The organism is Streptosporangium nanhuense, from assembly GCF_059358815.1.
In genome coordinates, this window is record NZ_JCADBG010000036.1 from 1 (window position 1) to 57,216 (window position 57,216).

The window sequence follows — 57,216 nt, forward strand, 5'->3', positions numbered from 1 at the left end:
GATTGTGCTTCATGCACTGGCTTTTAACACACTGTTGAGTTCTCAAGAAACGGACGCGTACACCATCACCCAAACCCGACCAGATGAGTCAGGCCCGAACTCCGGGGCGTTCCATTTCGTGTCACTATCTTATCAGGAGTGCCGGTTTCGTGTCAAACTGTCGGATTTCCGACTCTCGACGCGATCCCGCCGAACCCGTTAGGATTGCGACCACCCCGTTTCCAGGGCAACCCCTCTAACTTACTCCGACATCCGGTCGTTGTCCAACCGGACTTCGGCGTGACGCATGCGCCCCGACGAAGGGAGGTGATCAGAAGGAGGGTCCCGAGGCTCTGGCGATCTCCGCCGTCCCCCTCGGGCCTGTGAACTCTATGTACGGCGCCGAGCTCCGTCAAATCGAAGAGCCTGCCCCGTCAGGACGTGTTTCTCACCTGCTGGGTAGAGATCCGTTATGACGGACCAAAGAGTGTTGCCCAGGGCGCTCGTCGTGCTCCTCTGCACCGCGGGCGCGGTGGTCACCCTGGCGGGGATCAGGGAGATCGGGTCGATCATCGGACCGGTGTTGCTGGCACTGGTCCTCGTCCTGGCGGTCTCTCCGGTCAGAACCTGGCTTCGCGAGCGTGGCGCTCCCGGATGGACGCTGGTGGCGATCCCCCTGGCGATCGTGCTGCTGGTGCTCCTGGGCATGGTGGCGATCCTGACCGTGGCCGTCGCGCAGATGGCGACCCTCGCGCCCACCTACGACGCGCAGTTCAACCAGCTCGTCGCGGAGGCTCAACAGCAGGCGGCCAGGTTCGGCTTCGGCACCCAGCAGATGAACGAGGCGATCAACTCCTTCGACCCCGGCAAGATCTTCGCGCTCGCGCAGGGGTTCGTCTCGGGGCTGCTGGGAGTGTTCTCCGGCCTCGTCCTCATCATCGTCCTGCTTCTGGCCATGTGCCTGGACGCCCAGGCCTTCTCCAAGATCCTCGCCATGGGCGCGGCGCGCAGGCCCCTGCTCATCGGCGCGCTCGGCAACTTCGCCCACAAGACCCGCCGCTACCTCCTGGTCTCGACGGGGTTCGGGCTTGTCTGCTCCGCGCTGGACGTGGCCGCGCTCTGGATTCTCGGCGTGCCGCTCCCCCTGCTCTGGGGAGTGCTGGCGCTGATCACGAACTACATCCCCAACGTCGGGTTCGTCCTGGGGCTCATCCCGCCCGCCCTGCTCGGCCTCTTGGAGGGCGGGCCCAAAACCATGATCTTCGTGATCGCCGCCTACGTATTGATCAACTTCGTGGTGCAGTCGCTGATCCAGCCGAAGTTCCTCGGTGACGCCGTCGGGCTGTCCACGACCGTGACCTTCCTCTCGCTCATCCTGTGGACGTTCCTGCTCGGCCCGCTGGGCGCGCTGCTGGCCATCCCGCTCAGCCTGCTGACCCGGGCGCTGCTGATCGACAGCGATCCGGACGGCGACTGGGCCGCGGCTCTCGTCTCCGGGAACGTCCCCGACGACGAGCAACCCGGCACGGGGAAGAGTCCGGGAGGGGAACGGGGCAAGAACCCGTCGCCCGTACGCTGAGGTCATGTATCGCGAGTGGGCGCCGGACTCCCGCCTCGCCGGGCGGGTGGCCTGCGTGTGGAGCAACGAGGCGACCTCCGCCATGACGCAGCTGGTCGTGCCCGACGGCTGCGTGGATCTGATCTGGGGGCCGGAGGGAGCGCTTGTCGCGGGGCCCGACACGGGCCCGAAATCCGTCCGGATGGCGTCTGGTGCCCGTTATACGGGGATCCGGTTCGGGCCCGGCTCGGCGGGCGAGCTGTTCGGCGTGCCGCTCGACAGCCTGCGCGACCTGCGGGTGCCCCTGTCCGACCTGGGGCCGTTCGCGGAGCTGTCCGAGCTGGAACCGCTCACCGCGACGGCCGGCCCGGAACCGTCCGGCGGGCCGGCCGGGGTCCGGTCGTCGAAGCCGTTCTCCGACGTCGTACAGCGGGCGCTGGTCGTACGGTTGCGCGCGGCCCCCGGACCCGACCCGGCCGCGCCCGCGATCGCCGAGGCGTTGCGGGCGGGGCGGAGCGTCAGGGAGGTGGCCTGGGACCTGGGAGTCAGCGAGCGGCAGCTCCTGCGCCGGTCCCTGCGGGCTTTCGGGTACGGCCCGAAGGTGCTGCAACGGGTGGTCAGGTTCCAGCGGGCACTGCGGCTGGCCAGGCGTGGCGTCACGGCGGCCGAGGTCGCCGTGGTCAGCGGGTACGCCGACCAGGCTCACATGGCGAACGAGGTACGGCGGCTGGCGGGAGTGCCCCTGAGCAGGCTGCTCGATCAAAGCGGCGCCCCTTGAGCCGGTCGCTCGATCAACGCGACAACCTCCGGGCCGGTCGCTCGATCAACGCGACAACCTCTGAGCCGGTCGCTCGATCAGTCCGGCGACCTCCGGGCCGGTCGCTCGATCGGCTCGGTGACGGGAGCGGCTGGCCGGCCCCGCGTGGGTCGTCGTACCGGGATCAGACGGTTCCCAGCTCGACCGCTCCCCCGCTCACCCGGCTCCGGCCGTCGGGGGAGGAGATCGAGACCTTCAGCGTGCTGGGCCGCCCCATGTCCACGCCCTGGATGACCGTGAACTCCGAGGAGCCGTTCCCGATGACCCGCAGGTAGCCGCCGAAGGCAGCGGCGGCGGCGCCGGTGGCGGGGTCCTCCACGACTCCCCCTACCGGGAACGGGTTGCGGGCGTGGAACCGCTCGTCGCTCTCCTGCCAGAACAGGTTCACCGTGGTCCAGCCCTCGCGGGTCATCAGCGCCTTCAGCAGCTCGTAGTCGTAGTCGAGGCCTGACAGGCGTTCGCGCGAGGAGGCCGCGAGCACGAGGTGCTCGACGCCGCCGAACGCGACGTGCGGGGGGAAGGCGGGGTCGAGCTCGTCGCGGGACCAGCCGAGGGCTGCGAGGGCCTCCGCGAGCGCGTCCTCCGCGACGGGCCGGGAGCGTGTGGGGACGCTGGTGAGCGTGGCGCGGAGCGTGTCGTCGACGATCTCGGTGTCGATGACGATCTCGCCCGCGTTGGTGTCGAACGTCAGGCGCCCGGTCCCGAGGCGTTCGGCCAGCACCACCGAGGTGGCGATCGTGGCGTGCCCGCAGAACGCCACCTCCGCCGAGGGGGCGAAGTACCGAACCCGGAAGGCGCGTCGCTCGTCGTCGCGTTCGGTCACGAACGCCGTCTCGGAGTATCCGACCTCGGCGGCGACGGCCAGCATCTCCGCGTCGGAGAGCCCTGCCGCGTCGAGGACGATCCCGGCGGGGTTTCCCCCCTCGGGGTCATGGGTGAAGGCGGTGTAACGCAGGATTTCCACGGTGCTCGTCACAGGACCGGAATGTACCAGCCCCTCCCGGGCCCCGCCGGTGCTCCGTCACGCGAGGGTGACGGAGCACCGGCGGGCGGCGGCGGGCATCGGGTTTCAGGCCCCGCGTGACGTCAGGCGCCGCACGACTTCAAGCACCGCGCCGCTTCAGGTGCCGCGCCGCTTCAGGTGCCGCGCCGCTTCAGGTGCCGCGCCGCTTCAGGTGCCGCGCCGCTTCAGGTGCCGCGCCGCTTCAGGTGCCGCGCCGCTTCAGGTGCCGCGCCGCTTCAGGTGCCGCGCCGCTTCAGGCGGACGCGGGAACGGGCGCCGAGGGGGGTGATCCCTCGGGGGTGGAGACGGGTGCGCGGGGCACGCGGCGTCCCCACGGCATGGCGAGCGCCAGGATCGGCAGCAGCACGATGGAGGCCTGCGACCAGACGACGTGCAGACTTCGCCAGGTGGCGGAGTCGAACTGGGTCATGTAGAGGTAGCCGTACCCCGCCCAGAGGGAGACGCCGATGATCGCGGGCCACGCGAAGCGGGTGGGGCGGGCGATCAGGAACGGCATGAACCACAGGAGATACTGCGCGCCGAGCCTGGGGGTGGTGACCATGAAGGCGAGCAGCAGCGCCGTGGTGAGGTCGATCGGGTCGGCGCGCCGCCACAGGAAGGCCACCACCAGCATGGTGACGTAGATCAGGCGGGTGCCGAACGTCGCGATCCCCTGGTTCAGGTCGTTGACGCCGTCCATCAGGATGGCGCTGTAGCCCCACTGGCCGACGATCGGGCGGACGTCCTGGATCACCCGGATGACCTCGGGGATCTGGCTCAGCGAGGTGCCGGCGAAGATCGGCAGGGTGACCAGGAAGAAGACCGGCGCGATGCCCGTGGCCACGAACGCCACGACGCGGGCGCGGAAGGTGGGCAGCAGCAGGAGCAGGCCGGGGATGAGCCAGATCGGCCAGCTCTTGGCGCACAGCGCCAGTCCCATCAGCAGTCCCGCGAACAGGGCGCGGCGCAGGGACTGCCGGTCGCCCTGGCGCGGGGTGAGCGCCCCGCGGACCACTCCCTCGGGGCCGAAGGCGTGTCGTACGGCACCGGCGAGGCCGTGCAGCGCGATGCTCTGCCGTGCCAGCGCGAGCGGGTTGGTGGTCATGCCCGGCCGGTCGGGGTCGCCGGGGCCCCGGGCCACGACGAAGGCGGCGACGCCGAAGACCAGGGCGACCGGCTCGACCTGGCCGTGGACGGAGGCGACGAGGATGGCGAGCGGGTTGCAGGCGTACTGGAAGGCGCGCAGTGACGCGTTGGGCCCTCCGGCGAGCTTGCCGACCAGCGGGATCAGCACGATGTCCGCGACCACGGTGACCAGGCGCCCGCCGATCTCCCACGGGATGCCCAGCCAGAGCAGGAGGCCGTAGACGTAGGGGATGGTCGGCAGGAAGTGCCAGCCTCCCGAGCTGCCCAGTACGGGGTCCTCGCGGTTCAGGACCGCCTCGCCGGCGGGCTTGAAGCTGTTGATGAAGTCGACCGGTTGCCAGGTGTCCACCGCCGAGGTGGCCATGATGAGCACCCGGAAGGCGATTCCGACCCCCAGGATGACCAGCAGAGAGGGTCTCCAGCCCTTCCACTGCGCGACCAGGGCGAGCACGACACCGAGAACGAGGACGAACCCCGTGAGAATTGCGTAGTCCATGACGGCCCCTAGCCTGCCGGACCTGGCGACCAACCAGCCACCCGGATCTCCAAACCGAGACCACTCTGCCAGTTTTCCCGGCCTCGGGAATCCGGGCCGTCACGACGGGCGACCGCCTCCGGGTAACGGAAGGGGGAACCTCGCCGCCGGAAGTCCGTCTCCCCCGGCGGCGAGGGGCTTTCAGCCCAGGCCGTCGAGATAGGCCCGGTGGCTGCGGGAGAACTCGAAGGCGTTGTACCTGTCCCAGTTGATCGACCAGGTCATCAGGCCGCGAAGGTTCGGGTAGACCCCTCTCGGCCGGTACGACCCGCAGTTGGTCCCCTTGGCCAGGCAGTCGAAGGCCTTCTGGACCTCCGGGACCGTGGTGAAACCGTTACCCGCGAACGGGGCGGCGGGCAGGCCGATGGCGACCTGGTCCTGGCGCAGGGCGGGGAAGACGTTGTTCGGGTTGCCCGCGACGGGGAAGCCCGCGAGCAGCATGTCGGTCATGGCGACGTGGAAGTCGTGGCCGCCCATGGTGTGGTACTGGTTGTCCAGCCCCATGATCGGCCCGGAGTTGTAGTCCTGGACGTGCAGCAGGGTCAGGTCGTTGCGCATCGCGTGGATGACGGGGAGGTAGGAGGCGGCCCGCCGGTCGGCGGAGCCGTTGGGGCCCGGGCCGTAGAACTGGTAGCCCAGCTGGACGAAGAACGTCTCGGGGGCCATGGTCAGCACGAAGCGGGTGCCATACCTCGCCTTTAGGGTCTTGAGCGCGGAGATCAGGTTGACGATGACCGGGGTGGTGGGGGCGGACAGGTTGGTGTCGCCGTTGTCGAGATAGAGGGAGTGGCCCTCGAAGTCGATGTCCAGCCCGTCGAGGCCGTACTTGTCGATGATGGCGCCCACCGACTGGACGAACTTGTCGCGCGCGGCCGTGGTGCTCAGCTGGACCTGGCCGTTCTGGCCGCCGATCGAGATCAGCACCTTCTTGCCGAGTGCCTGCTTGGCCCGGATCCCGGCGATGAACTCGGCCTCGGACTCGACGTTGGGGCACTCGGCGACCGGGCACTGGGTGAAGCGGATGTCCCCCGAGGTCACCGAGGTGGGCTCGCCGAAGGCGAGGTTGATGACGTTCCACTCGTTGGGCACGTCCGCCATCCGGATGTAGCCGGAGCCGTTGGCGAAGGAGGCGTGCAGGTAGCCGACCAGCACCCGCTTGGGCAGGTTGCCGGGGGGCGTGCCGGTGACGGTCGCGGAGACCGCGCCGGACCGGGCCGACTCACCGGCGGAGTTGGAGGCGCTCACCTGGTAGCTGTGCGTGCCCGCGCCCGGGGTGTCGGTGTAGGTGGTCCCGGTGGGCGTGCCGACCCTGGTGCCGTTGCGGTAGATGTTGTAGGTGGTCGCGCCCGAGGAGGCGTTCCACCTCAGCGCGACGCTCGTGCCGCTCACGGTGGCCGCCAGTCCCGACGGTACGGCCGGGATCTGCGGCTGGCCGGTGCCGACCGTCACCGAGACCGCGCCCGACCGCGCCGACTCGCCCGAGGCGTTGGTCGCGCTCACCTGGTACGAGTGCGTGCCCGTGCCGGGGATCTCGGAGAAGGTGGTCCCGGTGGCGGTGCCGACCCTGGTGCCGTTGCGGTAGACGTTGTAGCCGGTCGCGCCCGAGGAGGCGCTCCAGCTCAGCGAGGCGGTGGTGGCGTTGCCGGTGCCGGTGAGCCCGGCGGGCGTCGCGGGCGGCTGCCCCTGCCCAGGCGCTCCGTCGAGGACGACGTCGTCGGCCTGGTAGGTGCCCTGGCCGTACCAGCCGTTGACGTGGATCGTCACGGAGGTGGTCGAGGCGCCGGTGGTGAACGAGGTCGACAGCTGGGTGTAGGACGAGGGCGAGGACGCCCACGTGCTGGGGTCGGTCCCGCCGGTGCCGGTCGCGCCGAGGAAGACGTAGCCGCCCCTGACCCAGGCCGACAGGGTGTAGGCCGAGGAGGGCCTGACGCCGACCGTCTGCTGGCAGCGGGCGGTGTCGTTCCCGGCCGGGGTGGCCTGCAGGGCACCGGTCCCGCCGTGTACGGGCGAGGAGACGGTCGTGGCGCCCGAGGAGGTGGAGCAGGTCCACCCGCTCAGCCCGTTCTCGAAGCCCGGGTTCGTCGCGATGTTGGCCGCGTGGGCCGGTGTCGCGGCCAGCATCGTCCCGCCGAGCGCCAGGACGACGGCCACGGCGAGTTTCCTGAGGTGCATCCGATTTACCCCGCAAGGATCTTTAGGAGGGTGTCGTGGGGGCACGGCCCGCACCTTGGCGGGGTGCGGACCGTGCGGGTCGTACGAGCTCACCCGGTGCGTTTTCGCGCTGGGCGGGCTCGCTTCGGGTGGGTCAGAAGCCGGCGGTGACGCGGGTGAAGTCCCAGTCGCTCTGGGCGATCCCGCTGCAGTGGGCGGCCACGCCGCCGCCCTGGCAGGGACGGTCGCGGTTGACCGCCCAGTAGGCCAGGCGGGTCAGCCCCTTGGACTTGGCCCAGTCACGGATCTGCGTCCAGGCCGCCACCGTGGTCAGTTCCTGCTGGTCGGACAGGCCGTTCATGCCGGAGATGCCCATCCGGGCGTACGCCTGCGCGTCGGTCCAGCCGTTGGCGGCCTTGAGGGCGTTCTTCAGGCCCTCGGAGGAGCTCACGGTGGCGTTGTAGATGTTCGAGGCGCCGAAGTTGAACGGCATGATCGTGTAGTTGTCGATCGGCACGGCCAGTGCCTTGGCCTGGTTGATCAGGCGGACGCCGGCCGGGGTCGGGCCGGTGGTGTCGGTGCCGAAGGTGACGGCGATCTTGACGTTCGGGTTGTTCTGCTTGACGATCTTCAGGCCGTTGAGGATGCGGTCCTGGACGGTGTAGTTCTCGAACTCGTCGGTGTTCTCGATGTCGAAGTCGACGACCGCCGGGCCGACGGCGTTGATGACCTGCTGCACGGCTCCGGCGAAGGCGGCCGGGGTCGAGCAGTTCGGGCCGAGCTTGTTGCCCGACCAGCCGCCGAAGGAGACCTGCACGCTGCCGCCCGCGGCCTTGATCTGGTTGATCGCGGCCTGGTCGGTGCCGCCGGTCAGCGGCCGGTTGCCGTCCCAGGCGGGGTTGCAGCCGCCGCCGGACAGGATGAACGCCATGGTGAAGGACTTCACGCCGGTGGCGTTCATGACGGTCACGGGGTTGGGCGGGTTGCCCCAGCCCATGTAGAGGTACGGGGCTCCGGCCATCTTGCCGGGCTGCGGGTTGGTGCAGCCGGTGGTGGTGGCGCTCGCCGCGCCGCTGGCGAGCGACTCGCCCTGGGCGTTGTAGGCCTTGACGGTGTACGTGTGCGAGGTGCACGTGCCCAGCGAGCCGATCGTCGCGCTGGTGCCGGTGACCTGGGCCCGCTGCGTGCTGCCCTCGTAGACGCGGTATCCGGTGACGGTGCCGCTGGAGGCACCCCACGACAGGGAGATCGAGGAGTTGGTGGTGCCGGTCACCGACGGGGTGCCGGGTGTGCCCGGCGTCCCGGGGGTGCTGCCGCCGCCGCAGGCGACGCCGTTGAGGGTGCAGTTGGACGGGGTCGCGCTGCCCGGCGTGCCGTTGAAGCCGAAGCTCGCGGTCGCCCCCGGGGCCAGGGTGCCGTTCCAGCCGACGTTGCTGAAGGTGAAACGCTGCCCGCTACGGCTCAGCGACGCGTCCCAGAACGACCCGATGTTCGCCCCCGAAGGCAGATCGAAGGCCACCGACCAGCCGTTGATCGTCGTCGTACCACCATTGGTGATCGTGTACTTGCCCTCGAAACCGGTACCCCAGTCGGAGACCTTGGTGAAGACGGCGGTGTTGGGGGCCGCGAACGCGGGGGTCGCGACCAGTGACAGGCCGATTGACATGCCGAGCGCGGCGAGGACCGCGGTCAGCGTTCGTCGTAATCTCATGGCTCTTCCTCGGGTGGGGGGTACGAGGTGTGGGGGTGAGAGGGCGCCGGGTCGGGGACGCGGGGTGTTCTCGGTGCGGGGTCCGGGCCTGCCCGGCCGGGTCGTGGGTGCCGGGCAGGTCCGGAGCGGGGATTCAGGGGTTTCGGGAGTTAGGGCAGGGTCGCGAGGTGCGGCTTGACGGTCCTGGAGAAGTTCCAGTTGTTGCTGGCGTCCCAGTTGATGGACCAGGTCATCGCGCCGCGGATGCCGGGGTAGGCGCGCGGCGGCACGAAGCTGCCGCAGTTGGTCCTGGTGGCCAGGCAGGTCAGGGCCTGGTTCACCAGGGCGGGGGCGACGATGCCGCCGCCCGCCGCGCCGGGCCCGGCGGGCAGGCCGAGCGCCACCTGGTCGGGGCGGAGGCCGTTCTCCAGCTGGATGCAGGCCAGCGCGGTCATGAAGTTGACCGAGCCCTGCGAGTAGGCGGCCATCTGGTCGCAGCCGAGCATGGAGCCGGAGTTGTAGAACTGGGTGTGGACGACGGTGAGGATGTCCTTGATGGCCAGCGCCAGCTTGAAGTACTCGCCGCCGGTGGACTGCATGTCGATGGTCTGCGGCGCCATCGTGATGATCAGGTTCGACCCCGCCTTGGCCCGCAGCGACCGGAGCGCCTGGCCCATGTAGGTGGAGTTGAGCCCGTTCTCCAGGTCGATGTCGACGCCGTCGAATCCGTAGCTCTGCATCAGGGCGTAGACGGTGTCGGCGAACTTGGTCGCGGCGGCGGCGCTGGCCACCTGCACGCGGCCCGCCTCGCCGCCGACCGAGAGGATGACCTTCTTGCCGCGGGAGTGGAGGGTCTGCACGTCGGCCCTGAACTGGGCGTCGGTGTAGCCGCCGAGGGAGGCGGACAGGCCCGGGTCGACGCCGAAGACGACCTCACCGGGGGTGGCGGTGGCCTCGCCGAAGGAGATCGCGACCAGGTCGTACTCGTTGGGCACCGCCGACAGCCGCAGCTCGACGGCCGGGTTGTCGAAGTTGTGCCAGTAGCCGGTGAGGAAGTGCTTGGGCAGCGGGCCGCCGCCGGTGCAGCCGTTCGTGGTGGCAGCGGCCGGGTCGCTCTTCGGGCCCTCGCCCGAGGAGTTGTACGCCGCGACCGTGTAGGTGTGCGACTCGCACACGCCCAGCCCCGACACCGTCGTGCTCGTCCCGCTCACGGTCGCCCTGACCGTCGAGCCCTCGTACACCCGGTAGCCGGTCACCGTTCCCGATGACGCGCCCCACGACAACGCCACGCTGTTCGTGCCGCCCGTCGCCGACAGGGTGCCCGGCTTGCCGGGGGCGCCGCTGTTGCAGCCGGTGGTGGTGGCGCTCACCGTGCCGCTGGCGGCCGACTCACCCTGGGCGTTGTAGGCCTTGACGGTGTACGTGTGCGAGGTGCACGTGCCCAGCGAGCCGATCGTCGCGCTGGTGCCGGTGACCTGGGCCCGCTGCGTGGAGCCCTCGTAGACGCGGTATCCGGTGACGGTGCCGCTGGAGGCGCCCCACGACAGGGAGATCGAGGAATTGGTCGTACCGGTGACGGTCGGATTGCCCGGGGTTCCCGGGGTGACGGGGGTGGTGCCGCCGCCGCAGGCCGCGCCGTTGAGCGTGCAGTTGGACGGCGTCGCGCTGCCCGGACTGCCGTTGAAGCCGAAGCTCGCGGTCGCCCCCGGGGCCAGGGTGCCGTTCCAGCCGACGTTGCTGAAGGTGAAACGCTGCCCGCTACGGCTCAGCGACGCGTCCCAGAACGACCCGATGTTCGCCCCCGAAGGCAGATCGAAGGCCACCGACCAGCCGTTGATCGTCGTCGTACCACCATTGGTGATCGTGTACTTGCCCTCGAAACCGGTACCCCAGTCCGAGGTCTTGGTGAAGACGGCGGTGGCCGAGGCGGCCTGGGCGGGGAGCGCGACCATCATCGTCAGGACGAGGGCCGCCAGGGCGACGAGAGAGCGGGCGATGGCGCGTAATTTCACGTTGACCTCATGCATTCCGTGGGGGTGACCGTACGACCCGCGCCACGCGGGGGGTGCGCGGGCGCGAACGTGGGCGCGGGCCGTACGGCGGGGTGGGCACGGCTCCGACCGGGGGACCGTTCCGTTGATCGGCGCGGGGCGCCGGGGACCGCCGGGTTCAGCGAGTCGTCACCGAGGCGTCACCGGGTCGCCGGCGCCTGGAGCGCCGTCACGCTCTCCGGAAGCCCCGGGTGCTCCGGGTGCTCCGGGTGCTCCGGACGCGCTGAACGCTCTGGACGCGCTGAACGCTCTGATTGCCCGAAGCGCTCTGGGCGCGCTGAGTGCTCCGGGCGCCTTTGATGCCGCCGGACGGCGTGTGGTGCCGGTGGGTGCGGCGTCGACGGGGTACGGCGCCGGCGCTTCGGGGAGGGGCCGCGCCCGCTCGTCGGGAGGACCGGGGGGTCGGCGGCGGCGTCCGAGGTCGCGTCCGAGGTGGCGTGCTCACCCGCGGTTCCCGGGCCCCGGCGTCCACCCACGGCTCGCGAACCCCGGCCTGAGGCCTCGGGTCGGGTGGGGACGGCGACGGCGGCGCCGATGGTGGCCGCGGCGGCCATGACGACGGCGGGCGCGGCGGGGGTCGCGACGGAGCTCTCAGCGACGGAAGTCTCGGTGACGGGGGCGGTCGTGACGCCGGAACCGGGGGTGGCGGGGGTGGGCAGGCCGCGGCCGGAGCTTGCAACCGCAGTCAGGACGAGTAAGGGAAAGGTGCGCCGCATGATCGCTCCCATGGACGTGGAACCTGGGGGGTGAGGCGTCCGGACGGTCGGACCTTCAGCAGCGACGGCTACCGCCGTCGAGTTTTCGCAGCTGGACATGGGTCGGCGGGGAGGCACGGGCCATGGGCACCCCTAGTCGGCACTTCTTTTAGGAAAGTTTCCTAAGAGTTGTCGCGATCGTAGCCTTGACAGACTCCTGCCACAAGGCCCAAAAACGTCAGTCGCCTGTGTCGCGGCCGGGAGCGTTCCGGTGAGCGTGTCCGGGCGCGGGGGCGCGGGGAGGGGCGGCGGGGGGCACGGCGTCCGGCGCGATCCGGCGCATGGCATCCGAGCGAACCGTTGCATGGCGTCCGGAAGACCCGGAAAGGAAGATAAGCACCTTTAGGCGGTACGGTAATGACGCATCCGTAACGCCTTCTGGAGTATCGCCGTGTTCTTTGGCATCACCGACATCTGGACCTACACGGTCGGCGCCTTCCTCATCATCCTTCTTCCCGGCCCGAACTCGCTGTACGTGCTCAGCACCGCCGCCCAGCGCGGGGTGCGGCAGGGGTACCAGGGGGCGATGGGGGTCTTCGTCGGTGACGCCGTCCTGATGGTCCTGGCGGCAGCGGGGGTCGCCTCCCTGCTGAAGTCGGAGCCGCTCCTGTTCAACGTCGTCAAGTACATCGGCGCGGCCTACCTCGCGTGGATCGGGTTCCAGATGCTCCGGTCGGCCTGGCGCTCGTGGCGCGCTCCCGACACCGGGGGCGAGACCCTGGAGGCACCCATGGTCCAGGAGCGGACCGCGCGGAGCCCCTTCCGCCGGGCCCTGATCGTCAGCCTGATGAACCCGAAGGCGATCCTGTTCTTCATCTCGTTCTTCATCCAGTTCGTGGATCCCGCCTACGGCACCCCAGCCCTGTCGTTCCTGATCCTGGGCGCGATCTGCCAGCTGTTCAGCGCGCTCTACCTGTCGGCCCTGATCTTCGGGGGAACGTTCCTGGCCCGGCAGTTCCGGGCCCGCCGCGGACTGTCGGCCGGGCTGCGTACGGGTGTGGGCGCGCTGTTCATCGGCTTCGGGGCGAGACTGGCCACCGCGACCCTCACCTGACGCCGGTCACCGTCGACGCCGATCACCGTCGACGCCGATCACCGTCAGCGCCGATCACCGTCAGCGCCGATGACCACCGGCGCCGGTCACCTCGGGCGCTGGTTGACCTTGATCGCGACGCTGACGAGCGAGAGGAACAGCTCGGCGTCGGCCCGGCCCTCGATGGACATGGACACCCACCCGGCGTCGGCGCCGGGGGTGATCCGATGGCAGTCGGTGAGCACCCGCGCCCACCTGTCGATCACGGGCTTGGTGAGGAGCAGTTGCGCGGTGTGGTCGCCGGACATCCTGACGATCTCCCGGCCGCCGGCCCGGAAACCGAGCCCCTTCCTGGTGCGCTTCAGCGCCAGATCCGGCCAGCGGACGAGCTGGGCCGCGACATTTTCGACACCCTCGGTGGAACGGCGGGACGCGTGCGTGCGCAGCACTGCCATGTCTCTCATGGTCGCGGACCGGACCCGATCGGGAAAGCTCCTGTTTCTCAACCGTTACCGGCATAGCGATCCTTTTTGTGAACCGTAATGATCTGTACCGGTCTCATCCGTTATTGCAGTGTTATTGAGTTGTTTTCACGAGAGCACGCCACGGGGTCAGGTACCGTGAGTGGCCGGTGAACATCCGGAGGTAACCTTCCCCGCAACCCCCTGCGACGGCCTGGCATACCCGTGCCATGCCGGGGTAGGCGTGAACGCCCAGCGCCTGCCACCGCACCAGCCCGTGGAGCGTCATGAGCCACCAGCCCATCGTCCTCCCCCGTCTCACCGCTCTCGCCAGGCAGGCGGCACCGAAGTTGCTGGAGGGCGTCGTCGCCCCCCTCGCCGTCTTCTACGCGGCGCTGGCCCTCCTCGGCCTGAAGGGCGCGCTGATCGCGGCGGTCACCTGGGTATACGCGGGAGTGGGATGGCGGCTGGTCCGGCGGATACCGGTGCCCGGCACGATGATCCTCGCCATCATCGCGATCACCGTGCGGGCGCTGCTGGGGTTCTGGACCGGGAGCGCGGTGATCTACTTCCTCCAGCCGGAGCTCGGGACGATCTGCATCAGCATGGTCTTCCTCGCCTCGGTGCGGTTCAACCGCCCGCTGGTGCAGAAGCTGACCCTCGACTACATCCACCTGCCCTCGGCCGTGCTGAAACACGAGCGGGTCCGCCGGTTCTTCGCCCGCATCACCCTGCTGTGGGCCTTCGTGCTGCTGGCCAACTCCGCGGTGAGCATCTGGCTCCTGCTGCACGAGTCGATCGGCACCTACCTGCTGGTCCGCACCGCGACGGTGGCCGCGATCAGCGGCCTGGCGGTGGCCTTCTCCCTGTACGCCTTCCGCCGGGTGCTGCGCCGCCTGCACTACGACCCCCTCGCCACCCCGGCCGTCGCCGCCCCGCCCGCCTAGGAACGCCCCTCCCGCCCGGGAACGTTCCACCTTCCCGCCCCCGTTTCCCGTACGGGAAACCGCGGCGCGGTAGAGGCGCGAAGAAGGGGGCAGGGAGGTTTCCATGGTCATCGCGCGTCAACCGAAACGCTGGGCCGGGTTGCCGGTCTTCGTCGTCGCGCTCGTGCTGGTGGCGGTGGTGGGGTCGCTGGCGGCCGTCGACGCCGGAGGCGAGTACCTGTCGCTGGAGCGGCCGCCCTGGGCACCGCCGCAGTGGCTGTTCGGCCCGGCCTGGACGGTCCTGTACGTCATGATCGCCCTGTCCGGCTGGCTCGCCTGGTCGGCGCGCGGCCTGACACCGGCGCTCGGCGTCTACGCGGTCCAGCTGGTCCTCAACGCCGCCTGGACGCCGCTGTTCTTCGGCGCCGGTCAGTACGGCCTGGCGTTCGCGGAGATCGTCGTCCTCTGGCTCGCGATCGTCCTCACCATCGTCCTTTTCCGGCGGATCAGCCGCCCGGCCGCCTGGCTGCTGGTGCCCTACCTGCTCTGGGTGACGTACGCGGCCTCGCTGAACCTCGCCATCTGGCAGCTCAACTGAGCCGTGTCTCCGGCGTCCCCGGCGTCCCCGGCGTCTCCGTCCTGGGGAGGAGGGACCACCCGACGAAGGTGGGGGGTGGCCTGGGCCGTTCGGGCAATGTGGCCGGCTCCTCCCGATTTCTAGAGTCGGCAGGACGGACCCCCGGTGATCTCAGGGATCTGATCCCGGAACACCGGGGTTCCTCCCGGATGCCCTGAGATCACCGGGTCGTCAGCGTGCTTCGTGAAACATTCGCGACCCCCGGCTGGAGCCCGACATGACACAGGCCATCCTCGACGTCCTGAACGATGTGATGACATCCCCCTGGATCTACCTGGCGCTGTTCGCGCTGGCGCTGCTCGACGGGTTCTTCCCGGTGGTCCCGGCGGAGACGTCCGTCATCACGGCCGGGGTGTTCGCCGCCGCCACCGGCGCGCCCGACCTGCTCTGGGTGATCGTGGTGGCCGCGCTGGGCGCGTTCGCGGGCGACCACATCTCGTACGCCATCGGGCGTACCACCAACGACCGGTTGCGCAACGGCAGGCGCAGTCGCAGGGCGTTCGCCTGGGCGGAGCGGTCGCTGGCCGAGCGGGGCGGGCTGGTTCTCGTGGTGGCCCGCTACATCCCCGGCGGCCGGACCGCCTGCACCCTGACCATGGGCGCGGTCGCCTATCCCCGGCGCGCGTTCGCCCTCTTCGACGCCCTCGCCGCGGTGTCCTGGGCGGTCTACTCGGGGCTGATCGGCTACGTGGGCGGCGCGGCCTTCGAGCACGACCCGATCAAGGGGCTGCTGCTCGGCCTCGGCCTCGCCCTGACGGTCACCGTCGTGGTGGAGATCGTCCGCCATTTCCGCCGCCGCCGTACCGCGCCGGAGCTGGTCGCCTCCGGTGACTGACCGCCGGGCCGCGGGGCTCCCGGATCGGGACTCATGATCCCCCACGCGTCGGGGTCATGACCGTTTCCAGATCAGGGTGTGCCACCGGCCGTCCTCCTCGGCCGCCAGGACCAGCCGGTCACCGTCGGCGTTCAGCTCGCGAACCTGGACGGTGCCGGCGAAGGCGGGGTTGAGCGCCACCTCGACGTCGTGGGCGACGTGGCCGTCACGGACCTCGTAGCGGCCCGCGTAGGCGAAGAACGACGTGAACGCCTCGGCCAGCGCCTCCGGGGGCGCCTGTCCCGGACTGGCGCCGGGCAGCGGGGCGCGCCCGGCGCGTGCGATCGTCGCGCTCATGTGGCCGTCGGGGGTGTAGCAGAGCAGGCCCACCGCGTCCGTGCCGAAGGGGTGCGAGACCCGCCTCCCGGCATCGACGATCCGCCACTCGACCAGGCGCCAGGCGCCCACGAGATCCATGCCCGTGAAACTACGATAAGAGAAGCCAGCAGGTCAACAGCCCCGACGCGAATCTCGGGGAATTCCCTGCGAAGTCAGGGTGAACCCCTATGGCTCCGGTACCTCCGGCCGGGGGACGCTTCCACTGTTCACCACAAGCCCCTCAACGGACGCCTCCACGAGGCGATCCGGTCATCTCGCCATGTCTTCATCTGCTTGGGAGGAGTGCGCATGACTGTGCTGGCGGCCGGCCTGGCCTTGCTGGGTTCCCTGTTCTTCGCACTCGGTGCCGCGCTGCAGCAGTTCGAGGCCGCGGGCGCGTCCCGCCCCGGCCTCGGACACCTGGTCAGGCGTCCTCGATGGCTGCTCGGCGGCCTGGCGATCGCGGGCGGCACGGCCCTGCACATCGTCGCGCTGAAGTACGGCCCGCTCACCCTGGTGCAGCCGATGGGCGTGGCCAGCCTCCTGTTCGCCCTGCCGTGCGCGGCGGCCCTGCGACGCCGCAGGCCCAGGCCCGGCGAGCTGGCCTCGGCGGCGGTGATCGCCATCGGGCTGATCGGCCTGGTGCTGGTCGTCCCCGAGCACAGCGGGAAACCGCACCTCAGCACCGGGGAGGCGGTGGTCCTGCTCGCGGGGGCGGCCATCGCCTCCCTGGTGCTGTGGGCCCTCGCCAGGCGGGTCTCCCCCGCCGGACGGGCCTGCCTTCTCGCCATGGGCGCGGGCGTGCTGTACGGCGCGACCGCCACGCTCACCCGTGTCCTGGTCGACGGCGACTGGGAGCCCTGGTTCCTGTTCGCCGTCCCGATGCCCGCCGTGATCGCGCTGGCGCTGCTCCAGCGCGCCTACGCCGTCGGCCACTTCGGCGTGGCGTTCGCCGCCCTGCAGGTGGCCGACCCCCTCACCGCCGTCGCCTTCGGCGCCCTCCTGCTCGGCGAGCCGCTGCCGACCGGCGCGGCGAGCACGCTCGTCGCGCTGGTGGCGGCCGCGCTCACCGCCGCCGGAACCGTCGCGCTGGCCCGTACCACCCCGATGTCTCCCTCGCACGACGTGACAGCACGATGAACGGAGCCTTGATGGCCATGTCAGCCACCACCCTGCGTACCCCCGCGCAAGGCCTTGTCCCCCTCCCCGTCCGGACCCGCCGGGTGCTGATCGGGGCCGACACCTACCCGCCGGACGTGAACGGTGCCGCCTACTTCGCCCACCGGCTCGCCCAGGGTCTGGCCGAACGGGGGAACGAGGTCCACGTGGTGTGCGCCTCGGACGAGGGGCCGGGCAGGACCGAGCACCTGGACGGGGTGACCGTGCACCGGCTGCGCTCGGCGCCGGTGCTGGTGCACCCCACCATGCGGGTCGCGGTGCCGGCCAGGCTGGACCGGCTGATCGACGAGATCGCCCCGGACGTGGTCCACGTGCAGGCGCACTTCGTCGTCGGCCGCGCGGCGATCTCCGCCTCCCGGCGTGCCGGTGTCCCGGTCGTGGCGACCAACCACTTCATGCCGGACAACCTCTTCCAGTTCGCGCGCATCCCCGGACGGCTCCGCGAGAGGGCGGGCGCGCTGGCCTGGAAGGACTTCAACCGCGTCTTCTCCAGGGCCGACCGCGTCACCACACCCACCGAGATCGCGGCCGGGCTGCTCACGGGCAAGGGCTTCGGCCCGCCGGTGGAGCCCATCTCCTGCGGCATCGACCTGGCGAGGTTCCAGCCGCGCGCCGAGCCGAAGGCGTGGGCCCGCCGGGCCTTCGGCCTGCCCGACCGGGACACGGTCGTGTTCGTCGGGCGGCTGGACGAGGAGAAGCGGCTGGACGAGCTCATCCGCGCCCTGCCGCACGTGCTCAACCACACCGACGCGCAGATCGCCCTGGCCGGAACCGGCGGGCAGCGGGCCGCGCTCGCCAGGCTGGCCGACCGGATCGGGGTCGGGGACCGGGTGTCCTTCCTCGGCTTCGTCCCCGACGAGACGCTGCCCCAGGTGTACGCCGCCGGTGACGTCTTCGCCATGCCGGGCGTCGCGGAGCTGCAGAGCATCGCCACCCTGGAGGCCATGGCCAGCGGCCTGCCGGTCGTGGCCGCGGACGCGATGGCCCTGCCGCACCTGGTTCGGCCCGGCGAGAACGGCCACCTGTTCCGGCCCGGCGACGTCCAGGAGCTGGCCCGGCACCTGGGCGCCCTGCTCACCTCGCCCGGGACGCGCGCCACGATGGGCGCCGCGAGCCGTGCCATCGCGCTGACCCACGACCACCAGGCCTCCCTGACCAGGTTCGAGAGGATCTACCGGGAGGTGGCGCGATGAGCCCCGGGAAGATCCGCGCGATCCGCCGGGGGGTGGCGTGATGACCTCCGAGACAATCCGCCGGGGGGTGGCGTGATGACCTCCGGGACGATCCGCGGGGAGGTGGGGCGGTGAGCGAGGGGTCGCCGTCCCGCTGGCCGGGGGTGGCCGGGCCGCTGCTCGCCCTGGCCGCGATGGGGTACGCGCACCTGGTCGCGGCCGGCACGGTGAGCCCGTTGAACGGCCTGATCAGCGACTACGCGCTGCTCGACGGCAGCGCCTGGGCGATGGCGGGCGGCACGATCGCCCTGGCCATGGGCTGCCTCTGGGTCGCGTACCTGCTGGTCAGGGTGGAGCCGGTGCGCGCCGCCGCCTCGCGCGCGCTGTTCGTGGCCGCGGCGCTGGGGCTCCTTCTCACCGCCGCCTTCCCCACCGACGCGGCGCCCGGCGTCGTCTCGATCGCCGGGGAGATCCACCGCTGGTCGGCGGCCGTGGTCTTCACCGCGCTGCCCTGCGCGGGGTGGATGCTCGGCCGCCGGACGGGGAACGGACCGCTGTCGGGGGTGTCCGTCCTGTCGGCGGTGCTCCTCGCCTGGTTCCTGGCCGCCCATCCGGGCTCGCTGATCTCGGATCTGATCGAGGGTGCCGACCACTACGGCCTGGTGGAACGGCTGCTGGTGCTCTCCGAGATCACCCTGGTCCTCCTGACCGCCCTCTGGCCGGGGCACCGCGACGGCGTGACCGGCCGGGCGGGCGTGAAGGCGCGGGTCATGTCGATCCCCGCTCAGCCCGGTCCGGAGGGCACCCGGCATCCTCACCAGCCGATCGGTCTCGGCTGATGGGCGAAGCGACTCCCTTGAATCGCCCATGAGTGAGTAAATGAGACATGCAGCACGTACCTATCACGGGCTTACCTACGCTAACGTAGGTTACGGTTGCGTAGTCTTCGAGGGAGAAACCTGATGCGAGAGTTCAGTGAGACCGAGCTGCTGCTCGAGCTTGAGCCTGTCGTCGCGGGGGAGCTGGACCGGCACCACAAGGTGGCCAAGGAGTGGTTCCCGCACGAGTACGTTCCCTGGTCGGAGGGGCGTAACTACGACGGCCTCTACGGCGGGGAGGCCTGGGTCGAGACAGACACCAAGATCCCCGAGGAGGCCCGCATCTCCCTCATCGTCAACCTGCTGACCGAGGACAACCTCCCCAGCTACCACCACGAGATCGCCACCACCCTGGGCCGCGACGCGGCGTGGGGCACCTGGGTGCACCGCTGGACCGCCGAGGAGGGCCGGCACGGCACCGCCATCCGCGACTACCTGACGGTCACCCGCGCGGTCGACCCGGTCGCGCTGGAGCGGGCCCGGATGGTGCACATGAGCGAGGGCTTCACCAACTCCTACGAGGGCGTGCTCGCCTCGGTGGCGTACGTCTCCTTCCAGGAGCTGGCCACCCGCATCTCGCACCGCAACACCGGCAAGGCCTCCGAGGACCCGAACTGCGAGCGGCTGCTCGCCAGGATCGCCGCCGACGAGAACCTGCACATGCTCTTCTACCGCAACCTGCTCAACGCGGCCTTCAAGCTCGCCCCCGACCAGACCATGCGCGCCGTGACCGACGTCGTCACCACCTTCCAGATGCCGGGAACCGGCATCGAGGGCTTCACCCGCAAGGCCATGACCATCGCCAACGCCGGGATCTACGACCTGCGCCTGCACATGGACGACGTCCTGCAGCCGGTCCTGCGCCAGTGGGACGTGTACAACATGAAGGACCTCGGCCCCGAGGGCGAGAAGGCCCGCGAGGAGCTCTACGACTTCCTCGCCAAGATGGAGACCACCGCCTCCCGCTTCGTCGAGCGCCGCGAGGCCCGTCGCGCCCGCCTGGCCGCCCAGGCCTGACCCCTCCCCCTCCGGGCCACCGCGACGTCCGCCTCGCGGTGGCCTGACGCCGACCGCCGTGCTCAGTGACCCGGCACGCTTCCGGCCGGGGCCTTCGCCGTCGTGACGGGCCGGTAGCGCACGTTCACGGCCGACGTAGGGTCGCCCTCGCCGACCCGGTGGAGGCGGACCGGCTCACCGCCGGGGTTGTCGTACAGCCGGATGCCCTGGCCGAGCAGGACCGGCGCGATGTGCAGGTCGATCTCGTCGATCAGCCCCAGTTCGAGGAGCTGGCGGCCGATGCTCGGCGAGAACACCTCAAGATTCTTGCCCCCGGCCGCCGCGAGCCCGATCCGCACCGCCTCGGCCGGGTCGCAGCTCAGGAACGTGACCCCCTCGGCCGGCTTCGCGTCCTCGGGGTGGTGGGTGAGCACGAAGAGCGGCCCGCTCCAGGCGCCGCCGTACACCCCGCTCGCGTCCGGGAAGCGGTCCCAGCCGTCCCGGCCTCCCAGCACGGCGCCGGTGGTCTCGACGTACTCGTCGACCAGGCCCGGACGGGACGTCATCCCGGTCATCCAGCTCATGTCGTGGTCGGGCCCCGCCACGAACCCGTCCAGTGACATCGTGAAGTGCCAGAGGACCTTCCCGCCCGCGGTCTGCGGCTCGGTGTCGCTCATCGTCGCCTCCCTGGATCCGATTGCAATTTGCAATCGGTAGGCTCACGCTAGAGCAGTCCAGTGGTAAATTGCAACCAGCTGGGAGGTGGGTGCGAGGTGGTCGAGTCGGCGCGTTCGGGGTGCCCTGTCAACGCCGCGGTCGAGGCGTTCGGCGACAGCTGGAGCCTGCTCGTGCTGCGGGACGTGATGTTCGGGAACCGGCGCTACTTCAGGCAGCTGCTGGCCGGCTCGGAGGAGGGGATCGCCTCCAACATCCTGGCCGACCGCCTGAAACGGCTGGTCGGCTCCGGCCTGCTGACCCGCGAGGACGCGGGGCCGGGACGGCGTGCCGCCTACAGCCTGACCGAGGCGTCGATCCAGCTGGTGCCCGTCTTCGCCCTGCTCGGCGAGTGGGGCCTGCGCAACCGCTCGACCTCGAGGCGGCTGCGGGTACGGGCGGAGCTGCTCGCGGCCGGTGGGCCGGAGCTGTGGGAGGAGTTCATGGCCGAGCTGCGGATCCTCCACCTCGGCGAACCGGCGCCGGAACGGGATGGCCCGAGCGTCATGGAACGCCTGGCCGAGGCCTACGAGGCCGCGCTCTGACGACCTCGCCCGGCGAGTACGCCGGGGCATGACGGAACGGAAGCCCGGCCTCCGGGGCGTGACGGAACGGAAGCCCGGCCTTCGGAGCACGACGGAACGGGAGCCCGGCCTTCGCGGCTAATCGGTGATGACGACGACGCCCGACGGCTCACCCAGCAGTTCCACCGTCCTGTCGGCGGCACGGTCGATGTGGACGCGCGGCTCCGAGGGGGGTTCCTGCTCGTAATACGTGCCCGGCCCGTAGAACTGCCCGTAGCGCAGCACGACGCCTCCCTCGGCGAGCGCGGATCGTTCCAGCTCGTCGACGGCCGAGGCGCCGGACCTGGCGGACGACCGCCAGGCGATGGACTGGACCATGATCTTTGGCGATCCGCTCCGCCGTGCCGCCTCGATCACGTTCCGGTTGCCCTCCGTCCGGACGCGGGCGTTGAGCTCCGTGTGGTCGCCGAGCCTCGCCGCCTCGTCCGGCAGGTCGGTCAACTCGTTCAGGATGACGTCCGGCGCGAAGTCGCGAACCGCCTGGATCAGCGCCTTCCGGTCGTAGACGTCGCAGACGATCGGTTCGGCGCCGAGCCCGGCCAGCGACTCCGCCTTGCCGGGCGAGCGCGTCATGCCGCCGACCACGTGCCCCGCCCGAACCAGCCGGGGAACCAGCCGCTGCCCGATCACGCCGGACGCGCCGGCCAGGAATATCCTCATGATTGCATCCACTCCGTGATTCGGCGGTCTGCCCGTGGAGCCGTGAGACGCGCCGGACGGCACGCGCGGCCCCGGGACGTCATTCTCCCCGGTCCGCCACGGGTCGCGACCCCGGACACGGACGGACACGCCCCACGGGCGGGCTCACCAGCCGGTACACACCGCCGCGTCCGCCCTCGGCCGCAGGACTCACTCGTCCGTCCGGCGCTCCTCAGGCCGCGGCGACCAGCTCGCGGGCCGGGGAGCGGTCGGCCCCCGGCCGCAGGCGGCGCAGGAGGAGCAGCACGAGCAGGGCGGCCACGCCGGTCGTGACCGGGGGGACGACGAAGGCGAACTCCGCGCCGAAGCGGTCCACGAGCTGGCCCGCGACGGCCGCGCCCGCGGCGATGCCCACCCCGACGGAGCCGTTGAGCCAGGTGAAGGCCTCGGTCCTGACCTCCGCCGGGATGAGGCCCTCGACCAGGGTGTAGCCGGTGATGACGGCCGGGGCGATGACGAACCCGGCCACGGCGGCTCCGGCGTACAGCAGCGGGACCGATCCGGCGAGCGTCAGGGCGACGGTGGCGGCGGAGAGCAGGCCGAAGGCGGCGACCAGCCTGACCGGGGCGCCGATCCGCCAGCGGACCACGCCGTAGAGGATGCCCCCGACGAAGCTGGCGCCGGAGAAGCTCGCGTAGACCGGTCCGGCGGCACCGGCCTGGCCGAGGGCCGCGGTGTAGGAGGTGACGCCGACCTGGAGGCTGCCGAAGACCGTACCGAGGGCGACGAAGGCCAGCGCGAGCACGGCCACCCCGCGCAACCGCAGCACCCCGCGCTGGGAACGGACCCGGACCGGCATCGGCTCGGGCGCGCCCCTGCGGACCCCGGCGAACGCGAGCGTGCCCACCACGACCATGACGAGCGCCACCGACAGCGCCCACACCGGCGAGAACCCGGTCGAGATGGCCACGAGCAGCACCGGGGCGAGGGTGAAGGTCAGCTCGTCGGTGATGGATTCGAGGGCGAAGGCCGTGTCCAGCCTGCCCGACCCGCCGAGCACGTGGGCCCAGCGGGCACGGACCATCGAACCGACCTGCGGCATCGTGGCCCCGGCCAGCGCCGAGACGACCACCAGCGAGACCGCGGGGGCGTGCGCGGAGGCGAGCACCAGCAGGGCGCCCAGCGCGACGGCGTGCACGACGACCTGCGGGACCAGCACCCTCGCCTGTCCGTACCTGTCGGCCAGCCGCCCGGTGCGCGGGCCGACCAGCGCGGGCGCCACCGCGGCCACGGCGGCGGCGACCCCGGCCGCGCCGTACGAGCCGGTGGACCAGTGCACGAGCAGCAGCACGCCGAGCTGGAGCATCGCGTTCGGAAGGCGCGCGACGAAGGCGGGAAGAAGGAAGCGCCACGCGCCGGGCGAGCCGAGCACAGCGAAGTACGAGGTCAACGTCTCTCCGTCCATCATCCAGACGGAGACTCCGCCCGGTTCGGGAGCCCGCCGGGGTGGCGGGCTTCGACCGGGGTTGATACCGCTTTCGCGGCCGCCGAGCGGTCATCGGGTGCGTTCATCCCGAACGCACCGACGAGCCACCTTATGCCATCTCCCTCACATTCGAGGACCGGGGGGTGTGCGGAGGCGAGTCCCACGGGGAGCCGGTGCCGACGGCCAGGCGCAGCAGGGGCCACGCCAGGACCGCGAGGGCGGCGGCCAGGGCGGCGACGGCCACCATCGCCCCCGGCAGGCCGGTCGCCTCGGACCAGCGCCCGACGTAGACCGGGCCGGCCAGGAACCCCAGGTAGGCCACGGTGGTCACCACGGACGTCGCCCTCCCCCTGGCCGCCTCGCCCACGTGTGCCGCGACGACGCCCATCAGCATGGGGAACAGCACCGCCGTACCGGCCGCGGCCAGGGCCAGTCCCAGCAGGACCACCGGGACGGCCGTCGCGACGGACACCAGCGCGGTCCCGGCGGCGGCCGTCACGGCGCCGGTGACGAGCACGGTCGCGGCGTGCCGGGAACCGACCGCGCCGGCCGCGAAGCGGGTGAGCGCGACGACGGCGGCGAACACCGCCGGGCCCGCCGCGGCGAGCGCGGGCCCGGCGTCGGCCACGTCGGCCAGGTAGACCGCGCCCCAGCTCTGGTGGGCGTTCTCCACGGCGAAGGCGAGCGCGCCCAGGCCGCCGACCACGAGCAACGGGAACAGGCGCACGGCGTACCCCCGCCGCTCACCGCCCCGGGCGGCCCCCGCCGCGTCCGGGACGGTTCCCCCGGTTCCCCCGGTCACCGGAGTGGCTCCCGCCAGGTCCGGGACGGCTCCCCCGGTTTCCCCGGTTCTTTCGACAACCAGGGCGGCCCGCCGGTCGGCCACGACGCCGAGTGCCGCGCCGGCCGTCGCCCCCGCGACCAGCAGGAACGGCACGACGACCGGAGCCCCCAGGCCCCCGAGCAGCAGTCCGGTGGAGAGGCTGCCGACCACCACCATGGCGGAGAAGGTGCCGTGCGCGCGGGTGATGACCGGCCTGCCGGAGGCCCGCTCCGCCGAGGCCGCCGCCGAGTTGATCGCGACGTCGGCCGCCCCCGAGGAGGCGCCGAGCAGTGCCAGCCCCGCCGACAGGCTCCAGAAGTCGCGTCCGGCCACGGCCACCAGCGTCCCCACCGCGCCGAGCGTCACCAGCAGGAGCGCGGCCACCCGGAGTCCCCAGCGGTCGACCGCCCTGCCGGTGACGAGCATCGCGGGCAGCGCCCCCGCCCCGATGAACAGCAGCGCCGCGCCCAGCTGCCCGTCGCTGAGCTCCGCCTGAGCGCGGATGGCGGGCACCGAGGCGCCCCACACCCCCCAGAAAACACCGAACGCGGCGAACCCCATATAAGCCGTACGCGCCCTAATTACGCCCTTTTCTCCTGGCATGTGTGTAACGATACACAAATCAGCTGTGTATCGATACACAGATATTCTCGATCCATGAGCGGACGGACGGCGCGACGCCGGGTGACCATGGCCGAGGTCGCCCGCGCGGCAGGGGTGTCGGTGATGACCGTCTCGTACGCCTACGGCCGACCGGGCCGGGTCTCCGACGAGACGCGGGCCAGGGTCCGCGAGGCCGCCGAGCGCCTCGGCTACCCGGGCCCGCACCCCGGGGCGCGCTCGCTGCGCAGCGGCCGGACCGGCAACCTGGGCGTCGTCCTCGGCGAGCACCTCACCTACGCCTTCGACGACCCGCAGGCGACCCGCTTCCTGTCCGGCGTCGCCCAGGTCTGCGCCGACCACGGCATGGCGCTCACCCTCGTCCCCGTCACCGGGAGCCCCTCCGACGTCGACCGGGTCACCGAGGCCGCCGTCGACGCCTTCGTGGTCTGGACGACCGCCGACGACGACCCCGTCATCGACGCCATCTCGGCCACCGGCCTGCCCGCCGTGATCCACGGCGGGCCGCGCCGCGACGGCCTCTCCTTCGTCGCCGCCGACGACCGTGCCGCCGCCACGGCCGTGGGCCGCGAGGTCTTCGCGGGGGCACGGCGGCCCGGGGTGCTGAGTTTCCCCCTCGACCGGAAGAGGATCGCCGGCGTCGCCTTCGGTGCCCCCGGTGCCCTCGGTGCCGGACCTTCCGGAACCTCCGGCACCGATTCCGGGATCATCGATGCCTCCTCCCCCGGTACCGCCTCCGAAGCCACCGGCGCGTCCGGCACGGGGGCCGAGACCGCCCCGGCCTCCCCCGACGCCGATTCCCGGACCGCCTCGGACGACGCGTTCCCGAGCATCGACCCCGACGCCTCGACCTTCCGGGTGACCCGCCAGCGGCTGCGCGGTTACCGCGACGCCTGGGCCGAGAGCGGCGGCGACTGGTCACAGGTCCGCGTGGCCGTCTGCTCCGTCAACAGCACCCACGAGGCCGAGACGCTCGCGGCCGAGCTGCTCACCGGCCCGTACGCCTGCGACGCGATCGCCGCCATGGGCGACGAGCTGGCCCTCGGCGTCCTGCGGGCCGCCACCCGCCTGGGCCTGGCCGTGCCCGGCGACCTCACCCTCAGCGGCTGGGACGACTCCGACGCCGCCGCCCCGGCCGGGCTCACCACTGTCGCCCAGTCCCTCCGCGACCAGGGCGCCCGCTGCGCCCGTACCGCTCTCGGCGTCCTCGCCCCCGCCGACCGGGACGCCGAGGTCGCCTGGCACCTGGTCGGTCGCGAGTCCACCCGGCGCCCCTGAGGCCCGCGTGGCGGGGGCCAGGGTGGGTACCGGCAACCGCATGGCGTGCCGTATCAGTGAACTGGTGTTGAACAGCCGTGACCCGGAGCGCCTCGCGGCGTTCTGGTGCGAGGTGCTCGGCTACGTGGTGCTCGATCGTGACGACGGAAGCGTCGAGATCGGCCCGGAGGAGGGCTTCGGCGGTCCGCGGCCGACCATCGTGTTCAACCCGTCGGACACCCCCGGGGTTGGGCGGCTTCCGCTGCACATCGACGTGAACCCGACCGACCGCGACCAGGACGCCGAGCTCGAACGCCTGCTGAAGATCGGCGCTCGGCCCGCCGACGTCGGGCAGACGGGCGAGGAGTCCTGGCACGTCCTGGCCGACCCGGAGGGCAACGAGTTCTGCCTGCTGCGCCGACGCCTGGACGGCTAGTTCCGCTGGTTCCGCTGGTTCCGCGACGAGCCCCGCACGCCGGCGGGGAGACCACCGGACGCCGCCCCGGCCGGGGAGCCCGTCGCGACCGCCCGTGACACCGCGCCGTCCGGCGCGAAGCCGGGATCACGGCTGGTACGGCGGGGCGACCCCCCACCCCCAGCGCGGGACCGGCGCCCGGAGCGGCGGGGTGGCGCCCGGCTGGGAGTTCTGTACCGCGAGGCGGGTGCCCCACTCGATGTATCCGGCGAACGCCGCCCGGAACTCGGGGTCGGCGGGGAGCCCCACCTCGTCGGCCGCGTCCATGAGCAGGCTCACCCACCTGCGACGGTGGCGCTCGGTGAGGTGCTTGCCGAGATGCTGGGAGAGCATGTGCGGATAGCCGCCACGTTCGCGGGTGTAGCGGTCGGGCCCGCCGAAGACCTCCGCCAGCCACAGCGCGACGTACCGCGGATGGTCCGGATCCATGTGCGCGAACAGCGGGCCGATCACCTCGTCCCGGCGCACGTGGCCGTAGAACGTCTCGGTCAGCCGCTCGAACGCCGCCGCGCCGCCCGCCCAGTCGAACAGCGTCGGCTCGGTCTTCGTGAGCACCGGCTCGTAGTGCCGCATCTCCTCGATGTCCGCGACGTACGGCTTTATCTCGGCGAAGAACTCCGTGAAGTGCTCGCCGCCGCGGAAGCCCTCAAGGTGCCCCTTGGCGGAGGTCCAGACGATGCGCAGGATGTAGACGCCCGGCTCGTCGGCGCATCTCGACAGCTCGTAGTCCAGGCACTGCGGCGCCCTGCCCAACGGCACCACCGCCCGCCGGTAGGCGGCCTCGAACTCCTCGGCCCGGGGGACGCGGTAACGGACGTACTCAACGATCATCGATTCCACCTTCGTGTGATCAAGTAAGCATGTAATCATCCTATGAGGCCGATGATCGTGACCGGAAGAGGCGGCAACCGGTTCGATCCACCCACTTCCCGCGAGGCCGTCAGGAGGTACGAGCGGCGGAGGTCCACGAGGCGTACAGGTCCGCGTAGACGCCGTCCTGCCGCACCAGCTCGGCGTGGGGGCCGCGCTGGACGACGCGGCCGCGCTCGAACACCAGCACCTCGTCGGCCGCCTCGGCCGTGGACAGGCGGTGGGCGATCGATACGGCCGTACGGCCCCGGGCGACGCCGTCCAGCGCCCGGGCGATGCGCACCTCGGTCGCGGGGTCGACCGAGGAGGTCGCCTCGTCCAGCAGCAGCAGGCCGGGATCGGCCAGGTACGCCCGGGCCAGGGCGACCAGCTGGCGCTCGCCGGCCGACAGCGACTCGCCGCGCTGGCCGACGGAGGTGGCCAGCCCCGCGGGCAGCCCTTCCAGCCAGCCGGTCAGGTCTAGCTCGGTCATCGCCAGGGCGATGTCGTCGTCGGTGGCCGAGGGGCGGCCGTAGCGGATGTTGTCGGCCAGGGTGCCGTCGAACAGGAAGCCGTCCTGCGGGACCATGACGACGCGCTCGCGCAGCGAGGAGAAGCGGATCCGGCGCAGGTCCACCCCGTCGACCAGGACGCGCCCGCTACTGGGGTCCATCAGCCGGGTGAGCAGCTTGGCGAAGGTCGTCTTGCCCGAGCCGGTCTCCCCCACGACCGCGACGCGCGTGCCCGGCGCGATCTCCACCGTGACCTCGTGCAGCACCTGCGGCCCGTCGGGATAGCGGAAACCCACGCCCTGGAAGGACACCGTGATCGGGCCGCGCGGCAGCACCGCGCCCTTCGCGCCGGGGTCGGCGACGTCGGCGGGGGTGTCCAGGACGCCGAGCACGCGCCGCCAGCCGGCGACGGCGTTCTGCGCCTCGTTGAGCACCTCGGAGAGGGCCTGCATCGGGCTGATGAACAACGTGACCAGGAAAAGGAAGGCCACCAGCCGCCCGGCCGAGATCGTGCCGTCCATCCCCAGCCGCACTCCCAGCACGATGACGACGCCGAGCGCGATCGCGCCGGCCAGTTCGGTGGTCGGGAAGGTGAACGCGATGATCTTCTGGGCGCGGGTCTGCGCCGCCCGCTGGGCGCCGATGGCCTGTTCGACGCGTCGCGCGGTGCACTTCTCCGAGCCGTAGGCCCGGATCACCGCGCCGCCCACCACCGCCTCGCTCACCACCGCCAGCACCTCACCGGTGCGCTCACGCACCTGGGTGTAGGCGCGGGCCACCCAGCGCTGGAACCTCGGCAGCACGACGACCAGCGGAAGGAAACAGGCCCAGACCATCAGCGCGAGCTGCCAGGAGTAGACGGCCATCAGCACACCGGCGATGAGGAGCCGGCCCACCGAGATGATGACCATGAGGCCACCCCGCTGCATGAAAGCGCTGATCTGATCCACGTCGCTGGTGACCCGGGAGACCATCGCGCCGCGCCGCTCGGTGTTCTGGGTGAGCAGCGACAGGTCGTGGACGTGCCGGAACGCCCTGCCGCGCAGCCCGGCGAGGCCGGCCTCGGTGGAGCGGTAGAGCCGCACGTTCATCAGGTAGCCGCACAGCGCGGTCAGCAGCACGGCGGCGGCGCACAGCAGGACGGCCCGGGTGACGAAGCCGATGTCCGGTAGCCCCGTGTCTGTGAGGCCCCAGTCGATGACCTGCTGCATCGCGATAGGGACGATCATCTTGCCGGCCGTGGCGAGCACGGCCAGCAGCAGCGTCACCGGCAGCCCGGTGCGGAACTCCGGGGACAGCGCGAGGCCGTGCCGCAGCGTCGCCAGCGCGCCCCGCTCCTCCGTCCGCAGGCCCGCCCCCGGTCCGGCGGCGGTGGCGCCGCGTTCCTCCACCCGCGCCGTCATGAGTTGATCCCCTCTTCCCCCCGCGCCGTCATGAATTGATCCCCTCTTCCCCCCGCGCCGTCATGAATTGATCCCCTCACGGACGTCGAGCGCCGCGCGCTCGGCCCTGTCGCTCTCATAGGCGGTGACGAGGTCGCGGTAGCCCTCGCAGCGGGCCAGCAGCTCCTCGTGGGCGCCGCGGTCGGCCACTCGCCCCTGTTCCAGGTAGACGACCTCGTCGGCCAGGGCGATCGTCTCCATCCGGTGGGCCACCATGATCACCGTGGTGTCGGCGGAACCGTCGCGCAGGCCGAACAGGATGCGGCCTTCGACCTGGGCGTCCACGCTGGAGGTGGCATCGTCCAAGATGAGCAGCCGGGGCCGCCGGACCAGGGCGCGGGCCAGTGCCAGCCGCTGACGCTGCCCGCCCGACAGCGTCGCACCGCGCTCACCTATGCGCGTGTCCAGGCCCCTGGGCAGAGCGCAGACGAAGCCGTCGGCCTGCGCCAGGCGCAGCGCCGCCCACAGGCGCTCGTTCGGCACCCCCTCCCCGGCCCCGAGGGTCAGGTTGCCGCGCACCGTGTCGTCGAACAGGAACGTCTGCTGCGGCACCAGCGCCGCGGTGCCGCCCACCTTCCCGTGCGCGACGTCCCGCAGGTCCACCCCGTCGATCAGCACCCGGCCCTCGTCCGGGTCGATCAGCCGCACCAGGAGCTGGGCCAGCGTCGACTTGCCCGACCCGGTCGGGCCCACGATCGCGACCGTACGGCCCGGCCGTGCCACGAAGCTCACCCCCGACAGCACCGGGGCGCCGGGCAGGTACCCGAAGCTCAGGTCGCGGACCTCCAGCCCGGCCGGGCCTCGCGACCCCAGGTGGGCCGGCCCGTACTCCATGGCCCCGGACGCCCGCAGCACCTCCCGCACCCGCCGCCAGCCCGCCACGCTGCGCGGCAGCTCGGCGAGCACCCAGCCGAGCGCGCGGACCGGGAAGGCGAGCAGCGTGAACAGGTAGCACACCTGGACCAGCTCACCGGAGGTGACCTCCCCGGCGGCCAGGCGCAGCGAGCCGAACAACAACACCGCCAGCACGCCGAGCGTCGTCATCGTCTCCAGCAGCGGGTCGAACAGGCCGCGTACCCGGCCGACCGCGATGTTGGCCTCGCGCAGCCGGTCCGCCACCGCCTGGAAGCGCTCGGCCTCGGTGTCCTCCCGGCCCAGGGTCTTGACGACCAGCGCCCCCTCGAAGCTCTCGTGCGCGATCTCGCTGACCTCGGCGCGCAACCGCTGGGCGCGCGTCACCAGCGGGGAGAGCCTGCGCTGGTAGACGAGGTTGAGCACGGCGATCGCCGGGAAGACCAGGAAGCCGAGCAGCGCGAGCACCGGGTCCACGGCCATGGTGGTGACGGCCGCGGTGAACAGCATGACGACCACACCGACCGCCAGCGGCAGCGGGCCGAGCGGGGCCCACATGGCCTCGATGTCGGAGCTGACGATGGACAGCAGCCGTCCGGCCGGGTGCCGGTGGTGCCAGGCGAGCGGCAGCCGCAGGTACTGACGGGTCACCAGGCGGCGCCAACGTGCCTGCATCCGGTACTGCATGACGCCGGCGACCACCCTTCGGGCGATGAGCCCCAGCGCCTTGAGCACCGTCACGCCCGCGATCAGCAGCGCGGCGAGGATCAGTGTGCCGGTGGCCGCGTGGCCCGTTCGAAAGGCGGGCAGAACCGCGTGCTCGGTGGCCCAGCCCAGCGCCCAGGAGGACGCGACGGTCATCGAACCGTAGACGGAGCTGCCCAGCACGGCGCCGGCGAAGATGCGCGGCTCGCTGCGGATGGCGTGCCCGATGACACCGAACCCCTGCCGCATGACGGTCGTGTCGTCTCCGCGCCCGCCCGGCACGCGGTGGCCTCTCGGTGAGGGTCGGGACGTGGCGCGGCCGCTTCGAAACCGCCGCAGAACAGGTCCGAAACCCTTCATCCCCAACACTTGATCACTCCCATGTCCACGGCCGCCCGCTGCATTTCTCTACTCGGGTGGTAAAGATGCAGAACGTGCGTACACAAGATGCAGAACGTGCGTAAACGATTTGAAAACGCCCTTGGGGGCGGCGTGCGGGCGTCCGCCCCCACCCAGGCGGCGCCATCCCCTATGTATGGCAATTACGGGCGCCCATAACCACGTATTTCTGCACTTACAGCGCAAGGGACCACGGACGGCCGGGGCGCCGGCTCAGCGTGCCGTCAAGTAACCGGCCGAGACCCTGGGTCCATGGGCAGCCGCGGCCATGAGGAAGCACCGGCCGAGGCTCCGCGAGCCACGCCTGGCCACCTCGGCCGGGTCACGCCGCCCTGACGGTTGCGGGGCGAGCGCACCGAGCCGCCGTTCGAGCGGCTCAGCGCGCCTCGACCACGACGCACACCAGGTGTGCCGGCGTCGAGGGGGAATTCGTCAGTACGGTGGCGGCCAGCCCGTGCGCGGCGACGACGAGTGGCACCTTCTCGGCGATCTCCCTGGCGCGACCGGCTCCGGGCGGCTCGTAGAACAGGTAGAGGCCGCCTCCCGGTGCCAGCCAGCGTTTGAGGAGCTCCATCTCCTTCGCCGGGGAGCGTGACCAGAAGAGGTTGACGTTGACGGCGAAGATCTTGTCGAAGGAGTCGTCCTCGAAGGCACCGTCCTCCAGGTCCTCCAGGGCCGCGACGCGGAGGACCGCCTTCCCAGCGGCCACGTTCCTCGCGTTCCGCCGTCTCGCCGCGTCGATCGCCTTCTCCGAGCGGTCGAGGGCCGTGATCGTGCCGTCCACCAGCCGGTCGCAGACCAGATCGACCGCGACGCCACGGCCGCACCCGATCTCCAGCACGCGATCGGCGGGACCCACGGCCAGCGTCTCCACCGCCCAGACCAGGCGCTCCGGCACCGCCTCGGTCGCCATGATCGGAAAAATATCAGGCGTCCGGCACTTCGGGGTTGTCACCCGCTCCCCCACTCCCTGGGATGACGACTCCACCACCACGCCCGCCGAGCTCACCACGATCGCTCGGCACCTGATCAGCCATACCTCTACCCGACGACCTTGAAACGGACTTTTCCACCCGACCGAACCGGAAAATACAGCTTCTCTGTAGTAATGGTACGTAGGCAGCGTGTAACTATGGCCACTTTTCCTATTTTCGAACCTTCTCGCCTCTTGCTGGATACCCTCACGACTCGGAAATACCTCAACGATTCCGAGGATGGAGTGTCACCATGGGCGAACACGCCACCAGCAGGCAGCAGAGCAGGACAAGAATCCTCATACCGCTGACGATCGTCGCGGTGGCGATCTCGGCAGCGATCTGGCTGCGTCGTCGCCCCAGCCAGCCGATACAGGTCTCGGTCCACACCTAGAGAGCCACCCCCTTCGCCCATTGAACCGACCCCATTTCACATATGGGCGATATTCCCGCGATATCCGAATTCTGTCGATCTCGCGGTCTCATTGCGGTTGTGTAGGGATTGTCCGCAGGGACGCACAGGACGCTTCCGCAGTCTTCATGGCTGCCGGTATCGCAGGCGGGTCCGATTCTGTCGGTCCCGCCTGCCACTCTCTCCCAAAACAATTTCTCGCGGTCAGGCAACACAGAGAGGTGTTCGCGGTGAGTACGAGCCTTTCGGCGCGTCTTCTGGACGCGCTCGGCGACGACAGGAAGCACACGGCGCTGGTGGTGCGGGCCGGATATCAACCGGTCGGCGGTGCGGGCAACGTCGTGATGCCCCCCACCTTCCCCGTCGACAAGAACGAGAAGGACCTCACGAAGAAGTACGTCGTCGCCGATCGCCTGGTCGACGGCGAGCGGGTCGGGACGGTCACGATCGATCAGGAGCAGTCCCAGTCCAACCGGCTGGAGGAGGCCCTTCGCGACGCCCGCGACGGGGGCCGTCTCACCCTGCCGATGTTCGAGCTCCGGACGAAGACGTCCCGGGGCGAGATCCGGCTGACCTCGCTCGACTTCCCCCACCGCTATGCCGACGCCTACCTGCGCGACAGCACGATCGGAGGGATCCGCTTCGACCAGAGCGCGATCGGTGAGCGGCTGCGTGCCGTCAGCGTGGCCGACGTCCGGCCGCTGTTCGAGCGAGAGCCCCTGTCCCTCGTGCTCGGCGCGTGGGACTCCCACCGCAAGGGCCGCTGGCCCAGGTTCGCCCGCCTCTACACCGCGACCATGTATGGCGTGGCTCCCTGCTTCACCGCGCGACGCGGCGGGCGCCTCGACCCGCAGAATCTCACCGGCTCGGTCGACGACAAGACCAAGGCGGAGAACCACTGGAAGTTCGTCGCCGACGGGGAGAAGAAGAAGGGCGGCAAGCTCAGCGAGATCGGGCACGGCAACATCGCCCCCAACCCGGTGCCGGGCGGAGCGACCGTCAAGGAGATCCGCCGGATCGCGAGCATCTCCTTCGCGGGCCTTGAGCGTCTGCGCTTCGGTGACGCCTCCGCCGAAGCCTGCGTGGCCGGCCGCGCCACGCTCGCCGCCCTCACCCTCGTCGGCGACCGGCTGGCGTTCGGACGCCCGTCGGTCTGGCTGCGCTCGGGCTGCGACCTGGCCAAGGCCTCCGAGACGGTCGGCCTGGAGCTTCCCGGCGGCGGCGTCGACGAGCTTGAGGTGTCCGTACGAGAGGCGCTGGACGCTTACCACGAGCTGCGCGACGAGGCGGCCCGGCGGGGTGTGCCGATGGCCGACGACACGATCGAGGTCACCCCGATCCCCTCGCTCCAGCAGGCGATCGAGTTCGCCTTCGCCCAGTCCGCCGCCGACGAGGAGTAGCGGCCGTGGCGCTCACTCTCACGGTGCGGCTGCGTCATGGCCGCTACGACGCCGGTGACATGCGGCCCAGCCGGGCCGAATGGCCCCCTCACCCGGCCCGGCTGTTCTGCGCCCTCGCCGCCTCGGCGGTGCAGGCGGACGACTGGGACGCCCTGCGCTGGCTCGAACGCGCCGGGGCGCCGATGGTGCGCGCGGCCATGGACGACGCGCGACCGGGCCGGACCGACTCCTACGTGGTGACGAACCAGACCGAGCAGAAGAGCGGCAGCCAGACCTGGCCGGGCCGCACGAACGGGGCACGCGGCCGCGCGTTCGTCACCCCGGCCTGCGACCGGTTCGCCGTGGTGTGGCCGGGCGCCGACCCCGACCCCGGTGTGCTGGCCAGGCTCGGCGCCCTGGCCAGGCGGGTGCCGTACGTCGGCCGCTCGACCAGCCAGGCAGAGGTGACCGTGACCGGCTCCCTGCCCGACGACGAACCGTCCTGGTCGGAGCTGGCCCCGGTCGCGCTCGGCACCCCCGGCGCGATCGAGCTGCGCGTCCCCTACGTCGGCTACACCGACGCGCTCCAAGACGCCTACGACCGTGGCGGGAGAGCGTGGGAGGCCGCGCGGGCGCTGCCGTACTCGCAGGTCGTGGTGGCGGAAGAACCCGTCCCGACGCATCTGTCCCCCTGGGACGACCTGATCGTGTGGGGGTTCGAGCGGCCCAGCGCCCGCATCGGCGGCGACCAGGTCGCCCGGCTCACGCTCGCCCTGCGCAAGGCCGTCATGTCCAGGGTCACCGAGCCGATCCCCGCCCAGGTGAGCGGGCACGGGGCCGACGACAGGACCCACGTCGCCTTCCTCGCGCTCCCCGACGTCGAGCAGGAGCACTCCGACGGCCACCTCCTGGGAGTGGCGCTGGCCCTCCCCCGCCACATGCCCGCCGAAGACTGGACCCGGCTGGCCAAGGCCGTCATGGCCGATCCGCTGACCAGGCTCACCCCCTGGCCAGGTGAGCCTCTACGGCTCGGCCAGGGTCAGAACCTGCGCACCCTGCGTCGCGGCCGGTGGACCGGCCGGGCGGAGGGAACTCGCACCTGGGTCACGGCCACCCCGATGATGACCGACAGCTTCGCCCGTCCCGGCCGCTCGTACGAGCAGATGGTCGCCAGGTCGCTGCGCCGGGCCGGTTTCCCCGACGTCACCGACGTGGAGGTCTCGACGGCGCCGCTGACGCGCGGGGCGATCTGGCGTCCCCGCCCGGGGTCCCTCCCGTCCAACCGGCCGAAGAAGCCCATCGTGCATGCTCGGGTCGTCTTCGACCGTCCGGTGGTGGGTCCGGTGATCGCGGGCTCTCTGCGCTACCTCGGCCTCGGCCTCTTCGTCCCCGAGGGGGTCTCCGGATGAGTCCCCTCGCCGTCACGGACTTCCCCGCCTTCTACCGGGAGGTCCACGGGTACGAGCCCTTTCCCTGGCAGACCGCGCTTCTCGAACGGGTGGTTCGGGAGGGCTGGCCGGAGCTGATCGACGTCCCCACGGGCCTGGGGAAGACGTCCGTGATCGATGTCGCCCTCTTCGCGGCGGCCCTCGGCAGGGCTCAGGCTCGCGTCGGGATTCCCAGACGCGTCTTCTTCGTCGTCGACCGTCGGCTCATCGTCGACGAGGCGTACCGGCACGCCGGGACCATCGCCGAGGCTCTCCGCACCTCCGAACGAGGGAGCCTCGCGGCGAAGGTCGCCACCGCCCTCCGGATGGAGGGTGACACCGTCGGAACTCCGGTAGAGGTGACCCGGATGCGCGGCGGGGTCAACTGGTCGTGGCGGTGGGTCGAGCGACCTGACCGGCACGCGATCGTCGTCGGGACCGTCGACCAGGTGGGCAGCCGGTTCCTCTTCCGCGGCTACGGCGTCGGAGAACACCTGCGCCCGATCGACGCGGCGCTGGTGGGCACCGACAGCCTGATCGTGGTGGACGAGGCCCACCTCTCGGAGGCGTTCCTGGCCAGTGCGCGCGGGGCCACGACCCGCGACGAGACACCGGCCCCGATCAGTCCGACCGTGGTCAGCATGTCCGCCAGTCCCGAGGCCGACACCGCCCACGTGCACGGCATCACCGAGGCGGACGAGAACCATCGGGAGGCGTCCAAGCGGCTGAAGGCGTCCAAACGGCTCCACCTGGTGGACGTGCCGACCACCAAGGCCAACACGGCGAAGGTGATGCCCGACGCCCTGGCCCACTGGGCGCGGGAGCTGCACCGCGAACACCCGGTCGTCGGTGTCGTCGTCAACACCGTGGCGCGGGCGCGGGCCGTGTTCGAGCTCCTGCGCACCGACCGCGAGAGCCGCTGCGTGCTGCTCACCGGCAAGATCCGTCCGCTCGACCGCGACTACCTGCTCTCCAACCACTACGAGCGCATCAGGGCGGGCCGCGACCGCGCGTCCGCCGAGCCGATGTACGTCGTGGCGACCCAGACGATCGAGGTCGGCGCGAACATCGACCTGGACGCGCTCGTGACCGAGTCATCCTCTTTGCCTGCGCTCATCCAACGCCTCGGCCGCCTGAACCGCCTCGGCGACCAGAAGACCACCGCCTCGGCGGTCGTGCTGCACGGCTCGGCGGACTCCGACGGCGTGTACGACACGGCCCGTCCGGCGACCTGGGCCTGGCTGTGCGAACAAGGAGGCACACCCCTCACCCACTCGCAGAAGGCGCGACTCCCCGCCGAACCTGGCATGGACGTCTTCCCCTCGGCACTGCGTGCACTGGTGCGAGCCATGCCCCCTGGCCGGTGGGCAACACTGCGCGAGCCCCGCTCCTACGTCCCCTTCCTGGGCCGGGCCCACCTGGACGTCTGGGCCCGCACCTCACCGATCCCCCTCAACGACATCCCCGTCGCCCCCTACCTGCACGGGATCGAGCGGGAGACAGCCCAGGTGACAGTGGTCTGGCGTGCCCTCCCCGGCGACACGAATCTATGGCCCGACCTCGTCGGCCTGGTGCCGCCGACCTCGGCCGAGAGCATCGAGCTGCCCCTCCCCGCCGTGAAACGCTGGCTCAGCGGCGAGCCCGGCGGAGACGACATCAGCGACCTGGAAGCCGAGCACCTCCCCGACGTCCCCGTCCCACCCGGCGGCAGGCCCGTGCTGCGCTACCGCTCACGCGACAGCGCCGAGGTCGTCGGCCCCGCGAAGATCCGCGCGTCCGATCTCGTCGTCGTCCCCACCTCCTACGGCGGCTGCGACGAGTACGGCTGGCATCCCGACAGCCACGAGCCCGCGACCGACATCGCCGACCTCGCGCAGTCCGGCCTCCGGGGAGGAATGACGATCCGCGTCGGCCCAAGCCTGGTCCGCGCCATGGAGACCTACGCTCCCGACCTCGCCCCCGAGGTCGCGGCCTGGGTCGAACGCCTGCGAACCGACCACCAGGACGCCCCCGTCCTGTCGCTCCAATCCACACCGACTCAGCCAGGCCAGGACGACCTGCCCCACCTGGCGATGCTCAGAAGGCTCACCACCCGCCCCCAGGGTCGGCTGATCGACCACCTCGACACCGGCACCCTCCTCCTGTCGTTCGGAACCACCGCGTTCCGCGAGGACACCACCGCCGCAGGGTCCTCCATCTCCGCCGCGAAGCTTTCCCTGGCCGTCCACCAGCAAGAGGTGGCCGAGAAGGCCGAGGAGTTCGCCCGCAACCTGGGCATGAAGCCGGAGGTCATCCGGGCCGTCGGGCTCGCCGCGCTCTGGCACGACGAGGGCAAACGCGACCCGCGCTTCCAGGTCATGCTCCACGGCGGCGACCGCTGGGCGGCAGCGGCCGGCGACGAACCGCTCGCGAAGTCGGGCATGAACCCCGGCGACCGCGCCGCCTTCCGGCAGGCCCGCCGGAGAGCGTCCTATCCGGCCTCAATGCGTCACGAAGTGCTCTCCACTCAGATCGCGACAGCACTGCTGGCCGACGTACGCGACGTCGACCACGACCTGGTCCTGCACCTCGTCGCCAGCCACCACGGACGGAGCCGCCCGCTCTTCCCCCCGGTCATCGACCCCGCGCCGACCACCAAGATCGAGCGGGACGGCCGGCCCATCGAGGTCGACACCTCCCGGTCGGTCGACTGGACGTCTCCGGGCCGCTTCGAACGCCTCAACCAGCGCTACGGCCGCTGGGGGCTCGCCCGGATGGAAGCCGTGGTCCGGCTGGCCGACATCTGGTGCTCGGCCCTCAGCGAGGAGCGGACATGACGACCTTCAGCACGGAGCTTCCCGCCCTCGACGGACGAGACCCGCTCGGCTTCCTCGCCGCCCTGGGCCTCCTGCGCGTCTGCACCGACGTCTGCCGCGTGCCGACGGCGCTCTCCTTCTCCGACACCACCGCCTGCGCGATCCTGCACAGCCCGTACGAGACGGCCAAGGAGATAGCGGACGCCCTGCGCGATGTCGTCACGTCGATCCCCGGTTCGGCCGTCCTCCCCGACGGCGGAGCCGGTTTCCCCCCACCGTCCGGCTCGGGAAAGGACCCACTGCGCCGATCCCGCGAGGACTTCCACCAGCTGATGGCGAGTCACCCCGAAACGGTGGACACCTGGCTGCCGTCCCTGGTCACCGACCTCGCCCTCGACAAGCAGGGCCGCTGCGCCATCACACCGTTCACCGCTCCTAGCGGGCAGCAGAAGCTACGGACCTTCTTCGAGAAACCTTTGGAGGCGGTACGGAACGAGCCTCAGCGGCTCCTGGAGGCCCTCATCGGCTGGCGACGCGTCGAGGGATTCACCGGCGAATACCTCGACCACCGGGTGCTGCGCAGCAGCAGCGACGACACCGAAGGCCGGAGCCGGGAAAGCGGAGTTCCCGGAGCCACCTGGCTGGCCACCATGGCCCTGCCCCTCCTCCGCATCACCGGCGACGGCCACCGCCTCCGCGCCACCCTCTGGCACCGAACCGGCTCCACCTCCATCATGCTGTGGCCCCTCTGGCGCCCCGCCCTCGATCTTTCTGCCGTGAGGTGTCTCCTCGACCATCCCGATCTCGCCCCTCGCGACCGCGTCCCAACGGTCGACTCCACCCTGTGGCCGGCGCTCGGCGTCTTCAACATCTACGGCGCGGAACGCCAACGCATCCCCGGCCGTACCTTCGACGGTGTCTTGGCCCCGCTTCATGTGACGGTCACCTGACTTCTGCCACGCGTACGCACGACTCGCCATTTGAAAACCGCATAGTGGCTGATCCTCGTCCCAGCGGGATCTTGTCCTGCTCCACCCGTCTCGGCGGCGGTTAGGAACCCCAAGCACGCCCATTTTTCCCGGGAGGTTCCGAAGTTCAAACGAACACTTGAAGCATCAAAACGGACATTACTTCAAATCAGCTTAACTATTCTGTGCCATAAGCCCAGCTCGCAAACCGTTTCACTCCGCTCTCCGAAGCGGTCTCATTGCGGCTGGGAAGACGAGGCCGACGAGCGCCTCGCCGCTGGGTACGTTTCACTCCGCTCTCCGAAGCGGTCTCATTGCGGCCGTCCTCGCCCCCGCGAGGATGTCGGACACCGGAAGTGTTTCACTCCGCTCTCCGAAGCGGTCTCATTGCGGCAACGACTCCGTCGCCGCCAAACGCATCGCTGACCAGCACGTTTCACTCCGCTCTCCGAAGCGGTCTCATTGCGGGCAGCCGATGTCGTCGACGCTGGTTTCCTTGCGCTTGTTTCACCCCGGTCTCCGGACCGGCCTCATTGCGGGCAGGTATTTCTGCGCCAAGATGAGCACTCATGGCGCCTGTTTCACTCTGGTCTTCCGGACCGGTCTCATTGCGGGTACGCCAACCCCGCCAAGTGGGAGAACCACGTCATGTTTCACTCCGGTCTCCGAACTGATCTCGTTATGCCGAATCAATCTCATTGCGAAAACAAGAGTGCGATCCTCCGAGTCATTAAGCCAGGTCCGCGAGATAGCCCTCCTTGATGCTCACGAGGAGGGAGTCCCACTCGGCGGGGGTGAAGGAAAGCACTGGGCCGTAAGGATCTTTGGAGTCTCGAACCAAGAAGAGGGGTTCGGCGTCTACCGTGTTTTCGGGGGAAAATTGGGCGTTGTCCGTGGGCGCATCTTCAACACAGCTGCCGCTGAGAGTGCTCTCGCGCCAGACGCCGACCTCGACGCACTGGCCGCCGTTGGCGTTACTCAAGCTCGCCTTGCGCCAGATCACGTGGGAAAGATCCATTATGGGTGCGCCTCTCCGTCCGTCTGCATGTCTCGGATAGCCTGCGCGATCAAGTTGCGGGTCTGGTCCGGCCCAAGAGCTCGTGCGCGCAGATGATTGAAGAGTAGGACGTATGCGTCTACTTCTCGCGGATCCTCTAAATAGACACTTCCCTGCCAATACTCAACGTACACGGTGTCCGGATCGGACAGTTTAGGAAAATTGAGGAGGGTGAATCCGCCATCCATCGCGGGGTGGACACCAGCGGCGAACGGCAAGACCTGGATCGTGACGTGATTTGTTTCGGAGAGCTTGATCAGCCTGCGAAGCTGATCCCGCATGCTCTGAACTCCTCCGACAGGGCGGCGTATGACTGCTTCGTTGAGGATGCACCACATCATGGGCGGGTCGGGACGCTCCAGCACTCGTTCCTGTCGCTCCATCCGGATCGAGAGCCGTCGTTCCAGTTCTTCGTCCGGCGGCAACACGGGTGCTGACCTCATGACAGCTCGCGCATAGTCCTCGGTTTGGAGCAATCCAGGAACGAACTCCGACTGGTATTCCTGGAGGGTCGTTGCCTCCTCTTCGAGGCCCACGTAACTCTGGACCCACTCCGGGATCGCCTCGGACACCTTGTGCCACCACCCGCGCTTGCGCGCGTCACGGGCGAGTTGCATGAGCGCTTCGCGACGATCACCGGTGACCCCGTAGAGATTGAGCATCATGGCCACGAGGGCGACCGTGGCTGCACTTGTGGCCGATTCGATCCGTGTGATGGTGACGGGCGAGCATCCGGCGTGCTCTGCTGCCTGCTCTCGCGTCAGCCCCGCCTCCTTGCGGAGGCGTTGCAACTCCGCTGCGAGGCGACGCCTCCGAACCGACGGGCTCCGCTGAGCACCCATTCCACTCCTCTCCGTGACCGACCTACCGCAGTCTGCCGAAGTGATCTTCGTTCATCAACATGCACGATGTTCATTTCGATTCTTATTGCTGAGAGAGCTACGGTCATGCAAACTAAGCACGCAGAGTGATGGATTGCTCATGGAGAGCAATCGTTGACTTCCGGTCGAACGCCTTCAAAACCGAAAAGGGGTGGCGGGGAGATGAGAGTGCGTGATCTTCGGGGGTGGGGCGGGCAGCTGGTGGAGCTGGCCTGGGGGTTGCATGAGTTGGGGATCGACTCCGTGGTGCGGCTGTCTCCTGACGGACCGGCAAGCATGGAGATCTTCCTGTCGCCCGGAGGGCGGATGTCCGTGGCCGAGCAGCAAAGTCGCGTCTCGGCATGTACCTGGGATCGAAGGCACGAGCGAAAACCCCGGACCAGGGCTCGGAAGGTCTGCGAGCGGATCACGCGGGGGACGCGGTGAGGGCGCTGGGGCTACTCGGCCAAGCCGAGGTGCCCGCACAGGTCGCGGCCGTTCCACGGGCCCGCCGCTACGTCCGCGACCTGCTGAAAGGGGTCGACCACCCGCACATCGACGACGCACTGCTGCTCGTCACCGAGCTTGTCACCAACGCGATCCGCCACTCCGACTCCGGCCGGTGCCCCGACGGGCGGATTATCATCGCCGTCGCCCATCACAATGGAACGCTCCATATCGACGTCGTCGACGCCGGATCGACCGGGCAACGGCCTCGCCTCTGCGCGGGCGTAGGGCCCGACAGCGGCGGAGGACGCGGGCTCTGGCTGGTGCAGGAGCTGTCCTCGGCCTGGGGTTGGTACGAGACCCTGGCCGGGCGCGTGGTTTGGTTCCAACTGAGCGGACGGTGACACCGTGGTCAGCTGGGACTACCCACCCCGTTGCCTCAGCCCGCATGTCCTCCCCGCCCGCTCTCACTACGAGCCGCTGACCTGGCACCCCCTACGCGGGGACGGACAGGCCCGGGTCGTCAGGTGGACCTGCGACTGCGATGCCCTGTTCTATGAGCTGTGCCAGGCGGGCGGGCTGAGGTTCATCCGCCGCACGCGACGGCATCATGCGATCGACGAGAGCGACCGCTGGCAGGCCCAGGAGGCGGACGCGATGTGGATCGCCCTGCTGCATGGCCTCGTACGGTAGTCCGCTACTGAACACGCTCTTTTCAATGCTCACCCTCCAAAAGAGCATTCGCGTTTCCTGCTCTGGATCGGTCTCATGGCGGCCCGTCAGCAGCCTGCGGATCTGTCTGTGTTGTGAAGCTGTCCTACTCCGGTCTCCGGACCGGTCTCATTGCGGATCCCGCCCAGCCAACACCCTCTGAGTACGATGCCGAGTATGAGCGGAGGGAAGAAGGAACGAATCACGATCACTGTCGACCCTGATGCCGCCAGACGCATCGCCGACCAGCACGGCTTGGCCCTCCTGCGGGAACGCGCCCGCAGCGCCGACCCCGACCGGGTGGCGCGCATGCGGCGGCACGTGAACCTCCAACTCGCCGAGCAAGGGTTCCTGGCGGCGCCCGGTGAGTGACTTCACCCCCACCCCCTACATCCTCGACTCCAGCGTCCTCGTCGATGTCGCCCGCGGTGACGCCAATCTGATCGGCTTTCTACAGGACTTCGACCGGGCAGGTCACTCCCCGGTCATCCCGTCCCCACGGTGGCCGATGCCTTGCTGGACAGTCAGGGCCTCTCGGACGCACAGGCGCTCCTCACCGGCCTGGCCGTGTTCGAACGCACCACCGTCGCTCCGTTTGACGGCATCCCCAAGCCGCGAAACTCGCCGCCATGGTAAATCTCATGTCGTCAACCGAGCTCAACTCGTTCGACGCTCACGCGGCCGCGATCGCTGACGTGGCGATCTGCCCGATCCTCACGCTCAAAGCCTCCAAGTGGGCGTGGCTGTCGAGCACCCTGGACGCGCCGCTGCACGTCATCGAGATCGCTGACCCAGACCAGTAAGGAGAACATCTTTCACGATCGAGTGCTCCGTCGCCTTCACAGCACGAACGGCATAGCGCGGGCTCCAGGCCGCATGTTTCACCCCGGTCTCCGGACCGGTCTCATTGCGGCGTCCCCGAGGCCTGGACCTCCCAGCTCCTGACGGACACCGTTTCACTCCGGTTTCGGAACCGGTCTCATTGCGGGCCTGGCTGGTCGGTCATCAGGGGAACCGCGAGTATGGCTTTCATCCCGGTCTCCGGACCGGTCTCATTGCGGGTGGGCCGACACCGTCAGGCGGATCACCCAGGCCGCGGATTTCACTCCGGTCTTCAAAACTCCTAAACAGAATGAGGTCAGCAGCATCCAAGAAAATGATCAATCGTCGGACCGGTGCGAGGAAGAGTGGGCAGACATCATGGATCGCCCCGATCAAATCTGGCGATGCGTCGAGTCGTGACCTCTCCGACGGGCGGCGACAAGGAGTGCGACAGTGCTGACCGCGTAGGCGACAAGAGCCAGAGCCCAGAATCCTCCGTCCGGGAGCGTGCCGAAGTAGTGGTCCGGTTGGCTGCCGGCGAGCATGTCCGGGGTGGCGTCCGCAGGCGGAAGGGTTATCGGCAGCGCCCCCAGCACGAGCCACAGATGGAGCAGGGTCAGGACACCGCAGATCACGATGGTGGTGCCGATCAGCGTGCGAGATCTTTTCACGGCGGCGACGCCCAGCAGAAGCGGCAGGACGCCGATGACGAAGAGGTCCAGAGCTATGAACTCCTGGTTCGAGACCCCGGGAAATACGGTGGCGAACATTGCCAAAGGCAGGGGGGGAGGGAAGGACCATTCGCCCTTCGTCGTGGCGAGCAATGCCCACGGCACCAGCGAAGCGCCTATCGCCATTGCGAACCACGCCCACGAACCACGGGCCGTTGACGGACTCTTCCACGTCAGCATTGAAAGATCGTATAGGGCACTTCCGGAGTTGCCCCGGTTCGGATAGACAGCCCATTCCAAAAATCGATCATGTTTCCAGGCCTGGCCGGTCTCATTCGGTTGCCGCCCCGCCCGTCGCTTCTACCGGTTCAGGACGGGCTCGACGGGCTCGGCGGCGACGCACCAAAGCGGGCACCCACGGAGCAACCCCGATGACGAGCAGCGACGCCAGCAGCGGCATGCGCCACCACCACGTGATGGCCGCCGAGGGCGGGGCGGGGGGTGACGCCACCCAGGGGCGGGCCGTCTTCGACCAGGCCAAGAAGGCGTCGCCGATCGGGAGCAGGCCGAAGGCGTACCTCTTCGTCCACGGAGTGTCGATCGGGAGGCCGGCCAGTTCGCCGTAGTTGGCCAAGGCCTCGGCCAGAGGGGCGTCGCCGTGGATCTGGGCGGTGCCGAGGGCGACCGCGGTCGCCGAGAGGCTCACGCCGAGCGGGAGGGGGCCGGAGTCGACGTCGGCCGGGCCGTCCATGCCGACGGGATACTCGCGTACGGCCGGGCCGAGGCCGAGCGGGGTGACGATGTAGTGGTCGCGGAAGCGCCGGTACTGGCCGGCGGCGAAGACCGGGTCGATCTCGACGAGGAAGCGCTGGCCGAGACTCTGCGAGCTGCCCCTGGCCACCTCGGCCGGGGCACCGGTGCCGGGGTCGGCGTGGTGCGGGAGCAGGCCGGTGCGGGGGTCGAGCCGCTGGCGTACCGCCTGGAGCCAGCGGTCGGCGGTACTGGCATACCGAGGCGACAGCAGTGTGTCGTGCAGCCGCAGCGACGCCATGGCCACGGTCGAGTCGACCGGCCACGCCTGGCCGGGGTAGGCCTCAAGGTAGGGCGACTCCGAGGCGCCGAACGCCTCGCCGAGCGCGGCGGAGTCGTCGGCGAACCGGCGCAGCTCGGCCGGGTCGCGTCGCGCGGGCGGTTGCAGGGCGAGCGTCCCGCCGCGCAGCCAGTTGGTCCAGCCCCGGTAGAAGACGCCGTGCGGCGGGGTGAGGTCCGCGCTGAACGGGGCCCGGCCGGACGGCGACTCCAGCTTGGCCAGTGCCCAGCGCGCCTCGCGCAGCGCCGCCGACCGCTCGCCCTCCGGTGCGCGCATGCCGAGTTCGACCCAGCTCAGGCCGTACAGCGCGTGCAGGAAGACGTACCCCTCGGGGAACAGGTTCTGTGCCTGGTCTCCGGCGCCGTCGTCGAGTGCCGCGCGCAGGAACGTCAGCTGCCGCCGGACGCCGGGCGGCTCGTCGGTGGTGCCCGCGGTGGCGGGCACGACGAGCCGTACCGCGCCCAGCAGCGCGCAGACACTGACCACGACGGCGAGCACCCGGCGCAACATCCGGCCTGCCCTTGGACGCCTTCTCGGGGGCGGTGTCACCTGCGCTGCGGAGGGCGGCTTGAGCATTTGTTGATCTTAGTGAGACACGCGACCAGGTACGTGGCCAAGTGGGCAAAAGGGCAATCAGGTGCGTGGCCGGGTGGGTGCTCCGCCAGGGTGAGCGCCCATGTTCCGGGCCGCTGTCCGGGACATCGTTCGGGACGTCGTTCCAGGACCTCCGGTCGCGCCACCCGTGGTTTTCCCGGCCGTCATCCCCTTGTCGGGATTACGACATGTCCTAAATTAGCCATACAGGATCGTTGATATACGCCCGTTTTATCCCGAATCATGTCCCCTGATCTTTTTGTACCATCGGCACTTCGGGAGAAACTCCTTGCACGGCACTCCCCCACGGAGGAACGGGCTGCTCGCCCTCGCCTCCGCGCTCACGGTTCTCCTCGCGGCCTCGCCGGTCTCGGCCTCCGCCGCCGCCGTCACCGGACCCGCCGGCACGACGACCTCCGCGAAAGCCCCCGCGACCGCTCCCGGGGACACCCCGGCGAAGCTCGCCGAGGCCGCCAAGGCCGCCGGAAGCGCCGGGACCCAGTTCACCGTCACCCTCATCACCGGCGACAAGGTCACGCTCGCACGCGTGGCCAGTGCCCTGGCCGTCGTGTCGGTCACGGGCCCGGACGGCCAGCGCGTCGGCGCCCGGGTCAGCACCGTCGACGGCCACACCTACGTGTATCCCGACTCGGCCGCGCGGTACGTCGGCGCCGGGCTCCTCGACGAGGGGCTCTTCGACGTCACGCGGCTCGTCGCGGACGGCTACGACGACGCGAACAGCGACCACCTCCCCCTGATCGTCACCTACACCGACGACGCGGTGGGCAGGCGTGCCGAGAAGGTGCCGGGCGGGGCCGAGAAGGTCCGTACGCTCAGCAGCATCCAGGGCGCCGCGCTGTCCGCCGACCGTGACGGCGCGGCGGGTTTCTGGACCTCGCTCACCGGCTCGGTCCCAGAAGCTCGTGCCATGAGTGTCCCCTCCCTCACCTCGGGGATCGCCAAGGTCTGGCTCGACGGCAAGGCCAGGGCGAACCTGGCCGACACCGTCGCGCAGACCGGCGCCCCCGAGGTGTGGGCGGCCGGGAACACCGGCGAGGGGGTGAAGGTCGCCGTCCTCGACACCGGGGTCGACGCCGAGCACCCCGACCTCAAGGACCGGGTGAAGAACACCGCCACCTTCGTCCCCGGCGAGGACGTCAAGGACCACCACGGCCACGGCACGCACGTGGCCTCGACGATCGCCGGTACCGGCGCCGCCTCCGCGGGCCTGGAGAAGGGCGTCGCCCCGGGCGCGGACCTGGTGGTCGGCAAGGTCCTGGACAACCTGGGAGGCGGTCAGGACTCCTGGATCATCGCGGGCATGGAGTGGGCCGCCCGGGACCAGAAGGCCAAGATCGTCAGCATGAGCCTCGGCGGCGGGCCCACGGACGGCACCGACCCGCTCAGCCAGGCCGTCAACGAGCTCAGCGCCGAGACCGGCGCGCTGTTCACCATCGCGGCCGGCAACGCGGGCCCCGAGGACAGCACGGTGAGCGCGCCGAGCACCGCGGACGCCGCGCTGTCGGTCGCCGCGGTGAGCGTCGCACCCAAGGGCACCGCGCTGGCGGCGTTCTCCAGCCGTGGCCCCCGCGTGGAGGACTACGGGCTCAAGCCGGAGATCGCCGCGCCGGGCGTGGACGTGCTGGCGGCCAGGTCGCAGTACGCCGCCGAGGGCGAGGGCTCGTACCAGACGATGAGCGGCACCTCGATGGCCACCCCGCACGTCGCGGGAGCGGCGGCCCTGCTGGCGAAGACCCACCCCGACTGGACCGGGCAGCAGCTCAAGGACGCCCTGGTCAGCAGCAGCAAGCTCCTGCCGCAGTTCACCGCCTACCAGGTCGGCGGCGGCATGCTCGACGTCGCGGCGGCGACGCGGAACACCGTCTTCGCCACCGCCACCGCCCAGGTCAAGGTCCGGTGGCCCTACACCCCCGGCCAGAAGGGCGAGCAGCCGGTCACCTACACCAACATCGGTGACAACCCGGTCACCCTCGACCTCTCGGTCACCGGCGGGGCGCCCGAGGGCCTGTTCGACCTGTCCGCGGCCCAGGTCACGGTGCCCGCGCGCGGAACCGCCACGGTCAACGTGATCCTGAACGTCGACCAGGCCGAGCTCGACGGCCACCTCAGCGCGCGGCTCGACGCGAGGGACGCGGAGGGCGCCCTGCTGGCCCACACCGCGATCGGCTTCTACAAGGAGGGCGAGCGGGCGAAGCTCACCGTGCGCGCCAAGGACCGCGCGGGCAAGCCCCTCGCCGGAGACCTGATGGTCACCCGGGACCTGCCCAACGGGCACCAGACGTTCGAGTACTACGGGGTCGACCCGTCCGGCACCGCCGAGCTGCGGCTGCCGACCGGCGACTACGCCCTGTGGATGTGGGGCGACGTGGAGGGCGTCAACGGCGCGTACTCCCTGGGCAGGGTGCTGCTCAGCAAGCCGAAGATCTCTCTCACCGGTGACACGGAGATCACCCTGGACGCCTCCACCGCGCGCCGGGTCACCTCCGTCCTGCCGTCCGGCAGGGACCAGGCGCGGACCACGACGATGTCCCGGATGGACTTCTACCGGGGCTTCGGCAACGGCGCCGTGGCCGACTCCTACCTTCCCGGCGTGCAGCACGACAGCATGTGGGTGCAGCCCACCGGCAGGAAGGTCACCGACGGGAAGCTGACGTTCGCCGCGCGCTGGCGCGACGAGCAGCCTCGCCTGGCGGTCTCCTCCGAGACGCACGACTTCGACGACCTGCTGATCCAGACCCGTTCCAAGCCGCTGCCCGAGGGCCGCTGGACCTTCGGCTCGGTCTTCGCCGGTACGGGATCCGCCGCGGAGTTCGCCAAGGTCCGGGCGTCGGGCAAGGTCGCCGTGGTGCGATGGAGCGAGTCCGTCACCCCGGAGGCGCAGGCCGACGCGGCGGCGAAGGCGGGCGCGAAGCTCCTGCTCATCGTCAACCCCGGTCGCGGCCGGCTCGACGCCTGGGACGCCGTGCAGACCGACGCCCCGCTGGCCGTGGCGTCGATCACCCGCGACGAGGGCGAGCGGCTCATCACCCGCCTCCAGCGCGGCTCGGTGCCGCTGCGCGTCGTCTCCCACCCGACCGTCGCCTACCTCTACGACCTCGTCCACAAGTGGGAGGGGGCCGTCCCGGCCGACCCGACCTACCGGCCGGGGAGGAACGACCTGGCCCGCGTCGACGTCTCGCTCGACAACTATAAGCAGCAGGCGGCGGTGGAGACCCGTATCGACCTTCAGGACGGCCTGCTCCCCGGGACCAGCGGCTACACCAGCGCGCTGCCCGCGCAGAGCAGGCGAACCGACTGGCTCTCCACGGAGGACTCCGTCCGCTGGCACGAGTCGCTCTTCGTCATCCCCGACGAGACCCAGCAGCGCTCGGACATCCTCACCTACAAGGGAGGAACCACCAGCGAGGCGCGGTGGCTCGGCCCGGTCCAGCGTCCCCGGATGAACACGGCGTCCCTGCTCCCGACCCGCGCGGGCGACGGGCTGGTCGTCATCGTGCCCTCCTGGGGTGCCTCGGGCGGCAGCCACGCGGGTGAGGCGCTCTTCAACGCGAACGCCACGCAGACCCTCTCGCTCTACCAGGGCGACACCCTCCTGGAGCAGGCGAGGACCGAGCGGCTCGACCGCACGCTGATGCTGGCGCCGATCGTCAGCCCCGACCGGCTGCCCTACCGGCTGGTCAACGAGGCGTCCCGCAGCGCGTCGGTGTACCCGTACTCGACCCGCACCCTGACCGAGTGGAACTTCAGCTCGGGGTACGTCGAGAGCAACTCGACCAGGGACCTGCCGCTGATCCAGCTCGACTACGACGTCGACGTGGACGGGGCGGGCCGGGCCGGACGCCGGGCCGAGCTGACCGTCACCCCGCTGCACCTGCCGTCGGTGGTGGACTCCGGCCGGATCGGCACCGCCACCCTGGACGTCTCCTACGACGACGGCGCCACCTGGAGCAGGGCGAGCCTCGACCACGGCAAGAAGGGCTGGACGACGAAGCTGCGCGCCCCGGGCAACGCCCGCACGGTCACCCTGCGCGCCGGCGCCCGCGACAGCGCGGGCAACAGCGTCAGCCAGACCATCGTCCGGGCCTTCGGGCTGAAGTAACCGGACCTTCGGGCTGAGGTAGCCGGAGCCGGGTCTTCGGGCTGAGGTAGCCGGAGACCTGAAGCGACCGGAGACGGGCGGGCCCGGCGGGGCGGCCGGCCGGATCAGCGGGCCGGTCCCCCGCCGGGCCCGGTGCGAAAGCGCCCGGGCCCACCCGCGTGCCGGGTGGGCCCGGGCGTACGCGTGTGAGCGCCGGGTGAACGGATCGCCCCTCGCACGCGGGAGTGCTCCGTTCCGGTCTCCTCCACGGCCTCCACGGTCTCCACGGCTCGGGCGTCTCCCGGCCGGTGGGAAAGTTTCATTTCCATTCATGGGATTCGGTCTCGTCGCGGCGTGCTCGACAAGCCGGAAACGGATCGTTCCACCCCGCCTCACGCTGCGGCCCAATTGTCAAAAGAACTTATCGGCCCTTTCGGACCCCCTTTTCCGCCCCCTTGCGAGAGGAGTGAACCTTTCATTCAATGAGGGGCGGTGATGATCGTACTTCTGAGGGGTCTTTCCATGGGAATTCGCATGCGCGTGCTGTCCGCGGGGCTTTTCGCGGTGGTCGCCCTCGCGCTCACCGGTGGCGTGCCGACAGCCGCTTCAGCTGGTCAGGGTGCCGGCGCGATGGACTACTGGCAGTACCACGGCCATTACCAGACCCACGGTCAGTGCGTCGCCGTGGGCGAGGAGTACCTGTGGCCCCACAATCCCGGCGGGGCCGACGACTACGAATGCCTGGTCTCCGGCGGCGGCTGGAATCTCTGGTTGATATTCGCGACCTGACATCCGGTCCCCCCGCCCCGGTTCCCGCCGGATTCTCAGCCGCCGAAGGCGGGATATCCCGGCAGCGGGGGGACGTCCCAGCCTCCGGCCACCTCCCGGAGCAGCAGCCGCGTCGTCTCCGCGAAAGCCGGGAACTCCTCCAGGGTGCTCGCCGTCTCCCAGCGGTGTCTCAGCAGCTGCCGCAGCGTCGGGACGGGACGCCTGGTCCTGTGCGCCGGCCTGTCCTCCGCCATGCGCGGGATCAGCTCGGTCGTCAGGTACACCGTCCAGAGCGCGACCGCCCGCCGTATCCCGGGCTGCCATATCTCGTCCTCGGCCAGCTCCGGGTACGCCTCGACGACCTCCGCGCGATAGGTCTCCTCGATCCTCTCCGCCAGCCCCGCGGGCAGCCTGAAGACGCACCAGCAGGTGGCGAAGGGCATCCGGCAGTACGCGGCCGTCATGAAGACCGGCTGGTAGCAGGCCGACTCGAAGTCGATGAGCCGCAGGCCGTCCGGGGTGAGGAGGTTGTTGTCCGGGCAGGTGTCGCCGGGGGTGAAGGCGAGATACTCGTCCGCGCCCGTCGCCGCGATCCGTTCCAGCTCCCCGGCCAGCTCCGGCGGCGCCTCGATCCCGATCCCGGCGAGCGCCGAGGGGAACCCGGCCGCGTACCGGAGGGGCCAGGGGTCCTCGTCCCAGGAGGGCACGCCCAGGCCGTACCGGGCCGACAGGGCGGTCAGGTCGGCGCGCCGGTGGACCGACGCGGCGGACAGCCGTCCGAGCCCGCGCGCCCAGGCCGACAGGCCGTCCAGGGCCGCCCGCGGATCGTCGCCGAGCAGCACGTCCGCCAGCGTCGGCGCGGAGCCCAGGTCCTCCATCACCAGCAGCGGGACCGAGGCGTCCACGCCCAGCAGCTCGGGACCGGCCAGCCCCAGCGAGAGCCCGGCCGCCTCCGCGGTGAAGGCGCGCAGGCCCTCGGAGTCCGTACCGAAGCTCTTGACGACGACGCTGCCGCCCGCGGCCGTCCGGCAGCGCAGGACGACGCTGCGCGGGCTGCCCCCGAGGTCGACCGGATCGGACAGCTCGGCACCCACAACTTCACTCGCGGCGCGCAGGATCGTATCCATCCCGGCATTCTGCCCTCCGCGAGCGGGTGGACGGGCTCCGGACGACCCGGGCCCCAAACGACCCGAGCTCCGGACGACCCGGCCCCCAAACGGCCCGGACCCCAAACGACCCGGACCCCAAACGACCCGGACCCCAGCCGGCCCGGACCCCAGGCGAACCAGACCCCAGGCGAACCGGGCTCCAGGCGGCCGGGGAGGGAAACCCGTTGAAGGGGGCGGCGCCGGCTGGCACCCTGCCAGGATGCCGACACCTCCTGCGGGCCCTCCCGCGACGACCTCCGCGCTGCCCGATCTAGCCGACGTGGAGGCGCTGCTGACGAAGGCGTTCGGGGAACCGGTGGTGCTCGGCCGCGTGGAGCACCTGGCCCCGTGGGCGGTCCTGCGCGCGCACCTGGCCGGGCCGGCGGCCGGCCCGCCCTCGTACCCGGCCGAACCGGAAGCCAAGCCGGAAGCCGGGCCGAAAACCGGGCCGCCCGTGTCGGTGATCGTGAAGTGGTTGCGCAGCGACCCGTCCGGGCTGCGTATGGACGCGAGGCAGGTGGTGACCGAGCGGGCCGCGCTGCGCTTCCTCGCCGAGGACCTCGGGCTCGACCTCGCCCCCAGGGTGCTGGCCGACGACATGGCGGCGTCGCTGCTGGTCCTGGAGGACCTCGCCCCCCGCACCCCGCTGGACCGGGTGTTGCGCCGCGACGGCGCGGTGACCGCGGTGGCGGGACTGGCGGCCTTCGCGCGGGCGCTGGGCGAGCTGGGCGCGGCCACGGCCGGGCACGCGGAACGCTATCTCGCGAGACGACCGGCCGCGGGCCTCGGTCTCACGGGCCCGGACGACGACGCGAGACGGCCGGCCGTGGCTCTCGGTCTCACGGGCCCGGACGACGACGCGTGGCGGCGGGCCGTGGAGCACGCCGCGGGGTTCGGGGTCGCGCTGCCGGGCCGGGCCGAGGCAGAGCTGGCACGGCTCCTGGCGGAACTCGCCGATCCCGGCCCCTTCCTGGCGTTGACCAACGGGGACTCCGAGGCGAACAACTTCCTGACGGCGGGCGGCGACGGGCGGCTCATCGACTTCGAGTTCGCCGCCTACCGGCACACCGTGGTCTCGGCCGTGTGCCTGTACGTGCCGGGCCCGGCGTGGCTGACGGTGTCCGACCCGATCGCGACCGGCCTGGAGGCCGCCTACCGCCGCGCGCTGGCCCGGGGTGTGCCGCAGGCGGACGACGACCGCCTGTTCGGCTTCGGCCTGGCCGCGGCGTGCCTGACCTGGGCCGCCGCCCGTCTGACCCGCTTCCCGGCGCTCGACGCCCGGGAGCCGGGAGAGAACAGCCGCCTCCAGATGGTCTTCACCCTGGACGCCGCGGCGCGGGCGGCCGAGAACCACCGCGCGCTTCCCCACCTGGCCGGATGGGCCCGCCGTGCGGCACAGACCCTGCGCCGCCGGTGGCCGGACACGGACGTGGACTGGGAGGCGTACCCCGCGTACACCCCACGCCGTTGAGGGATCAGCCGCGCGACGCGCGGATCCGGGAGGAGGCGTACGGCCGCGGGAACACCGTGTCCGAGGCGTGCCAGGCGGGCGGCAGGGCCCAGCGGCCGAAGACGACCTTCCCGCCGTCCGGCGACCGGTAGTGGCCCCACTCGTCGGTGCACATGCCGACGAGCCGCAGCCCCCGGCCGCTCTCGTCGTCCTCCCCCGCCTCGACGACCTCGGGCACGCCGTCGCAGTCGTCCCAGACCTCCGCGAACAGTCCCCCGGTGGTGAGGCGGAGCCGCAGCAGGATCGGGTACGGGCCGGCGGTCCGCGCGCCCGCGTGACCGGGCGGGTGGGTGTAGCCGTACGGGGCGGGCGGGGTGGCGGTGGCCTTGATGGCGTTGGTGGTCATCTCCGAGACGACCAGGACGCAGAGGTCGGACAGCTCCTCCAGGCCCCACGCCAGCAGTTGCGCGCGGGTGAAGTCGCGCGCCTGGGAGGCCGCAACCGGCTGCGCCGCCAGCCGCAACTCGTTCGCGTCCAGGGACAGGTGGTCGGCGGCGTCCGGATCAGGATGAAACGGTGAGTGCATCGGTCCCGGCCGTTCGACGGGGAGCACGGTCATTGATGGCTCCAGGGAGGTTCAACGGAGGTTCGGTCGCGCGCCCCCGGCGCAGAATGGGGACGCCCCCGCCCGAGCGCTGAGACCCCACGAATCCGACGGCTCCGGCGTTGTCCTCAACCCTGCTGCACGGAGCGTGCTGGAAACAGGCGACACCACCGAGTCTGTTCGTCACTCTCAGAGGTCAAGTAGCCCCGCAGAGCGACATCACGACAGGGAGCGGAGATCTGGTCGCCGATTTCTGTACTCGGCAGTCACTGAACGTGATCGACCAGTAACGTTCGGCCCGAAGAATCGCCGCCGGAGAACCCGCCGGGAGGGGCCGAGCCGATGCCACGTGCACCGCGCAGCGTCAAGCAACAGATGGACGCCTTCAGCGCTGAGCTTCGCGGACGTGGTTTCACGTGGGCCGAGGTCGCCGCCGAGTTCATGCGACGCTGGCGCCTCAACTCCCGCCAGGGTTTCCGCGAGGCGCATCGCCTGACACAAGCCAAGGTCTGCCATCTATGGAACGAGTACTGGCCGAACGAGCCACTGACGACCCGGAAACTCGGGTCGTGGGAAGCGTGGCCCGGCCCCACCGGCAACGAGCCGCCGATCGCCGGGCTCAACAGGCTGGCCCGCATCTACCAGTGCCGCACCGCCGACCTGGTCGACGGTGAAGACCACCGCGATGCCGACGAGCACAACACACCGGCCACCCGCTCCGGGGGACGGGCGCTGGTGGCGGCCGGGGCGGCGGGCAGCCTCGGCCCCGACGACATCCAGGGGGTGCTGGCCGCCCTGCCCACCCTGCCCACGGGACCGGTGCCGTTCGGAACCCCGCGCGACGAGGAGTACGACGCCCTGGTGCGGGCGCTCGCCCAGTGGGCGGCGACCATGAAACGGCGCGACGTGCTCGCCCTGATCAGGGCCGCCGCGGCCGCGGCCGCGGCCTCGCCGCTGCTGGACCGGCTCAACGACGACGAGGTCGACCGGCTCGCCCTGATCGCCGCCGAACCGTCCAGGGTGGACGAGGCCACCGTCGACCACATCGACGCGGTGCTGCACCACTGCATGCGCCAGGAGGACACCCTCGGCCCCCAGGCGGTGCTGGGGACCGTGCTGGCCCAGCACCACCTGGTGCGGTCGCTCATCCCGTCCGCGTCGAACGACGCGGTGCGCGAGCGGCTGCTGTCGCTGCTGGCCAACATCTGCCGGTTCACCGCCTGGGTGCTGTTCAACCTCAACGACTTCAACGGGGCGAACCACTACTACGAGCAGGCCAAGTTAGCCGCGCACCAGGCCGACGACGACGCGATGAACAGCTTCGTCCTGGCCAACTGGTCGCAGCTGGCGACCTGGCGGGGTGACCCCCGCCAGGGTGTCGAGCACGCGCTGGGCGCTCTGGCCTGGGGGCACCGCGCCAACAGCAAGCTGCTGGTGTCGTACGCGTGTGACGTGGGGGCCCGCGCCTACTCGGCGGTGCTGCGCCGCTCGGCCAAGAACGACCGGCACAAGGACCACACCCGGTGCATGACCAGCCTCGACCAGGCCCGCCGCGAGCTGGGTCACGCGGGCGAGGGCGACGTGGGGGCCAAGCTCCTCTACTTCTACGGCGACGGGCAGTATCTGTCGACCAGGACCAAGTGCCTGCTGGACATGGGCGACGCCCAGACCGCCGTCGAGATGGCCTCACGGTCCCTGGCCAGGATCGATCCGGCGTTCGTCCGCAACCTGGCGTTCAGCCGTCTTGATCTGGCGCGCGGGCACCTCCAGCTGCGCGCCATCGACGAGGCGTGCGAGCAGATCGGCGAGGCCGCCCGCCTCACCTGCAAGAACACCTCGCCGCGGCTGGCCCGCTCGGTGGTGGAGAGCCGCGAGACGCTGAATCCGTGGGCGAGGACCCGCCAGGTCGCCGCCCTGGACGAGAAGCTGCACGCCTTCCAGCTCATCGCCTGACGGCTTTCCGGCTCCCCACGCTCGATCAGCGAGCCCTGGGCATCTCCTCCAGCACCAGGATGTCGAAGACCGGGGCGGGGATCGGCGGGTCCATCAGCTTGTGGGACACCTTCCGCCATCCCCACCTCCGGTAGACCTCCCGGGTCCGCACGGCCTTGGGCTGCACCGAGAGCGTGGCCCGCTCGGCACCGGATCCCGAGAGCAGCTCGTCGTGGATCCGGTGCCCGACCCCGGCGTCTCGCCGGTCGGGCAGCACCCCGTAGTCGATGACGGCGAACGTCCTGGTCCCGGTCTCGGCCGCGAACCCCTCGTCGACCGGTTCGGCCAGCGCGCTCCACCAGCGGGTGTCGGGCGGCAGCAGGTATCCGTACCCGAACCCGACGAACTCCGGCCCGGAGCGCGCGGTGGTCAGCCGGAACCCGGGCCGTTCGGCCAGTCTGGGGAAGTAGGCGCGCTGGTTGGCGAACTCGGCGGCGTTCCCGTTGAAGGGGGGCAGCGAGAACACCGCCTCGTAGAGTTCACAGATCGTCCCGGCCAGCGCGAGCGCCTCCCGGCGTCCGTGTGTCTCCACGGTCATCTCGTCAGTGGGGGTCGTGTCGGTCATGCCCGTCTCCTCGCCTCCTTCGCACCGCCCTCGCGTGGGAGGGCTCCTTACCCGAGGACGGGTGCGGTAGCCGTCCCGGTTCCTGTACGGGTTCCCGTGCGGGTTCCTGCGCGGGTTCCCGTGCGGGTTCCTGCGCGGACTCCTGCGCGGGTTCCCGTGCGGGTTCCCGTACGGACTCCTGCGCGGACTCCTGCGCGGGTTCCCGTGCGGGTTCCTGCGCGGGTTCCCGTACGGACTCCTGCGCGGATTCCCGTGCGGGTTCCCGCGTGGGACGGGGGGACGGGGGGACGGGGGCGGGGGTCAGCTCTTCGGGAGGTCGGCCAGCGGTACGGAGAGGTCGGCGAGCCGGCCGGGGTCGACGGTCGCGCCGCCGCGGATGAGCTCCTGCGCCGTCGAGATGCCCTCGTCCCACTGGTTGACGTGCATTCCCGCCACGACGCGTCCCCCGGCGAGCCAGAAGGCGTGGAAGGCCTCCGACTCCAGCTCCCCGCGGATGACCACGGAGTCGTACCCGCCGGGCGCGAACCAGCCGGAGAACTCCATGCCGACGTCGTACTGGTCGGTGAAGAAGTACGGCGGCCTGTCGTAGACCACCTCCTGGCCGAGCATGGACCTGGCCGCGGCCGCTCCCCCGTTGAGGGCGTTGGCCCAGTGCTCGACGCGGATGCGGGTGCCGTACAGGGGGTTGAACGCGTTGGCCACGTCACCGGCGGCGTAGACGTCGGGGTCGTCGGTGCGGAGCGACTCGCTGACGAGGATCCCGTTGTCGACGGCCAGGCCCGCCCGCTCGGCGAGTTCGGTGTTGGGGCTCACGCCGACGCCGACGATCACGAGGTCGGCCGGGATCTCCTCGCCGTCGTGGGTGG

Annotated in this window: 47 protein-coding genes (1 of these 47 only partly in view); 24 read left to right on the top strand and 23 right to left on the bottom strand. The window is 70.7% G+C overall.

The genetic code is table 11. The features are described 5' to 3' along the window. The first annotated feature begins 451 nt into the window (after positions 1-451). Positions 452-1,558 (top strand): AI-2E family transporter, encoded by a 1,107-nt coding sequence (locus AC5L38_RS40615; protein ID WP_495248140.1) that lies wholly within the window; start codon positions 452-454, stop codon positions 1,556-1,558. A 4-nt stretch (positions 1,559-1,562) separates the two neighbouring features. After that, positions 1,563-2,315 (top strand): DUF6597 domain-containing transcriptional factor, encoded by a 753-nt coding sequence (locus tag AC5L38_RS40620; RefSeq protein ID WP_495248141.1) that lies wholly within the window; start codon positions 1,563-1,565, stop codon positions 2,313-2,315. A gap of 163 nt (positions 2,316-2,478) precedes the next feature. Here AC5L38_RS40620 and AC5L38_RS40625 read toward each other — a convergent pair whose 3' ends face one another. From AC5L38_RS40625 to AC5L38_RS40645, 5 genes are all read right to left on the bottom strand, one after another. Then, positions 2,479-3,330, bottom strand: a complete 852-nt coding sequence (locus AC5L38_RS40625; RefSeq protein WP_495248142.1) for a PhzF family phenazine biosynthesis protein — start codon at positions 3,328-3,330, stop codon at positions 2,479-2,481. Between the two features lie 280 nt (positions 3,331-3,610). Then, positions 3,611-4,999 (bottom strand): putative hexosyltransferase, encoded by a 1,389-nt coding sequence (locus AC5L38_RS40630; RefSeq protein WP_495248143.1) that lies wholly within the window; start codon positions 4,997-4,999, stop codon positions 3,611-3,613. Between the two features lie 180 nt (positions 5,000-5,179). Next, on the bottom strand, positions 5,180-7,210 hold the full coding sequence (locus tag AC5L38_RS40635) for a carbohydrate binding domain-containing protein (RefSeq protein ID WP_495248144.1): 2,031 nt from the start codon (positions 7,208-7,210) through the stop codon (positions 5,180-5,182). Between the two features lie 133 nt (positions 7,211-7,343). Further along, on the bottom strand, positions 7,344-8,900 hold the full coding sequence (locus tag AC5L38_RS40640; protein ID WP_495248145.1) for a cellulose binding domain-containing protein: 1,557 nt from the start codon (positions 8,898-8,900) through the stop codon (positions 7,344-7,346). Positions 8,901-9,049: 149 nt separating this feature from the next. Next, on the bottom strand, positions 9,050-10,891 hold the full coding sequence (locus AC5L38_RS40645) for a cellulose binding domain-containing protein (protein WP_495248146.1): 1,842 nt from the start codon (positions 10,889-10,891) through the stop codon (positions 9,050-9,052). A gap of 1,185 nt (positions 10,892-12,076) precedes the next feature. Here AC5L38_RS40645 and leuE point away from each other — a divergent pair. Then, positions 12,077-12,739 (top strand): leucine efflux protein LeuE, encoded by a 663-nt coding sequence (leuE, locus tag AC5L38_RS40650; RefSeq protein WP_495248147.1) that lies wholly within the window; start codon positions 12,077-12,079, stop codon positions 12,737-12,739. An 86-nt stretch (positions 12,740-12,825) separates the two neighbouring features. Here the strand turns inward: leuE and AC5L38_RS40655 are convergent, their stop codons facing one another. Next, positions 12,826-13,173 (bottom strand): luciferase domain-containing protein, encoded by a 348-nt coding sequence (locus AC5L38_RS40655; protein WP_495248148.1) that lies wholly within the window; start codon positions 13,171-13,173, stop codon positions 12,826-12,828. Between the two features lie 293 nt (positions 13,174-13,466). Between AC5L38_RS40655 and AC5L38_RS40660 the strand changes: the two genes are divergently transcribed. From AC5L38_RS40660 to AC5L38_RS40670, 3 genes are all read left to right on the top strand, one after another. Then, the gene (locus AC5L38_RS40660; RefSeq protein WP_495248149.1) at positions 13,467-14,126 is read left to right on the top strand and encodes a VC0807 family protein; all 660 of its coding nucleotides are present in this window, start codon (positions 13,467-13,469) and stop codon (positions 14,124-14,126) included. A 103-nt stretch (positions 14,127-14,229) separates the two neighbouring features. Next, positions 14,230-14,703, top strand: coding sequence for a TspO/MBR family protein (locus AC5L38_RS40665; protein ID WP_495248150.1), 474 nt, complete (start codon positions 14,230-14,232; stop codon positions 14,701-14,703). A gap of 256 nt (positions 14,704-14,959) precedes the next feature. Further along, positions 14,960-15,577, top strand: a complete 618-nt coding sequence (locus AC5L38_RS40670; protein WP_495248151.1) for a DedA family protein — start codon at positions 14,960-14,962, stop codon at positions 15,575-15,577. A gap of 54 nt (positions 15,578-15,631) precedes the next feature. Here AC5L38_RS40670 and AC5L38_RS40675 read toward each other — a convergent pair whose 3' ends face one another. Then, the gene (locus tag AC5L38_RS40675) at positions 15,632-16,033 is read right to left on the bottom strand and encodes a lipocalin-like domain-containing protein (protein WP_495248152.1); all 402 of its coding nucleotides are present in this window, start codon (positions 16,031-16,033) and stop codon (positions 15,632-15,634) included. A gap of 210 nt (positions 16,034-16,243) precedes the next feature. Here AC5L38_RS40675 and AC5L38_RS40680 point away from each other — a divergent pair, with 210 nt between their 5' ends. The 4 genes from AC5L38_RS40680 (at position 16,244) to AC5L38_RS40695 (ending at position 20,180) form a co-directional block, all read left to right on the top strand. Next, positions 16,244-17,074: a DMT family transporter gene (locus tag AC5L38_RS40680; RefSeq protein ID WP_495248153.1), complete on the top strand. Its 831-nt coding sequence runs from the start codon at positions 16,244-16,246 to the stop codon at positions 17,072-17,074. Positions 17,075-17,085: 11 nt separating this feature from the next. Further along, complete coding sequence (locus tag AC5L38_RS40685) at positions 17,086-18,306, top strand: glycosyltransferase (protein ID WP_495248154.1); 1,221 nt, start codon at positions 17,086-17,088, stop codon at positions 18,304-18,306. A 110-nt stretch (positions 18,307-18,416) separates the two neighbouring features. Beyond that, positions 18,417-19,124, top strand: coding sequence for a DUF998 domain-containing protein (locus AC5L38_RS40690; protein ID WP_495248155.1), 708 nt, complete (start codon positions 18,417-18,419; stop codon positions 19,122-19,124). 123 nt (positions 19,125-19,247) lie between these two features. After that, a complete protein-coding gene (locus AC5L38_RS40695) occupies positions 19,248-20,180 on the top strand; it encodes an acyl-ACP desaturase (protein WP_495248156.1) in 933 nt (310 codons plus the stop codon). Between the two features lie 62 nt (positions 20,181-20,242). Here AC5L38_RS40695 and AC5L38_RS40700 read toward each other — a convergent pair whose 3' ends face one another. Next, positions 20,243-20,836: a dihydrofolate reductase family protein gene (locus AC5L38_RS40700; RefSeq protein ID WP_495248157.1), complete on the bottom strand. Its 594-nt coding sequence runs from the start codon at positions 20,834-20,836 to the stop codon at positions 20,243-20,245. A 96-nt stretch (positions 20,837-20,932) separates the two neighbouring features. On the opposite strand from AC5L38_RS40700, the gene AC5L38_RS40705 reads away from it, so the two are divergent. Next, entirely contained in the window at positions 20,933-21,418 is a 486-nt protein-coding gene (locus AC5L38_RS40705) for a winged helix-turn-helix transcriptional regulator (RefSeq protein ID WP_495248158.1), read from the top strand. Between the two features lie 117 nt (positions 21,419-21,535). On the opposite strand, the gene AC5L38_RS40710 is transcribed toward AC5L38_RS40705, so the two are convergent. The 3 genes from AC5L38_RS40710 to AC5L38_RS40720 all read right to left on the bottom strand — a co-directional run bounded on the left by AC5L38_RS40710 (position 21,536) and on the right by AC5L38_RS40720 (position 25,008). Beyond that, positions 21,536-22,117 carry an NAD-dependent epimerase/dehydratase family protein gene (locus tag AC5L38_RS40710; protein WP_495248159.1) on the bottom strand — a complete coding sequence of 194 codons (582 nt, stop codon included), beginning with the start codon at positions 22,115-22,117 and terminating at the stop codon, positions 21,536-21,538. Positions 22,118-22,328: 211 nt separating this feature from the next. Beyond that, the gene (locus AC5L38_RS40715; protein ID WP_495248160.1) at positions 22,329-23,546 is read right to left on the bottom strand and encodes an MFS transporter; all 1,218 of its coding nucleotides are present in this window, start codon (positions 23,544-23,546) and stop codon (positions 22,329-22,331) included. A 145-nt stretch (positions 23,547-23,691) separates the two neighbouring features. Further along, positions 23,692-25,008 carry an MFS transporter gene (locus tag AC5L38_RS40720; RefSeq protein WP_495248161.1) on the bottom strand — a complete coding sequence of 439 codons (1,317 nt, stop codon included), beginning with the start codon at positions 25,006-25,008 and terminating at the stop codon, positions 23,692-23,694. Positions 25,009-25,062: 54 nt separating this feature from the next. On the opposite strand from AC5L38_RS40720, the gene AC5L38_RS40725 reads away from it, so the two are divergent. Both AC5L38_RS40725 and AC5L38_RS40730 read left to right on the top strand, forming a co-directional pair. Then, on the top strand, positions 25,063-26,304 hold the full coding sequence (locus tag AC5L38_RS40725) for a LacI family DNA-binding transcriptional regulator (RefSeq protein WP_495248162.1): 1,242 nt from the start codon (positions 25,063-25,065) through the stop codon (positions 26,302-26,304). A 40-nt stretch (positions 26,305-26,344) separates the two neighbouring features. Then, entirely contained in the window at positions 26,345-26,719 is a 375-nt protein-coding gene (locus AC5L38_RS40730; RefSeq protein ID WP_495248163.1) for a VOC family protein, read from the top strand. Positions 26,720-26,845: 126 nt separating this feature from the next. Here the strand turns inward: AC5L38_RS40730 and AC5L38_RS40735 are convergent, their stop codons facing one another. The 4 genes from AC5L38_RS40735 to AC5L38_RS40750 form a co-directional block, all read right to left on the bottom strand. Further along, entirely contained in the window at positions 26,846-27,589 is a 744-nt protein-coding gene (locus AC5L38_RS40735) for a group II truncated hemoglobin (RefSeq protein ID WP_495248164.1), read from the bottom strand. Positions 27,590-27,698: 109 nt separating this feature from the next. Next, positions 27,699-29,522 carry an ABC transporter ATP-binding protein gene (locus AC5L38_RS40740; protein WP_495248165.1) on the bottom strand — a complete coding sequence of 608 codons (1,824 nt, stop codon included), beginning with the start codon at positions 29,520-29,522 and terminating at the stop codon, positions 27,699-27,701. A 60-nt stretch (positions 29,523-29,582) separates the two neighbouring features. Next, positions 29,583-31,367: an ABC transporter ATP-binding protein gene (locus tag AC5L38_RS40745; RefSeq protein WP_495248166.1), complete on the bottom strand. Its 1,785-nt coding sequence runs from the start codon at positions 31,365-31,367 to the stop codon at positions 29,583-29,585. 526 nt (positions 31,368-31,893) lie between these two features. Next, positions 31,894-32,430 (bottom strand): class I SAM-dependent methyltransferase, encoded by a 537-nt coding sequence (locus AC5L38_RS40750; RefSeq protein ID WP_495248167.1) that lies wholly within the window; start codon positions 32,428-32,430, stop codon positions 31,894-31,896. Positions 32,431-33,133: 703 nt separating this feature from the next. Here AC5L38_RS40750 and cas7g point away from each other — a divergent pair. Genes cas7g through AC5L38_RS40770 form a run of 4 tightly spaced genes read left to right on the top strand, consistent with a single transcriptional unit; the run spans position 33,134 to position 39,454 of the window. After that, a complete protein-coding gene (gene cas7g, locus AC5L38_RS40755) occupies positions 33,134-34,303 on the top strand; it encodes a type I-G CRISPR-associated RAMP protein Csb1/Cas7g (protein ID WP_495248168.1) in 1,170 nt (389 codons plus the stop codon). Positions 34,304-34,308: 5 nt separating this feature from the next. Further along, complete coding sequence (gene csb2 / locus AC5L38_RS40760) at positions 34,309-35,691, top strand: type I-G CRISPR-associated protein Csb2 (RefSeq protein WP_495248169.1); 1,383 nt, start codon at positions 34,309-34,311, stop codon at positions 35,689-35,691. Further along, complete coding sequence (cas3g, locus tag AC5L38_RS40765) at positions 35,688-38,525, top strand: type I-G CRISPR-associated helicase/endonuclease Cas3g (protein ID WP_495248170.1); 2,838 nt, start codon at positions 35,688-35,690, stop codon at positions 38,523-38,525. Before csb2 ends, cas3g begins: the two co-directional genes overlap by 4 nt. Further along, positions 38,522-39,454, top strand: coding sequence for a type I-G CRISPR-associated protein, Cas3-extension family (locus AC5L38_RS40770; RefSeq protein ID WP_495248171.1), 933 nt, complete (start codon positions 38,522-38,524; stop codon positions 39,452-39,454). The genes cas3g and AC5L38_RS40770 overlap by 4 nt, the downstream gene beginning before the upstream one ends. 748 nt (positions 39,455-40,202) lie before the next feature. On the opposite strand, the gene AC5L38_RS40775 is transcribed toward AC5L38_RS40770, so the two are convergent. Next, positions 40,203-40,475, bottom strand: coding sequence for a DUF397 domain-containing protein (locus tag AC5L38_RS40775; protein ID WP_495248172.1), 273 nt, complete (start codon positions 40,473-40,475; stop codon positions 40,203-40,205). Positions 40,476-40,489: 14 nt separating this feature from the next. Continuing rightward, positions 40,490-41,371 carry a helix-turn-helix domain-containing protein gene (locus tag AC5L38_RS40780; RefSeq protein WP_495248173.1) on the bottom strand — a complete coding sequence of 294 codons (882 nt, stop codon included), beginning with the start codon at positions 41,369-41,371 and terminating at the stop codon, positions 40,490-40,492. Positions 41,372-41,751: 380 nt separating this feature from the next. Here AC5L38_RS40780 and AC5L38_RS40785 point away from each other — a divergent pair, with 380 nt between their 5' ends. The 3 genes from AC5L38_RS40785 to AC5L38_RS40795 all read left to right on the top strand — a co-directional run bounded on the left by AC5L38_RS40785 (position 41,752) and on the right by AC5L38_RS40795 (position 43,350). Next, the gene (locus AC5L38_RS40785) at positions 41,752-42,240 is read left to right on the top strand and encodes an ATP-binding protein (RefSeq protein WP_495248174.1); all 489 of its coding nucleotides are present in this window, start codon (positions 41,752-41,754) and stop codon (positions 42,238-42,240) included. 484 nt (positions 42,241-42,724) lie between these two features. Next, positions 42,725-42,919 carry a hypothetical protein gene (locus tag AC5L38_RS40790; protein WP_495248175.1) on the top strand — a complete coding sequence of 65 codons (195 nt, stop codon included), beginning with the start codon at positions 42,725-42,727 and terminating at the stop codon, positions 42,917-42,919. Positions 42,920-43,188: 269 nt separating this feature from the next. After that, positions 43,189-43,350, top strand: coding sequence for a hypothetical protein (locus tag AC5L38_RS40795; RefSeq protein WP_495248176.1), 162 nt, complete (start codon positions 43,189-43,191; stop codon positions 43,348-43,350). A 411-nt stretch (positions 43,351-43,761) separates the two neighbouring features. Here the strand turns inward: AC5L38_RS40795 and AC5L38_RS40800 are convergent, their stop codons facing one another. Next, complete coding sequence (locus AC5L38_RS40800) at positions 43,762-44,280, bottom strand: hypothetical protein (RefSeq protein ID WP_495248177.1); 519 nt, start codon at positions 44,278-44,280, stop codon at positions 43,762-43,764. Between the two features lie 91 nt (positions 44,281-44,371). Next, entirely contained in the window at positions 44,372-45,640 is a 1,269-nt protein-coding gene (locus AC5L38_RS40805; protein WP_495248178.1) for a hypothetical protein, read from the bottom strand. A gap of 373 nt (positions 45,641-46,013) precedes the next feature. Here AC5L38_RS40805 and AC5L38_RS40810 point away from each other — a divergent pair, with 373 nt between their 5' ends. Both AC5L38_RS40810 and AC5L38_RS40815 read left to right on the top strand, forming a co-directional pair. Beyond that, positions 46,014-49,844 carry a S8 family serine peptidase gene (locus AC5L38_RS40810; protein WP_495248179.1) on the top strand — a complete coding sequence of 1,277 codons (3,831 nt, stop codon included), beginning with the start codon at positions 46,014-46,016 and terminating at the stop codon, positions 49,842-49,844. 474 nt (positions 49,845-50,318) lie between these two features. Next, positions 50,319-50,612 (top strand): hypothetical protein, encoded by a 294-nt coding sequence (locus tag AC5L38_RS40815; protein ID WP_495248180.1) that lies wholly within the window; start codon positions 50,319-50,321, stop codon positions 50,610-50,612. Positions 50,613-50,647: 35 nt separating this feature from the next. Here AC5L38_RS40815 and AC5L38_RS40820 read toward each other — a convergent pair whose 3' ends face one another. Then, a complete protein-coding gene (locus AC5L38_RS40820; protein WP_495248181.1) occupies positions 50,648-51,718 on the bottom strand; it encodes a hypothetical protein in 1,071 nt (356 codons plus the stop codon). 241 nt (positions 51,719-51,959) lie between these two features. Between AC5L38_RS40820 and AC5L38_RS40825 the strand changes: the two genes are divergently transcribed. Further along, complete coding sequence (locus tag AC5L38_RS40825) at positions 51,960-53,210, top strand: hypothetical protein (RefSeq protein WP_495248182.1); 1,251 nt, start codon at positions 51,960-51,962, stop codon at positions 53,208-53,210. A gap of 4 nt (positions 53,211-53,214) precedes the next feature. Here AC5L38_RS40825 and AC5L38_RS40830 read toward each other — a convergent pair whose 3' ends face one another. Then, positions 53,215-53,808: an ATP-binding protein gene (locus tag AC5L38_RS40830; protein WP_495248183.1), complete on the bottom strand. Its 594-nt coding sequence runs from the start codon at positions 53,806-53,808 to the stop codon at positions 53,215-53,217. A gap of 327 nt (positions 53,809-54,135) precedes the next feature. On the opposite strand from AC5L38_RS40830, the gene AC5L38_RS40835 reads away from it, so the two are divergent. Beyond that, a complete protein-coding gene (locus AC5L38_RS40835) occupies positions 54,136-55,746 on the top strand; it encodes an NsdA family TPR-like regulatory protein (RefSeq protein WP_495248184.1) in 1,611 nt (536 codons plus the stop codon). Between the two features lie 25 nt (positions 55,747-55,771). Here AC5L38_RS40835 and AC5L38_RS40840 read toward each other — a convergent pair whose 3' ends face one another. Continuing rightward, a complete protein-coding gene (locus tag AC5L38_RS40840; protein ID WP_495248185.1) occupies positions 55,772-56,350 on the bottom strand; it encodes a GNAT family N-acetyltransferase in 579 nt (192 codons plus the stop codon). 300 nt (positions 56,351-56,650) lie between these two features. Continuing rightward, positions 56,651-57,216 carry the 3' end of an NAD(P)/FAD-dependent oxidoreductase gene (locus AC5L38_RS40845; RefSeq protein WP_495248186.1) on the bottom strand. 673 nt of this gene lie beyond the right edge of the window, so only the last 566 of its 1,239 coding nucleotides appear in the window; the start codon falls outside the window, past its right edge; its stop codon occupies positions 56,651-56,653.

Coding starts and splice junctions, on each gene's coding strand:
- AC5L38_RS40615 (WP_495248140.1), top strand. CDS start 452: ATGACGGACCAAAGAGTGTTGCCCAGGGCGCTCGTCGTGCTCCTCTGC.
- AC5L38_RS40620 (WP_495248141.1), top strand. CDS start 1,563: ATGTATCGCGAGTGGGCGCCGGACTCCCGCCTCGCCGGGCGGGTGGCC.
- AC5L38_RS40630 (WP_495248143.1), bottom strand. CDS start 4,999: ATGGACTACGCAATTCTCACGGGGTTCGTCCTCGTTCTCGGTGTCGTG.
- AC5L38_RS40635 (WP_495248144.1), bottom strand. CDS start 7,210: ATGCACCTCAGGAAACTCGCCGTGGCCGTCGTCCTGGCGCTCGGCGGG.
- AC5L38_RS40640 (WP_495248145.1), bottom strand. CDS start 8,900: ATGAGATTACGACGAACGCTGACCGCGGTCCTCGCCGCGCTCGGCATG.
- AC5L38_RS40655 (WP_495248148.1), bottom strand. CDS start 13,173: ATGGCAGTGCTGCGCACGCACGCGTCCCGCCGTTCCACCGAGGGTGTC.
- AC5L38_RS40660 (WP_495248149.1), top strand. CDS start 13,467: ATGAGCCACCAGCCCATCGTCCTCCCCCGTCTCACCGCTCTCGCCAGG.
- AC5L38_RS40665 (WP_495248150.1), top strand. CDS start 14,230: ATGGTCATCGCGCGTCAACCGAAACGCTGGGCCGGGTTGCCGGTCTTC.
- AC5L38_RS40670 (WP_495248151.1), top strand. CDS start 14,960: ATGACACAGGCCATCCTCGACGTCCTGAACGATGTGATGACATCCCCC.
- AC5L38_RS40675 (WP_495248152.1), bottom strand. CDS start 16,033: ATGGATCTCGTGGGCGCCTGGCGCCTGGTCGAGTGGCGGATCGTCGAT.
- AC5L38_RS40680 (WP_495248153.1), top strand. CDS start 16,244: ATGACTGTGCTGGCGGCCGGCCTGGCCTTGCTGGGTTCCCTGTTCTTC.
- AC5L38_RS40685 (WP_495248154.1), top strand. CDS start 17,086: ATGGCCATGTCAGCCACCACCCTGCGTACCCCCGCGCAAGGCCTTGTC.
- AC5L38_RS40695 (WP_495248156.1), top strand. CDS start 19,248: ATGCGAGAGTTCAGTGAGACCGAGCTGCTGCTCGAGCTTGAGCCTGTC.
- AC5L38_RS40700 (WP_495248157.1), bottom strand. CDS start 20,836: ATGAGCGACACCGAGCCGCAGACCGCGGGCGGGAAGGTCCTCTGGCAC.
- AC5L38_RS40710 (WP_495248159.1), bottom strand. CDS start 22,117: ATGAGGATATTCCTGGCCGGCGCGTCCGGCGTGATCGGGCAGCGGCTG.
- AC5L38_RS40720 (WP_495248161.1), bottom strand. CDS start 25,008: ATGCCAGGAGAAAAGGGCGTAATTAGGGCGCGTACGGCTTATATGGGG.
- AC5L38_RS40725 (WP_495248162.1), top strand. CDS start 25,063: ATGAGCGGACGGACGGCGCGACGCCGGGTGACCATGGCCGAGGTCGCC.
- AC5L38_RS40730 (WP_495248163.1), top strand. CDS start 26,345: ATGGCGTGCCGTATCAGTGAACTGGTGTTGAACAGCCGTGACCCGGAG.
- AC5L38_RS40735 (WP_495248164.1), bottom strand. CDS start 27,589: ATGATCGTTGAGTACGTCCGTTACCGCGTCCCCCGGGCCGAGGAGTTC.
- AC5L38_RS40740 (WP_495248165.1), bottom strand. CDS start 29,522: ATGACGGCGCGGGTGGAGGAACGCGGCGCCACCGCCGCCGGACCGGGG.
- AC5L38_RS40745 (WP_495248166.1), bottom strand. CDS start 31,367: ATGCGGCAGGGGTTCGGTGTCATCGGGCACGCCATCCGCAGCGAGCCG.
- AC5L38_RS40750 (WP_495248167.1), bottom strand. CDS start 32,430: ATGGCGACCGAGGCGGTGCCGGAGCGCCTGGTCTGGGCGGTGGAGACG.
- cas3g (WP_495248170.1), top strand. CDS start 35,688: ATGAGTCCCCTCGCCGTCACGGACTTCCCCGCCTTCTACCGGGAGGTC.
- AC5L38_RS40770 (WP_495248171.1), top strand. CDS start 38,522: ATGACGACCTTCAGCACGGAGCTTCCCGCCCTCGACGGACGAGACCCG.
- AC5L38_RS40780 (WP_495248173.1), bottom strand. CDS start 41,371: ATGGGTGCTCAGCGGAGCCCGTCGGTTCGGAGGCGTCGCCTCGCAGCG.
- AC5L38_RS40785 (WP_495248174.1), top strand. CDS start 41,752: ATGTACCTGGGATCGAAGGCACGAGCGAAAACCCCGGACCAGGGCTCG.
- AC5L38_RS40790 (WP_495248175.1), top strand. CDS start 42,725: ATGAGCGGAGGGAAGAAGGAACGAATCACGATCACTGTCGACCCTGAT.
- AC5L38_RS40795 (WP_495248176.1), top strand. CDS start 43,189: ATGTCGTCAACCGAGCTCAACTCGTTCGACGCTCACGCGGCCGCGATC.
- AC5L38_RS40800 (WP_495248177.1), bottom strand. CDS start 44,280: ATGCTGACGTGGAAGAGTCCGTCAACGGCCCGTGGTTCGTGGGCGTGG.
- AC5L38_RS40805 (WP_495248178.1), bottom strand. CDS start 45,640: ATGTTGCGCCGGGTGCTCGCCGTCGTGGTCAGTGTCTGCGCGCTGCTG.
- AC5L38_RS40815 (WP_495248180.1), top strand. CDS start 50,319: ATGATCGTACTTCTGAGGGGTCTTTCCATGGGAATTCGCATGCGCGTG.
- AC5L38_RS40820 (WP_495248181.1), bottom strand. CDS start 51,718: ATGGATACGATCCTGCGCGCCGCGAGTGAAGTTGTGGGTGCCGAGCTG.
- AC5L38_RS40825 (WP_495248182.1), top strand. CDS start 51,960: ATGCCGACACCTCCTGCGGGCCCTCCCGCGACGACCTCCGCGCTGCCC.
- AC5L38_RS40830 (WP_495248183.1), bottom strand. CDS start 53,808: ATGACCGTGCTCCCCGTCGAACGGCCGGGACCGATGCACTCACCGTTT.
- AC5L38_RS40835 (WP_495248184.1), top strand. CDS start 54,136: ATGCCACGTGCACCGCGCAGCGTCAAGCAACAGATGGACGCCTTCAGC.
- AC5L38_RS40840 (WP_495248185.1), bottom strand. CDS start 56,350: ATGACCGACACGACCCCCACTGACGAGATGACCGTGGAGACACACGGA.